This window comes from Lysobacter sp. TAB13, from assembly GCF_052113885.1.
Taxonomy (GTDB): Bacteria; Pseudomonadota; Gammaproteobacteria; order Xanthomonadales; family Xanthomonadaceae; genus Lysobacter; species Lysobacter gummosus.
In genome coordinates, this window is sequence record NZ_JBFRDR010000029.1 from 1 (window position 1) to 54589 (window position 54589).

At 66.2% G+C, this 54589-nt stretch carries 60 protein-coding genes and 1 pseudogene (1 of these 61 cut by a window edge); 44 read left to right on the forward strand and 17 right to left on the reverse strand.

Annotated features, from left to right (window positions below):
• The 30 genes and pseudogenes from AB4Y92_RS22915 to AB4Y92_RS23060 all read left to right on the forward strand — a co-directional run.
• Positions 1-387: pseudogene (locus AB4Y92_RS22915) on the forward strand (hypothetical protein); the annotation flags it as partial.
• Positions 388-1036: 649 nt separating this feature from the next.
• Positions 1037-1348, forward strand: a complete 312-nt coding sequence (gene rpsJ / locus AB4Y92_RS22920) for a 30S ribosomal protein S10 (RefSeq protein WP_022968186.1) — start codon at positions 1037-1039, stop codon at positions 1346-1348.
• Positions 1349-1358: 10 nt separating this feature from the next.
• Positions 1359-2015, forward strand: coding sequence for a 50S ribosomal protein L3 (gene rplC / locus AB4Y92_RS22925; protein ID WP_057943878.1), 657 nt, complete (start codon positions 1359-1361; stop codon positions 2013-2015).
• A gap of 2 nt (positions 2016-2017) precedes the next feature.
• Positions 2018-2623, forward strand: a complete 606-nt coding sequence (rplD, locus tag AB4Y92_RS22930) for a 50S ribosomal protein L4 (protein ID WP_057943877.1) — start codon at positions 2018-2020, stop codon at positions 2621-2623.
• Positions 2620-2916, forward strand: a complete 297-nt coding sequence (gene rplW, locus AB4Y92_RS22935) for a 50S ribosomal protein L23 (RefSeq protein WP_057943876.1) — start codon at positions 2620-2622, stop codon at positions 2914-2916. The genes rplD and rplW overlap by 4 nt, the downstream gene beginning before the upstream one ends.
• Positions 2917-2926: 10 nt before the next feature.
• On the forward strand, positions 2927-3754 hold the full coding sequence (rplB, locus tag AB4Y92_RS22940) for a 50S ribosomal protein L2 (RefSeq protein ID WP_057943875.1): 828 nt from the start codon (positions 2927-2929) through the stop codon (positions 3752-3754).
• Between the two features lie 6 nt (positions 3755-3760).
• Positions 3761-4030 carry a 30S ribosomal protein S19 gene (rpsS, locus tag AB4Y92_RS22945; protein ID WP_057943874.1) on the forward strand — a complete coding sequence of 90 codons (270 nt, stop codon included), beginning with the start codon at positions 3761-3763 and terminating at the stop codon, positions 4028-4030.
• A 10-nt stretch (positions 4031-4040) separates the two neighbouring features.
• Positions 4041-4376, forward strand: a complete 336-nt coding sequence (gene rplV, locus AB4Y92_RS22950) for a 50S ribosomal protein L22 (protein WP_057943873.1) — start codon at positions 4041-4043, stop codon at positions 4374-4376.
• A gap of 14 nt (positions 4377-4390) precedes the next feature.
• Complete coding sequence (rpsC, locus tag AB4Y92_RS22955; protein ID WP_057943872.1) at positions 4391-5134, forward strand: 30S ribosomal protein S3; 744 nt, start codon at positions 4391-4393, stop codon at positions 5132-5134.
• A gap of 6 nt (positions 5135-5140) precedes the next feature.
• Positions 5141-5554, forward strand: a complete 414-nt coding sequence (gene rplP, locus AB4Y92_RS22960) for a 50S ribosomal protein L16 (RefSeq protein ID WP_036111797.1) — start codon at positions 5141-5143, stop codon at positions 5552-5554.
• Entirely contained in the window at positions 5554-5739 is a 186-nt protein-coding gene (gene rpmC / locus AB4Y92_RS22965; RefSeq protein WP_057943871.1) for a 50S ribosomal protein L29, read from the forward strand. Before rplP ends, rpmC begins: the two co-directional genes overlap by 1 nt.
• A 9-nt stretch (positions 5740-5748) precedes the next feature.
• Positions 5749-6018, forward strand: coding sequence for a 30S ribosomal protein S17 (rpsQ, locus tag AB4Y92_RS22970; protein WP_057943870.1), 270 nt, complete (start codon positions 5749-5751; stop codon positions 6016-6018).
• Positions 6019-6032: 14 nt separating this feature from the next.
• Entirely contained in the window at positions 6033-6401 is a 369-nt protein-coding gene (rplN, locus tag AB4Y92_RS22975; RefSeq protein ID WP_031373826.1) for a 50S ribosomal protein L14, read from the forward strand.
• A 16-nt stretch (positions 6402-6417) separates the two neighbouring features.
• Positions 6418-6732, forward strand: a complete 315-nt coding sequence (gene rplX, locus AB4Y92_RS22980) for a 50S ribosomal protein L24 (protein WP_215057522.1) — start codon at positions 6418-6420, stop codon at positions 6730-6732.
• Positions 6733-6743: 11 nt separating this feature from the next.
• Positions 6744-7286, forward strand: a complete 543-nt coding sequence (gene rplE, locus AB4Y92_RS22985; protein WP_057943868.1) for a 50S ribosomal protein L5 — start codon at positions 6744-6746, stop codon at positions 7284-7286.
• Between the two features lie 15 nt (positions 7287-7301).
• The gene (gene rpsN, locus AB4Y92_RS22990; protein WP_057943867.1) at positions 7302-7607 is read left to right on the forward strand and encodes a 30S ribosomal protein S14; all 306 of its coding nucleotides are present in this window, start codon (positions 7302-7304) and stop codon (positions 7605-7607) included.
• 145 nt (positions 7608-7752) lie between these two features.
• The gene (gene rpsH, locus AB4Y92_RS22995; RefSeq protein ID WP_057943866.1) at positions 7753-8151 is read left to right on the forward strand and encodes a 30S ribosomal protein S8; all 399 of its coding nucleotides are present in this window, start codon (positions 7753-7755) and stop codon (positions 8149-8151) included.
• A 14-nt stretch (positions 8152-8165) separates the two neighbouring features.
• On the forward strand, positions 8166-8693 hold the full coding sequence (rplF, locus tag AB4Y92_RS23000; protein ID WP_441821753.1) for a 50S ribosomal protein L6: 528 nt from the start codon (positions 8166-8168) through the stop codon (positions 8691-8693).
• A gap of 66 nt (positions 8694-8759) precedes the next feature.
• Entirely contained in the window at positions 8760-9113 is a 354-nt protein-coding gene (gene rplR, locus AB4Y92_RS23005) for a 50S ribosomal protein L18 (RefSeq protein WP_057918898.1), read from the forward strand.
• 201 nt (positions 9114-9314) lie between these two features.
• A complete protein-coding gene (rpsE, locus tag AB4Y92_RS23010; RefSeq protein ID WP_046657640.1) occupies positions 9315-9854 on the forward strand; it encodes a 30S ribosomal protein S5 in 540 nt (179 codons plus the stop codon).
• Complete coding sequence (gene rpmD / locus AB4Y92_RS23015) at positions 9847-10053, forward strand: 50S ribosomal protein L30 (protein WP_036111762.1); 207 nt, start codon at positions 9847-9849, stop codon at positions 10051-10053. The genes rpsE and rpmD overlap by 8 nt, the downstream gene beginning before the upstream one ends.
• Positions 10054-10063: 10 nt before the next feature.
• Complete coding sequence (gene rplO / locus AB4Y92_RS23020) at positions 10064-10501, forward strand: 50S ribosomal protein L15 (RefSeq protein WP_036111758.1); 438 nt, start codon at positions 10064-10066, stop codon at positions 10499-10501.
• A gap of 7 nt (positions 10502-10508) precedes the next feature.
• The gene (gene secY, locus AB4Y92_RS23025; protein WP_441821754.1) at positions 10509-11882 is read left to right on the forward strand and encodes a preprotein translocase subunit SecY; all 1374 of its coding nucleotides are present in this window, start codon (positions 10509-10511) and stop codon (positions 11880-11882) included.
• Positions 11883-12115: 233 nt separating this feature from the next.
• On the forward strand, positions 12116-12472 hold the full coding sequence (gene rpsM, locus AB4Y92_RS23030) for a 30S ribosomal protein S13 (protein WP_036111754.1): 357 nt from the start codon (positions 12116-12118) through the stop codon (positions 12470-12472).
• A gap of 13 nt (positions 12473-12485) precedes the next feature.
• Complete coding sequence (gene rpsK, locus AB4Y92_RS23035; protein ID WP_036111750.1) at positions 12486-12878, forward strand: 30S ribosomal protein S11; 393 nt, start codon at positions 12486-12488, stop codon at positions 12876-12878.
• Positions 12879-12892: 14 nt separating this feature from the next.
• Positions 12893-13522 (forward strand): 30S ribosomal protein S4, encoded by a 630-nt coding sequence (gene rpsD / locus AB4Y92_RS23040; RefSeq protein WP_036111747.1) that lies wholly within the window; start codon positions 12893-12895, stop codon positions 13520-13522.
• A gap of 159 nt (positions 13523-13681) precedes the next feature.
• Positions 13682-14680 carry a DNA-directed RNA polymerase subunit alpha gene (locus tag AB4Y92_RS23045; RefSeq protein ID WP_057943863.1) on the forward strand — a complete coding sequence of 333 codons (999 nt, stop codon included), beginning with the start codon at positions 13682-13684 and terminating at the stop codon, positions 14678-14680.
• A gap of 223 nt (positions 14681-14903) precedes the next feature.
• Positions 14904-15278, forward strand: coding sequence for a 50S ribosomal protein L17 (gene rplQ / locus AB4Y92_RS23050; RefSeq protein WP_057943862.1), 375 nt, complete (start codon positions 14904-14906; stop codon positions 15276-15278).
• A gap of 315 nt (positions 15279-15593) precedes the next feature.
• The gene (locus AB4Y92_RS23055) at positions 15594-16094 is read left to right on the forward strand and encodes a disulfide bond formation protein B (RefSeq protein WP_057943861.1); all 501 of its coding nucleotides are present in this window, start codon (positions 15594-15596) and stop codon (positions 16092-16094) included.
• Between the two features lie 87 nt (positions 16095-16181).
• Positions 16182-17576 (forward strand): class II 3-deoxy-7-phosphoheptulonate synthase, encoded by a 1395-nt coding sequence (locus AB4Y92_RS23060; RefSeq protein WP_441821755.1) that lies wholly within the window; start codon positions 16182-16184, stop codon positions 17574-17576.
• 110 nt (positions 17577-17686) lie between these two features.
• Here AB4Y92_RS23060 and AB4Y92_RS23065 read toward each other — a convergent pair whose 3' ends face one another.
• On the reverse strand, positions 17687-18376 hold the full coding sequence (locus AB4Y92_RS23065; protein WP_441821756.1) for an ArsR/SmtB family transcription factor: 690 nt from the start codon (positions 18374-18376) through the stop codon (positions 17687-17689).
• Positions 18377-18450: 74 nt separating this feature from the next.
• On the opposite strand from AB4Y92_RS23065, the gene AB4Y92_RS23070 reads away from it, so the two are divergent.
• Positions 18451-19467: an alpha/beta hydrolase gene (locus AB4Y92_RS23070; protein ID WP_441821757.1), complete on the forward strand. Its 1017-nt coding sequence runs from the start codon at positions 18451-18453 to the stop codon at positions 19465-19467.
• 25 nt (positions 19468-19492) lie between these two features.
• Here the strand turns inward: AB4Y92_RS23070 and AB4Y92_RS23075 are convergent, their stop codons facing one another.
• From AB4Y92_RS23075 to typA, 8 genes are all read right to left on the reverse strand, one after another.
• A complete protein-coding gene (locus tag AB4Y92_RS23075) occupies positions 19493-21142 on the reverse strand; it encodes an amidase (protein ID WP_441821758.1) in 1650 nt (549 codons plus the stop codon).
• A gap of 422 nt (positions 21143-21564) precedes the next feature.
• Complete coding sequence (pqqE, locus tag AB4Y92_RS23080; RefSeq protein WP_441821759.1) at positions 21565-22722, reverse strand: pyrroloquinoline quinone biosynthesis protein PqqE; 1158 nt, start codon at positions 22720-22722, stop codon at positions 21565-21567.
• Between the two features lie 34 nt (positions 22723-22756).
• Positions 22757-23053 (reverse strand): pyrroloquinoline quinone biosynthesis peptide chaperone PqqD, encoded by a 297-nt coding sequence (gene pqqD / locus AB4Y92_RS23085; protein ID WP_441821760.1) that lies wholly within the window; start codon positions 23051-23053, stop codon positions 22757-22759.
• Positions 23050-23835, reverse strand: a complete 786-nt coding sequence (pqqC, locus tag AB4Y92_RS23090; protein WP_441821761.1) for a pyrroloquinoline-quinone synthase PqqC — start codon at positions 23833-23835, stop codon at positions 23050-23052. Before pqqC ends, pqqD begins: the two co-directional genes overlap by 4 nt.
• The gene (gene pqqB / locus AB4Y92_RS23095) at positions 23832-24764 is read right to left on the reverse strand and encodes a pyrroloquinoline quinone biosynthesis protein PqqB (protein WP_441821783.1); all 933 of its coding nucleotides are present in this window, start codon (positions 24762-24764) and stop codon (positions 23832-23834) included. The genes pqqC and pqqB overlap by 4 nt, the downstream gene beginning before the upstream one ends.
• A 64-nt stretch (positions 24765-24828) precedes the next feature.
• Complete coding sequence (gene pqqA / locus AB4Y92_RS23100) at positions 24829-24912, reverse strand: pyrroloquinoline quinone precursor peptide PqqA (RefSeq protein ID WP_036111709.1); 84 nt, start codon at positions 24910-24912, stop codon at positions 24829-24831.
• A gap of 411 nt (positions 24913-25323) precedes the next feature.
• Positions 25324-25797, reverse strand: coding sequence for a DUF2127 domain-containing protein (locus tag AB4Y92_RS23105; protein WP_441821762.1), 474 nt, complete (start codon positions 25795-25797; stop codon positions 25324-25326).
• 268 nt (positions 25798-26065) lie between these two features.
• Positions 26066-27895 (reverse strand): translational GTPase TypA, encoded by a 1830-nt coding sequence (gene typA / locus AB4Y92_RS23110; protein WP_441821763.1) that lies wholly within the window; start codon positions 27893-27895, stop codon positions 26066-26068.
• Between the two features lie 466 nt (positions 27896-28361).
• Here typA and AB4Y92_RS23115 point away from each other — a divergent pair, with 466 nt between their 5' ends.
• From AB4Y92_RS23115 to AB4Y92_RS23140, 6 genes are all read left to right on the forward strand, one after another.
• Entirely contained in the window at positions 28362-28868 is a 507-nt protein-coding gene (locus tag AB4Y92_RS23115) for a peptidylprolyl isomerase (protein ID WP_057943852.1), read from the forward strand.
• 426 nt (positions 28869-29294) lie between these two features.
• Entirely contained in the window at positions 29295-30500 is a 1206-nt protein-coding gene (locus tag AB4Y92_RS23120; protein WP_441821764.1) for a pyridoxal phosphate-dependent aminotransferase, read from the forward strand.
• A gap of 40 nt (positions 30501-30540) precedes the next feature.
• Positions 30541-30930, forward strand: coding sequence for a glutaredoxin domain-containing protein (locus AB4Y92_RS23125; protein ID WP_441821765.1), 390 nt, complete (start codon positions 30541-30543; stop codon positions 30928-30930).
• An 87-nt stretch (positions 30931-31017) separates the two neighbouring features.
• The gene (locus AB4Y92_RS23130) at positions 31018-32004 is read left to right on the forward strand and encodes a malate dehydrogenase (RefSeq protein ID WP_441821766.1); all 987 of its coding nucleotides are present in this window, start codon (positions 31018-31020) and stop codon (positions 32002-32004) included.
• Between the two features lie 76 nt (positions 32005-32080).
• Positions 32081-32218 (forward strand): DUF6053 domain-containing protein, encoded by a 138-nt coding sequence (locus AB4Y92_RS23135; RefSeq protein WP_441821784.1) that lies wholly within the window; start codon positions 32081-32083, stop codon positions 32216-32218.
• 38 nt (positions 32219-32256) lie between these two features.
• The gene (locus AB4Y92_RS23140; protein WP_441821767.1) at positions 32257-32931 is read left to right on the forward strand and encodes a LuxR C-terminal-related transcriptional regulator; all 675 of its coding nucleotides are present in this window, start codon (positions 32257-32259) and stop codon (positions 32929-32931) included.
• A gap of 9 nt (positions 32932-32940) precedes the next feature.
• On the opposite strand, the gene AB4Y92_RS23145 is transcribed toward AB4Y92_RS23140, so the two are convergent.
• The 5 genes from AB4Y92_RS23145 to AB4Y92_RS23165 form a co-directional block, all read right to left on the reverse strand.
• A complete protein-coding gene (locus AB4Y92_RS23145; RefSeq protein ID WP_441821768.1) occupies positions 32941-33345 on the reverse strand; it encodes a hypothetical protein in 405 nt (134 codons plus the stop codon).
• A 122-nt stretch (positions 33346-33467) separates the two neighbouring features.
• Positions 33468-36131, reverse strand: a complete 2664-nt coding sequence (locus tag AB4Y92_RS23150) for a hybrid sensor histidine kinase/response regulator (RefSeq protein WP_441821769.1) — start codon at positions 36129-36131, stop codon at positions 33468-33470.
• Between the two features lie 281 nt (positions 36132-36412).
• Entirely contained in the window at positions 36413-37600 is a 1188-nt protein-coding gene (locus tag AB4Y92_RS23155; protein WP_441821770.1) for an OprO/OprP family phosphate-selective porin, read from the reverse strand.
• A 127-nt stretch (positions 37601-37727) separates the two neighbouring features.
• Positions 37728-39059 (reverse strand): dicarboxylate/amino acid:cation symporter, encoded by a 1332-nt coding sequence (locus AB4Y92_RS23160; RefSeq protein WP_441821771.1) that lies wholly within the window; start codon positions 39057-39059, stop codon positions 37728-37730.
• A gap of 43 nt (positions 39060-39102) precedes the next feature.
• The gene (locus tag AB4Y92_RS23165) at positions 39103-40431 is read right to left on the reverse strand and encodes an MFS transporter (protein ID WP_441821772.1); all 1329 of its coding nucleotides are present in this window, start codon (positions 40429-40431) and stop codon (positions 39103-39105) included.
• Between the two features lie 410 nt (positions 40432-40841).
• Between AB4Y92_RS23165 and AB4Y92_RS23170 the strand changes: the two genes are divergently transcribed.
• Positions 40842-43214: a TonB-dependent receptor gene (locus AB4Y92_RS23170; protein ID WP_441821773.1), complete on the forward strand. Its 2373-nt coding sequence runs from the start codon at positions 40842-40844 to the stop codon at positions 43212-43214.
• A 217-nt stretch (positions 43215-43431) separates the two neighbouring features.
• Here the strand turns inward: AB4Y92_RS23170 and AB4Y92_RS23175 are convergent, their stop codons facing one another.
• Positions 43432-44130: a Crp/Fnr family transcriptional regulator gene (locus AB4Y92_RS23175; protein ID WP_441821774.1), complete on the reverse strand. Its 699-nt coding sequence runs from the start codon at positions 44128-44130 to the stop codon at positions 43432-43434.
• Positions 44131-44233: 103 nt separating this feature from the next.
• On the opposite strand from AB4Y92_RS23175, the gene AB4Y92_RS23180 reads away from it, so the two are divergent.
• Both AB4Y92_RS23180 and AB4Y92_RS23185 read left to right on the forward strand, forming a co-directional pair.
• Entirely contained in the window at positions 44234-44995 is a 762-nt protein-coding gene (locus AB4Y92_RS23180) for a class II aldolase/adducin family protein (protein ID WP_441821775.1), read from the forward strand.
• Positions 44996-45222: 227 nt separating this feature from the next.
• On the forward strand, positions 45223-46125 hold the full coding sequence (locus AB4Y92_RS23185; RefSeq protein WP_441821776.1) for a bile acid:sodium symporter family protein: 903 nt from the start codon (positions 45223-45225) through the stop codon (positions 46123-46125).
• 120 nt (positions 46126-46245) lie between these two features.
• On the opposite strand, the gene AB4Y92_RS23190 is transcribed toward AB4Y92_RS23185, so the two are convergent.
• Positions 46246-47127, reverse strand: a complete 882-nt coding sequence (locus AB4Y92_RS23190) for a PhzF family phenazine biosynthesis protein (protein WP_057943841.1) — start codon at positions 47125-47127, stop codon at positions 46246-46248.
• Between the two features lie 350 nt (positions 47128-47477).
• On the opposite strand from AB4Y92_RS23190, the gene AB4Y92_RS23195 reads away from it, so the two are divergent.
• The 4 genes from AB4Y92_RS23195 (at position 47478) to AB4Y92_RS23210 (ending at position 53882) form a co-directional block, all read left to right on the forward strand.
• Positions 47478-50087 carry a bifunctional aspartate kinase/diaminopimelate decarboxylase gene (locus AB4Y92_RS23195; RefSeq protein WP_441821777.1) on the forward strand — a complete coding sequence of 870 codons (2610 nt, stop codon included), beginning with the start codon at positions 47478-47480 and terminating at the stop codon, positions 50085-50087.
• Positions 50088-50142: 55 nt separating this feature from the next.
• Positions 50143-51504 (forward strand): UDP-N-acetyl-alpha-D-muramoyl-L-alanyl-L-glutamate epimerase, encoded by a 1362-nt coding sequence (gene murL / locus AB4Y92_RS23200; protein ID WP_441821778.1) that lies wholly within the window; start codon positions 50143-50145, stop codon positions 51502-51504.
• A complete protein-coding gene (gene murD, locus AB4Y92_RS23205; protein WP_441821779.1) occupies positions 51485-52876 on the forward strand; it encodes a UDP-N-acetylmuramoyl-L-alanine--D-glutamate ligase in 1392 nt (463 codons plus the stop codon). The genes murL and murD overlap by 20 nt, the downstream gene beginning before the upstream one ends.
• A gap of 211 nt (positions 52877-53087) precedes the next feature.
• Positions 53088-53882, forward strand: coding sequence for a dienelactone hydrolase family protein (locus AB4Y92_RS23210; RefSeq protein WP_441821780.1), 795 nt, complete (start codon positions 53088-53090; stop codon positions 53880-53882).
• A 468-nt stretch (positions 53883-54350) separates the two neighbouring features.
• On the opposite strand, the gene AB4Y92_RS23215 is transcribed toward AB4Y92_RS23210, so the two are convergent.
• Positions 54351-54589 carry the final stretch of a polyprenyl synthetase family protein gene (locus tag AB4Y92_RS23215; protein WP_441821781.1) on the reverse strand. Its footprint extends 760 nt past the window's final position, so only the last 239 of its 999 coding nucleotides appear in the window; its start codon lies beyond the right edge, outside the window; it ends in the stop codon at positions 54351-54353.

Sequence of the window (54589 nt, forward strand, 5' to 3'; positions counted from 1 at the left end):
GACCAGGGCCAGGCGGGCGACAACGCCGGTCTGCTGCTGCGCGGCACCAAGCGTGACGACGTGGAGCGCGGCCAGGTGCTGTGCAAGCCGGGTTCGATCAAGCCGCACACCGACTTCGAAGCCGAAGTGTATGTGCTGTCGAAGGACGAGGGCGGCCGTCACACCCCGTTCTTCAAGGGCTACCGTCCGCAGTTCTACTTCCGCACCACCGACATCACCGGCGCTTGCGAGCTGCCGGAAGGCGTCGAGATGGTGATGCCGGGCGATAACGTGAAGATGGTGGTGTCGCTGATCAACCCGGTGGCGATGGACGAAGGCCTGCGTTTCGCGATTCGCGAAGGCGGCCGTACCGTCGGCGCGGGCGTGGTGGCGAAGATCATCAAGTGACGAACTGACCCGTGCGCGCCCAGGCGCGCACGGCTTTGTCAGTTCGTCATCCCCGCGAAAGCGGGGATCCAGAGACGAGGAAGAGCCCCCGAAGTCCGGTGCCCCTCCTCATCGAAGGCCAAGATGCTCAAAGCGGCAATCCCCCGGATCGCCGCCAGCAACAAAGAAACCCGCGACGGGCCCAGCCCGTCGCCGGTTTTCTCAACCGCAGTCCCCCGACCGCGATTGAGAAAACCGGTAGTCCAAGCCCGGCCCGGAGAGGGCAGGGGCCGTATTCATCGTCCGGAAGGCGGGTGCTTGCACTCTCCGATCGGATGCATGTAGAATGCGCGACCACCGTGCCACCCCTGTTTATTCCGGGGCGGCGCAACCAGCGAAATGAGGAGCAGGATGCGCCTCGTATTCGCCAGACAGGGACATGTCGCACGGCAGCGCTCCATACGTTCTGGGCCCTCGGGCATCCAAAGAACGCTAAATGGAGCCATTCGTGCGTTTTATTCCGTCTGGGCGGGCCGGGAAACCGGGCCGCCTTAGCTTTTCCAGGCAAGGAAGCTCCGGGGCGAGGGTGTTGCTCTGGAGTGTTTGCGTTTTCGTGGGGTCGGCGCACCCAGAAGCCGTCCCGTCGCTCTTTTAACCAAGGAATTCCGTCATGGCGGACCAAAAGATCCGGATCCGGCTCAAAGCGTACGATCATCGTCTGATCGACCGCTCGGCCAGCGAGATCGTCGAGACGGCCAAGCGGACCGGCGCGCAAGTGCGCGGCCCGATCCCGCTGCCGACCAAGATCGAGCGCTACACCGTTCTCGTCTCCCCGCACGTCGATAAAGACGCGCGCGACCAGTACGAGACCCGCACGCACAAGCGCGTGCTCGACATCGTAGACCCCAACGACAAGACCGTGGACGCGCTGATGAAGCTCGAACTCGCGGCTGGCGTTGATGTCCAGATCAAGCTGACCTGAGGCACCCACTATGACCGCGAAGAAATATTCGTTGGGCATCGTCGGTCGCAAGGCCGGCATGAGCCGCTTCTTCACTGAAGACGGCAAGTCGGTTCCGGTGACCCTCATCGAGGCGACCCCGAACCGTATTACCCAGATCAAGACCACGGAAACCGACGGCTACAGCGCCGTGCAGGTGACCGTCGGCGTGCGCCGCGCGGCGCTCGTCAACAAGCCCGAAGCCGGTCACCTCGCCAAGGCGAAGGTCGAAGCAGGCCGCGGCTTGTGGGAACTGCGCGTGGAAGACGACAAGATCAACGCTTTCGAAGTGGGCGGCGAAATCAAGGCCGACATCTTCGAAGTGGGCCAGATCGTCGACGTCCAGGGCATCACCAAGGGCAAGGGCTTCCAGGGCACGATCAAGCGCTGGAACTTCAGCATGGGCGATGCGACGCACGGTAACTCGCTGTCGCACCGCTCGCCGGGTTCGATCGGCCAGCGCCAGACGCCGGGTCGCGTTTTCCCGGGCAAGAAGATGTCCGGTCACATGGGCGCCGTCCAGCAGAGCACGCAGGGCCTGGAAGTGGTCAAGGTCGACGCTGAGCGCGGCCTGATCGCGATCAAGGGCGCCGTGCCGGGCGCTCCGGGCGGTGACGTGATCGTCCGCCCGTCGAGCAAGGGAGCATAACGATGGAACTTGCCATCAACGGTAGCGACAAGAAGCTGTCGGTTTCCGACGCCATCTTCGATCGCGAATTCAGCGAAGACCTGGTTCACCAGGTTGTTGTGGCCTACCGCAACGCGGGCCGCGCCGGCACCAAGGCGCAGAAGACGCGTTCGGAAGTCAACGGCACCACCAAGAAGTCGAAGAAGCAGAAGGGCGGCGGTGCGCGTCATGGCGCGCTGACGGCTCCGATCTTCGTCGGCGGCGGCGTGACCTTCGCGGCCAAGCCGCGCAGCTTCGCCCAGAAGGTGAACCGCAAGATGTACCGCGCGGCGATCGCTGCGATCCTGTCGGAATTGAACCGCCAGGGCCGCATCACCGTCGTCGAAAAGCTGGATATCGACTCGCCGAAGACCTCGGGCATGATCGCCATGCTCAAGTCGCTGGAAATGGGCCGTCGTCCGCTGCTCGTCACCGAGGAAGCGTCCGAGAATCTGTACCTCTCGGCCCGCAACCTGCCTTATGTGGAAGTCCGCGACGTGCAGGGACTCGATCCGGTGGCCCTCGTCGGCGCCGATTCGATCGTGTTCACCGCCGATGCGGTCAAGAAGATCGAGGAGTGGCTGGCATGAACGACGCCAAGCTCTACAGCATCATCCGCGCACCGCGCGTGTCCGAAAAGACCGCGCGACTGCAGGAAGTCTCCAACCAATACGTCTTCGAAGTGGCGACGGACGCTACCAAGGCCGACATCAAAGTCGCCGTGGAAAAGCTGTTCGACGTGAAGGTCGAGGCTGTCAATGTGGTCAACGTGAAGGGCAAGCAGAAAGCCTTCAAGAACCGCATGGGCCGTCGCGCCGACTGGCGCAAGGCGTACGTGAAGCTGGCCGATGGCCAGTCGATCGACGTGATGGCCAAGGCCTGAGGAAAGATCCATGGCATTGATGACTTTCAAGCCCACTTCCGCCGGTCGCCGCAATGCGGTCCGCGTCGTGACGCCGGGCCTGCATAAGGGCGCGCCGCACGCGGCGTTGGTCGAAAAGCAGAGCAAGAGCGGCGGCCGTAACCACCACGGTCGCATCACCACCCGTCACATCGGCGGTGGCCACAAGCAACATTACCGCATCATCGACTTCAAGCGCGACAAGGAAGGCATTCCGGCGCGCGTGGAGCGGATCGAATACGATCCCAACCGCACCGCGCACATCGCGCTGCTGTGCTACGTCGATGGCGAGCGCCGTTATATCATCGCCCCCAAGGGCCTGAAGGACGGCGATCAGGTGATCGCGGGCCGTGACGCCCCGATCCGCGTCGGCAACACGCTGCCGCTCACCAACATCCCGGTCGGCTCCACGGTGCATTGCATCGAAATGAAGCCGGGCAAGGGTGCTCAGCTCGCCCGCGCCGCCGGCGCCGGCGTGCAGCTGGTCGCTCGCGAGCAGGGCTACGCCACGCTGCGTCTTCGCTCCGGCGAAATGCGCAAGGTGCCGGTCGAGTGCCGCGCCACCATCGGCGAAGTCGGCAACGACGAGCACAGCCTCGAGAAGCTCGGCAAGGCCGGCGCCAAGCGTTGGCGCGGTATCAAGCCGACCGTTCGCGGCGCGGCCATGAACCCCGTCGATCACCCGCACGGTGGTGGTGAGGCGAAGGCTGGCCAGGGCAACCCGCATCCGGTCACCCCGTGGGGTGTTCCGACCAAGGGTTACAAGACGCGCAAGAACAAGCGCACCACGCAATTCATCGTGCGCGATCGCAGGGGTTAATCGGACATGGCACGTTCACTCAAGAAGGGCCCGTTCGTCGATCATCATCTGATGAAGAAGGTCGAAACCGCGGGCAACAACAAGAAGCCGATCAAGACCTGGTCGCGTCGTTCGATGGTGCTGCCGGAAATGGTTGGCTTCACGATCGCCGTCCACAACGGCAAGAATCACATCCCGGTGCTGGTCAACGAAAACATGGTTGGCCACAAACTTGGCGAGTTCGCTTTGACCCGTACGTTCAAGGGTCACGGCGGCGACAAGAAGTCGGGCAAGTAAGGAGATGACTATGGAAGCGAAAGCCATCCTGCGCACCGCGCGCATCTCCCCGCAGAAGGCCCGCCTGGTCGCTGACCAGGTGCGCGGTCTGTCCGCTGAGCGCGCCGTCAACCTGCTGAAGTTCTCGGACAAGAAGGCAGCTGCACTGATCCGCAAGGTCGTGGAGTCCGCCATCGCCAACGCCGAGAACAACCAGGGCGCTGACATCGACGAGCTCAAGGTCAAGACCATCATGGTGGACGAGGGTCCCGCACTGAAGCGCTTTATGGCTCGTGCGAAAGGCCGCGGCACCCGCATCCTCAAGCGCACCAGCCACATCACTGTGGTTGTGGGCGCGGGCAAGTAAGGCGGAGTCAGACAATGGGTCATAAAGTTCATCCGACCGGAATCCGCCTGGGCATCGCCAAGGACTGGAATTCCAAGTGGTTCGCCAACAAGAAGCAGTACGCCGAGTACCTGGCGGCTGACCTGAAGGTTCGCGAAATGCTTCGCAAGAAGCTGGCTCAGGCCGGCATCTCGAAGATCTTCATCGAACGTCCGGCGAACAACGCCCGCGTGACGATCCACACCGCCCGTCCGGGCGTGGTGATCGGCAAGCGCGGCGAGGACATCGAGAAGCTGCGTAAGGAAGTCAGCGCGCTGATGGGCGTTCCGGCGCACATCAACGTGACCGAGGTCCGCAAGCCGGAACTCGACGCGCAGCTCGTCGCCGAGTCGATCGCTCAGCAGCTGGAACGCCGCATCATGTTCCGCCGCGCCATGAAGCGCGCGGTCGGCAACGCGATGCGCCTGGGTGCCCTGGGCATCAAGGTCAACGTCGCCGGCCGTCTCAACGGCGCCGAAATCGCGCGTTCGGAGTGGTACCGCGAAGGTCGCGTGCCGCTGCACACGCTGCGTGCCGACATCGACTATGGCTTCGCTGAAGCCAAGACGACCTACGGCATCATCGGCATCAAGACCTGGATCTATAAGGGCGAAGTATTCGACTTCTCCCAAGTGGGCCAGGAGAAGCAGGACGATTCGCCGCGCAGCGATCGTGGTGACCGCGGCGACCGCGGTGATCGTAACGACCGTCCGGGCCGTCCTGCCCGCGAACAGAGGTAATCCGTCATGTTGCAACCCAAGCGAACCAAGTACCGCAAGGTACACAAGGGCCGCAATGATGGCCTGAGCTGGAGCGGCAACGCCGTCAGCTTCGGCGAATACGGCCTCAAGGCAACCGCGCACGGTCAGCTGACCGCGCGCCAGATCGAGGCGGCCCGCCGTTCGATCAGCCGTTACGTCAAGCGTGGCGGCAAGATGTGGATCCGCGTGTTCCCGGACAAGCCGATCACCAAGAAGCCGATCGAAGTCCGAATGGGCTCCGGTAAGGGCAACGTCGAGTACTGGGTCGCTCAGATCCAGCCCGGTCGCATGATTTACGAGATCGAAGGTGTGGCTGAAGACGTGGCGCGCGAAGCGTTCCGTCTGGCCGCGGCCAAGCTCTCGGTGACCACCACTTTCGTTACCCGGACGGTGCGCTAATGGAACTCAAGCAACTTCGTCAGAAGTCGGCCGATGAGCTCAAGGCTCATCTGGTCGAGCTGCATAAGGAGAGCTTCGCTCTGCGCATGCAGAAGGCCACCGGCCAGCTGGCCAAGACCCACGAACCCCGCCGCGTGAAGCGCGAGATTGCTCGCGTGAACATGCTGCTGGGCGAGAAGAAGTAAGGACCCGCCATGACCGACAACAATACAGACAAGGCGCTGCGCACGGTTGAAGGCCGGGTCGTCAGCAACAAGATGGACAAGACCGTCACCGTGCTGGTTGAGCGTCAGGTCAAGCACGCGCTGTACGGCAAGTACATCCGTCGCTCGACCAAGCTCCACGCCCATGACGCCGATAACGCCTGCAAAGAAGGCGACATCGTGCGGGTGAAGGAAATTGCTCCGATGTCCAAGACCAAGAACTGGAGCGTGGTTGAAATCGTCAGCCGCGCGGCCGTCTAAGAGGAGGCTGAACCATGATCCAGATGCAAAGCTACCTCGGCGTTGCCGACAACTCCGGTGCTAAGGAAGTGATGTGCATCAAGGTGCTCGGCGGCTCCAAGCGCCGTTACGCGCACATTGGCGACATCATCAAGGTCACCGTGAAAGACGCGATCCCGCGCGGCAAGGTCAAGAAGGGCGACGTCTACGACGCCGTCGTGGTCCGCACCCGCAAGGGTGTGCGCCGTCCGGACGGCTCGCTGATCCGCTTCGATGGCAACGCTGCGGTGTTGCTCAACAATAAGCATGAGCCGATCGGCACCCGTATCTTCGGACCCGTGACTCGCGAGCTTCGCTCGGAGAAGTTCATGAAGATCGTCTCGCTCGCGCCTGAAGTGCTCTGAGCAGAGGAACTAGACCATGAACCGTATCAAGAAGGGCGATCAAGTGATCGTCACCGCCGGCAAGGACAAGGGCAAGAAGGGCGATGTGGTGCGCGTGCTCGGCGACAAGGTCGTCGTGTCGAACATCAACATCATCAAGCGCCACACCAAGCCGAATCCGCAGGCCAACCAGCCGGGCGGCGTGATCGAGCGCGAAGCGCCGATTCACATTTCCAACGTCATGCTGTTCAACCCTGCCACCGGCAAGGGCGAACGCATCGGTTTCAAGATGCTGGAGGATGGACGCAAACTGCGTGTGTTCCGCTCCAGTGGTGAGGCGGTTGACGCCTGAGGAATGCTGAAATGACCACCCGGCTCGAAGAGTTTTACAAGAAAGAAGTGGTTCCGTCGCTGACCGAAAAGTTCGGCTACAAGAACCCGATGGAAGTGCCGCGCCTCGTCAAGATCACGCTGAACATGGGCGTGGGCGAAGCGGCCACCAACAAGAAGATCCTGGAAAATGCCGTCGCCGACATGACCAAGATCGCCGGCCAGAAGCCGATCGTGACCAAGTCCCGCGTGTCGGTGGCTTCGTTCAAGATCCGCGACGGCTGGCCGATCGGCGCCAAGGTCACCCTGCGCCGCGCCAAGATGTACGAGTTCCTGGACCGCCTGGTCAACATCTCGTTGCCGCGCGTGCGCGACTTCCGTGGTGTCTCCGGCCGTTCGTTCGACGGCCGTGGCAACTACAACATGGGCGTCAAGGAACAGATCATCTTCCCGGAAATCGATTTCGACCAAGTTGACGCCCTGCGCGGCATGGACATCGCGATCACCACGACCGCGAAGACCGACGCCGAGGCGAAAGCCCTGCTCGAAGCCTTCCGCTTCCCGTTCCGCAACTGAGTCTAGGATTGAACTATGGCTAAGACTTCCATGATCAACCGCGACATCAAGCGGACCAAGCTGGTGAAGAAGTACGCCGGCAAGCGCGATGCGTTGAAGAAGATCATCTCCAGCGACAGCGCTTCGTACGAAGACAAGGCCGAGGCGGTCATCAAGTTGCAGAAGCTGCCGCGCGATTCGTCGCCGAGCCGCCAGCGCAACCGTTGCGCCCTGACCGGTCGTTCGCGCGGCGTCTACAAGAAGTTCGGCCTGGGCCGCAACAAGCTGCGCGAAGCCACCATGCGCGGCGACGTGCCGGGCCTGCGCAAGGCAAGCTGGTAAATCTCTGGTACCATTACCGGCTTTCCCGGTTCCACCGCCGCGGCCCTCGGGTCGCGGCGGCGTTGTTGAAGCAACGTAACTAGCTGTATCTATTACTGAAATTCGCAATCCCGCGGATATCGGTGCTACTCATAGGTGATATTCAATGAGCATGACTGATCCCATCGCCGACATGCTGGTCCGCATCAAGAATGCGGCCGCTGTGCGCAAGCAGACGGTGAAAATGCCGTCGTCCAAGGTCAAGGTGGCTATCGCCGCCGTGCTGAAGGACGAGGGTTACATCCTGGATTCGCGCGTGACCGAAGTCGGTCCGGGCAAATCCGAACTCGAAATCTCGCTGAAGTACTACGAAGGCAAGCCGGTGATCGAGCGCCTCCAGCGCTACTCCCGTTCGGGCCTGCGCCAGTACCGCGGCAAAGACGGGTTGCCCAAGGTCCTCGGCGGCCTGGGTATCGCCATCATCTCCACCTCCAAGGGCATCATGACTGACGCGCAGGCGCGCCAGCAGGGCGTCGGTGGTGAAGTCCTGTGCTTCGTGGCCTAAGGGAGTAATCAGACATGTCCCGAGTTGCCAAGAAGCCGATCGCTCTCCCGAAGGGCGTCGAAATCAACATCCAGGCCGATACGGTCGTCGCCAAGGGCCCGAAGGGCTCGCTGTCGATCGGTAAGCCGGCCGCCATCAATCTGAAGGTCGAGAACGGCGAAGCCCTGTTCACGACCGAAGACGCGGCGCTGATCCCGCTGACCGGTACCCTGCGCGCCATCCTCGCCAACATGGTGAAGGGCGTGTCGGAAGGTTTCGAGCGCAAGCTCGAGCTGGTCGGCGTCGGTTACCGCGCCTCGATGCAGGGCGCCGATCTGAGCCTGGCTCTGGGTTTCTCCCATCCGGTTCTGTTCAAGGCCCCGGAAGGCATCACCATCGCGACCCCCACCCAGACCGAAATCGTGGTCCAGGGCGCGGACAAGCAGCGCGTCGGTGAAGTCGCCGCCAAGATTCGCGGTTTCCGTCCGCCGGAGCCCTACAAGGGCAAGGGCGTGAAGTACGCCGGCGAAGTCATCATCCGTAAGGAAGCCAAGAAGGCCTAACGGGTAGGGCGCCGGTCCCAGGGCCGGCGTCAAAACACCAAGCTTTCAGCTTTCGGAGATCAGAACATGAACAAGAACATCGCTCGTCTGCGTCGCGCCAAGTCGACCCGCTCGCACATCCGCAATCTCGGCGTCGCCCGTCTGACCGTGCTCCGCACCGGTCAGCACCTGTACGCCCAGGTCTTCACCGCCGACGGTTCCAAGGTCCTGGCCACGGCTTCGACCGTGCAGGCCGACGTCAAGGAAGGCCTGAAGAACGGCAAGAACGCCGAAGCCGCCGTCAAGGTCGGCAAGCTGATCGCCGAGCGCGCCAAGGCCGCGGGCATCGAGAAGGTCGCTTTCGACCGCTCGGGCTACCGCTACCACGGCCGCATCAAGGCGCTGGCCGATGCCGCGCGTGAAGGCGGTCTGCAGTTCTAATACGGCGTGCCGTATTCAGACTGGCAGCAGGCTTGAAAGCGTGGAGATTCGTCTCCACGCCTTTCGCACCGAACAGCTTCACCCGCCGACACGGGTTTGTGTCGGGCGCTTTGGCGGATTCCTGCCACTGCGCGGCACCCGAACCACTTCACAATCATAAGCGGCCACGCCGCAAATCCCTTTAATCAAAGAGACATCGAAATGGCAGACGATAGAGCCCCGCGGGGCCGCGACCGTGATCGCAACCGCGAAGAGATCGACGACGGCATGATCGAAAAGCTGATCGCGGTCAACCGCGTCAGCAAGACCGTCAAGGGCGGTCGCCAGTTCACCTTCACCGCGTTGACGGTGGTCGGTGACGGCAACGGCAAGGTCGGCTTCGGTTACGGCAAGGCGCGCGAAGTGCCGGTCGCGATCCAGAAGTCGATGGAATACGCCCGCAAGGCGATGAACAACGTGGACCTCAACGGCGGCACCTTGTGGCATGCCGTGAAGTCCGGCCATGGCGCTGCGCATGTGTACATGCAGCCTGCCTCGGAAGGTACCGGCGTGATCGCCGGCGGCGCGATGCGCGCCGTGCTCGAAGCGGTCGGCGTCAAGAACGTGCTGGCCAAGGCCACCGGTTCGCGCAACCCGATCAACCTGGTTCGCGCCACGCTGAAGGGTCTCACCGGCATGCACTCGCCGGCCAAGATCGCGGCCAAGCGCGGCAAGAAGGTGGAGGATCTCAACCATGGCTAAGGCTGCTAACAAGCCCGTCGAAGGCGGCACCGTCACGGTGCGCCTGGTCAAGGGTCTGCGTGGCTGTCAGTCGCGTCACCGTCTGTCGGTGAAGGCGCTCGGCCTGAACAAGCTCAACGACGTGCGGACGCTGAAAGACAGCCCGCAGGTTCGTGGCCTGATCAATACGGTCCACTACCTGGTTCAGGTCGAGGGCTAAGGAGAACATCATGCGTCTCAATACACTCAAGCCGGCTGACGGCGCCCGCGAAGACCGCAAGCGCGTCGGTCGCGGTATCGGTTCCGGCCTCGGCAAGACCGCCGGCCGCGGCCACAAGGGTTCTTTCGCCCGTTCGGGCAAGGGCAAGATCAAGGCCGGCTTCGAAGGCGGTCAGATGCCCATGCAGCGTCGTCTGCCGAAGATCGGCTTCCGCTCCAAGCTGAAGAACGATACGGCCGAAGTCCTGCTGTATCAGCTGGACAAGCTGGAAGCCGGCGAGATCGATTTCGCCGCGCTCAAGGCCGCGAAGCTCGTTCCGAGCAACGCCAAGCAGGCCAAGATCGTGAAGAAGGGCGAGCTGACCAAGAAGTTCGTGCTCAAGGGCGTGCTGGCCACGGCCGGCGCGAAGGCCGCGGTCGAAGCGGCCGGCGGCAAGGTCGAGGAGTAAGGGCTCAATGGCGCGCAGCGGCAACGCAATGGCTGGAATCGGCGGCGGACTCGGTAAGTTCACCGAGTTGCGTCAGCGTTTGCTGTTCGTCATCGGCGCGTTGGTCGTCTATCGCATCGGCAGCTACATCCCGGTGCCGGGTATTAACCCGGAGGCGATGGTCAAGTTCATGGAGACCAAGCAGGGCACCATCGTGGACATGTTCAACATGTTCTCCGGTGGCGCTCTGCACCGTTTCAGCCTGTTCGCGTTGAACGTGATGCCGTACATCTCGGCATCCATCATCGTGCAGCTGCTGGTGCAGATCGTGCCGAGCCTGAAAGCCATCCAGAAGGAAGGCGAATCGGGCCGTCGCAAGATCAACCAGTGGTCGCGCATGGGTGCGATTCCGCTCGCGGTGTTCCAGGCATGGGGCATCGCGGCGGGCCTGCAATCGAGCGTGGCGCCTGACGGTCTGCCGGTGGTGTACGCACCGGGCATGGGCTTCATCCTGACCGCCGTGATCGCACTGACCGCCGGCACCATGTTCCTGATGTGGCTGGGCGAGCAGATCACCGAGCGCGGTATCGGCAACGGCGTGTCGCTGATCATCTTCGCGGGTATCGTGGCGGGCCTGCCGGCCGCGGTGCTGCAGATGTTCGAGCAGATCCGCAACGGCGACATGAGCGCGATCGCGGCCATCGCCGTCATCGCCCTGGTGTTCGGCTTCACCTACCTGGTGGTCTTCGTCGAACGCGGCCAGCGCCGGATCACGGTCAACTACGCCCGTCGTCAGGGCGGTCGCAACGCCTACATGAATCAGGCGTCGTTCCTGCCCCTGAAGCTCAATATGTCGGGCGTGATCCCGGCGATCTTCGCTTCGAGCATCGTGATGTTCCCCGCCACCGCGGCGACCTGGTTCGCCCAGAGCAACAGCGGCAGCGGCGTGTCCGGCTTCCTCCAGCGCATGAGCCAGTGGCTCAGCCCGGGTGAACCGGTGCACATGATCCTGTATGCTGGTCTGATCATCGGCTTCGCGTTCTTCTACACGGCGCTGGTGTTCAATTCGCAGGAAACCGCCGACAACCTCAAGAAGTCGGGCGCGCTGATCCCGGGCATCCGCCCCGGCAAGGCCACCGCGGACTACGTTGATGGCGTGCTGACGCGGCTTACCGCGGCCGGCGCGATTTACCTGGTGATCGTCTGTCTCCTGCCGGAGATCATGCGTACCCAGCTCGGCACCTCGTTCTACTTCGGCGGCACCTCGCTGCTGATCGTGGTGGTCGTGATTATGGATTTCATCGCTCAAATCCAGGCTCATCTGATGTCGCATCAGTACGAGAGCCTGTTGAAGAAAGCGAATTTGAAGGGCGGCTCGCGCGGCGGTCTCGCGCGCGGGTGAGTCAGGACCGGTTCGCGCGCAAGAGTAGCGCGCGGGGCTGAGCAGGGCAGGTCATCGCATTGTTCAGCCAGTTCAGACTCGTCGCCGGAGCATGGGCACACTCCCCATGCCGTGGTTCCGTGGCACCTCTGGTGCCGCGGGGCTTCCTATTAACCCGAGACCTAGATATAATTTCCAGTTCACTCCGCCGGGATTAATCCGTCTCGGCCGCCAAATCAGTTGGAGATCGCCTTATGGCGCGTATTGCGGGCGTTAATTTGCCTGCCCAGAAGCATGTCTGGGTTGGCCTGCAAAGCATTTTCGGCATCGGCCGTACCCGTTCGAAGCAAATCTGCCAGACGGCAGGCGTGACTTCGACGACGAAGATCCGTGACCTGTCCGAACCCGAAGTCGAGCGCCTGCGCGCCGAAGTCGGCAAGTTCGTGGTCGAGGGCGATCTGCGTCGTGAGGTCGGCATCGCCATCAAGCGTCTGATGGACTTGGGCTGCTACCGCGGCCTGCGTCACCGCCGCGGCCTGCCGCTGCGTGGTCAGCGTACCCGGACCAATGCACGTACCCGTAAGGGTCCGCGCAAGGCCATCAAGAAGTAAGGGGACCTAGACCATGGCCAAGCCGGCAGCAGTCAAGACCAAGAAGAAGATCAAGCGCATCGTCACCGACGGTATCGCCCACGTCCACGCTTCTTTCAACAACACCATCATCACGATCACCGACCGCCAGGGCAACGCGCTCTCGTGGGCGACTTCGGGCGGCGCGGGTTTCCGCGGCTCGCGTAAGTCGACCCCGTTCGCCGCCCAGGTGGCAGCCGAAAAGGCTGGCCGTGCTGCGCTCGACTACGGCGTCAAGTCGTTGGAAGTGCGCATCAAGGGCCCGGGTCCGGGTCGCGAGTCCGCCGTTCGTTCCTTGAACAACGTCGGGTACAAGATCATCAACATCATCGACGTGACGCCCATCCCGCACAACGGGTGCCGTCCGCCGAAAAAGCGTCGCGTCTGAGGAGCTGAAGAAAAATGGCTCGTTATATTGGCCCCACCTGTAAGCTCGCTCGTCGCGAAGGCGCTGACCTCGGTCTGAAGTCTTCCGCGCGTGCGCTCGACTCGAAGTGCAAGCTCGAGCAAAAACCCGGCCAGCATGGCCCCACCGCCCGCAAGGGCAAGCTGTCCGACTACGCCACCCAGCTTCGCGAGAAGCAGAAGGTCAAGCGTATCTACGGTCTGCTGGAACGTCAGTTCCGCAACTACTACAAGAAGGCCTCGACCAAGAAGGGCAACACCGGCGAGAACCTGCTGCAGTTGCTGGAAACCCGTCTGGACAACGTCGTCTACCGCATGGGCTTCGCCGTGACTCGTCCGGCTGCCCGTCAGCTGGTCTCGCACCGCGGCGTCACGGTCAACGGCAAGTCGGTCAACCTGCCTTCCTATCAGGTCAAGGCCGGTGATGCGATCGCTCTGTCCGAGCGCGCCCAGAAGCAGCTTCGCGTGCAGGAATCCCTGACCGTGTCGTCGCAGATGGACCTGTCGCCGTCGTGGGTCGAAGTGGACAGCAAGAAGTTCAGCGGCGTGTTCAAGGCGGTTCCGGATCGTGCGGACCTGCCGGCCGACATCAACGAAGCGCTGATCGTCGAGTTGTACAGCAAGTAATAGTGCAGGGCATCCGCCGGCGTCCCTCGGGATTCCGGCGGAGAACCCGCAACCCAGGTCGGTGCGCCAGTCGCATCGGCCGCTCCCTCGATCCGAGGGGGCTCCAAGAGCTAAAGCCTCTCGCCGCCCCCCGGCCGAGGTCATTGGAGACACCGAAACATGACGGTTACCGCCAACCAGGTACTGCGCCCGCGCGGTCCGCAGATCGAACGCCTCGCCGGCAATCGCGCGAAAGTCGTGATTGAACCGTTGGAGCGCGGTTACGGCCACACGCTGGGCAACGCGCTGCGTCGCGTGCTGCTGTCGTCGATCCCGGGTTTCGCCATCACCGAGGTCGAAATCGACGGCGTACTGCATGAGTACACCACGGTCGAAGGTCTGGAAGAAGACGTGCTGGAAGTTCTGTTGAACCTCAAGGACGTCGCCATCCGCATGCACACCGGCGACGCTTCGACGCTGTCGCTGGCCAAGCAGGGTCCCGGCATCGTCACCGCCGGCGACATCAAGACCGACCACAACGTTGAAATCCTCAACAACGACCACGTGATCTGCCACCTGACCAAGGATACGGCGATCAACATGCGTCTGAAGATCGAACGCGGTTTCGGCTACCAGCCGGCGGCTTCGCGCCGTCGTCCGGACGAAGAAACCCGCGCGATCGGCCGCCTGATGCTGGATGCCAGCTTCTCGCCGGTCCGTCGCGTCGCTTACGCCGTGGAAGCCGCGCGCGTCGAGCAGCGTACCGACCTGGACAAGCTGGTTCTGGATATCGAAACCAACGGCACGATCGACGCCGAGGAAGCCGTGCGCACCGCCGCCGACATCCTCACCGATCAGCTGTCGGTGTTCGGCGACTTCACCCACCGCGACCGCGGTGCGGCCAAGCCGGCGACCAGCGGTATCGATCCGATCCTGCTGCGTCCGATCGACGACCTCGAACTCACCGTTCGTTCGGCCAACTGCCTCAAGGCCGAGAGCATCTACTACGTCGGCGATCTGATCCAGAAGACCGAAGTCGAGCTGCTCAAGACCCCGAACCTCGGCAAGAAGTCGCTCACCGAGATCAAGGAAGTGCTGGCTCAGCGCGGCCTGTCCCTCGGCATGAAGCTGGAAAACTGGCCGCCGGCGGGTATTGCCTCGCATGGCATGATGGGCTGAGCCAAGCGCTCGGTTCATACGCGGCCGCGCCTTCGGGCGCGGTCTGCGTCTAGACGATTCGTAAGCAACACCGCTTCACGCAACACCTATCCCGACGGACATTCAAGTCCGCGGTACGCCGGTCAAGGAACGATCGGCTCGGACCACCCGCAGTCCAATGCACCAACGCCTGGATGGCGACAGCGAAGTCCAATCGTTTCAACATTCATCAGGAATCACAGTCATGCGCCATCAGAAAGCCGGCCGTAAGTTCAGCCGCACCAGTGCTCACCGCGACGCCATGTTCACCAATATGGCCGCTTCGCTGATCAAGCACGGTCTCATTCGCACCACCCTGCCGAAGGCCAAGGAGCTGCGCCGCGTCGCCGAGCCGCTCATCACGCTGGCGAAGAAGGACGGCGTCGCCAATCGCCGCCTGGCCTTCTCGCGCCTGCGCGACAAGGAAGCCGTCGGCACCTTGTTCGTCGAACTCGGCCCGCGTTACGCCTCGCGTCCGGGCGGCTACCTGCGCATCCTCAAGTGCGGTTTCCGCGCTGGCGACAATGCGCCGATGGCCTATGTCGAGCTGGTCGATCGTCCGCAAGCCGCGGCCGAGTAATCAAGCCGCGCCGGGCGACCGGCGCTGCGACGTACAAGATCCATAAACGACAAGGTCCGCGGCCGCTCATCCGGCCAGGGACCCGTCAGCGAAACCCCGGCCCCGGCCGGGGTTTTTGCTTTTAGGCGACGGTTACGCCGGCAACGGTTGCAGCGGAAAATGATCGCGGGAGGCAGGTCCAGGTAACGGTTGGTTTGCGCGCGCAACTTTCGCCGCCGGGTGCAGTCGATGTTGACTGCGACGAAACGCCACGTTGCGCCGCGACATGCCTATCCGACATTGGCACGACCCGACCCAGACCCGTATGGTGTGAATATGAGCCCCTTCAAAGCCTCCTTCCGTATCCAGTACCTGCTCGGCTTTCTGGCCTGCGCGGCGCTGCTGGCGTATGCGTTCTACCTGCAGCTTTATCAGCACCTCGAGCCATGCCCGCTGTGCATCTTCCAGCGCGTGGCGTTCGCCGCCCTGGGCGTGGTGTTTCTGATCGGCGGTCTGCACGGGCCGAAGAAGCCCGGCGGCCGTCGCAGCTACGGCGTCCTGGCGCTGTTAGCGTCGTTGGCGGGGATCGCGGTGGCCGGCAATCACGTGCGCCTGCAGCACCTGCCGCCGGATCAGGTCCCGGCCTGCGGCCCGGGGCTGAACTACATGGTCGAGGCCATGCCGCTGGCCAGCGTGATCCGCAAGGTCATGACGGGCTCGGGCGAATGCGCCGCGGTCGATTGGACCTTCCTGGGCCTGGCCATGCCGGCCTGGAGCCTGATCTGCTTCATCGTGCTGGCGCTGTGGGCGGCCTATGCCGCGTTCCGCGCACGTTGAACCGGGTAAGCCCTTCGTTTCAGCCGTCCCAACCCTCCCATCCACCCCAACCATCCACACACCGCGACACCAACTGGAATCAAGGAAATGAGCGCTTCCGATCGCAACAGCAACCTTCGTGCCGTCAATCTGCCCGCCGACTGGAGCCCGACCTCCTGGCGTGAGCGCACCGCACTGCAGTTGCCCAGCTATCCGGACGCGACCGAGTTGGAGTCGGCGTTGCAGGAACTGCGTCAGCTGCCGCCGCTGGTGACCTCGTGGGAGATCCTCTCGCTCAAGCAGCAGCTGGCCGAGGCGCAGGAAGGCAAGCGATTTTTACTGCAGGGCGGCGATTGCGCCGAGAGCTTCGACCAGTGTTCCTCCGACGTCATCTCCAACCGCCTGAAGGTGTTGTTGCAGATGAGCCTGGTGCTGGTCCACGGCATGCGCAAGCCGGTGGTGCGCGTGGGCCGCTTCGCCGGGCAGTACGCCAAGCCGCGTTCGGCCGACAGCGAGACCATCGACGGTGTGACTCTGCCGAGCTACCGCGGCGACATGGTCAACGCGCCGGCCTTCAACGAGGCCGCGCGCAAGCCCGATCCGCGCCGCATGATCAAGGGCCACGCGCGTTCGGCGATGACGATGAATTTCGTCCGCGCCCTGATCGACGGCGGCTTCGCCGACTTGCATCACCCCGAGTACTGGAATCTGAGCTGGGTCGGCCACTCGCCGCTGGCCGACGAATACCGGCGCATGGTCAATGCGATCGGCGACGCGGTGCGTTTCATGGAAACGCTGTCGGGTTCGGAAGTGCACAACCTCAACCGGGTGGATTTCTACACCTCGCACGAAGCGCTGCTGCTGCCGTACGAAGAATCGCTGACCCGGCAGGTGCCGCGTCATTGGGGTTTCTTCAACCTCAGCACCCACTACCCGTGGATCGGCATGCGCACCGCCGCGGTCGACGGCGCGCACGCGGAGTATTTCCGCGGCATCCGCAATCCGATCGCGCTCAAGGTCGGTCCGTCGGTGACGCCGGATCAGCTGCTGCGCACGATCGATCTGCTCAACCCCGAGGATGAGCCGGGCCGTCTGACCTTCATCCATCGCATGGGCGCGACCGCGATCGCCGAGAAACTGCCGCCGCTGCTCGATGCGATGCGCCGCGACGGCCGCCGCGTGCTGTGGGTGTGCGATCCGATGCACGGCAACACCGAAAGCACCAGCAACGGTTACAAGACCCGTCGCTTCCGCAACATCCGCTCGGAGATCGAAGACTCCTTCGAACTGCATGCGGCGGCGGGCACGCGCCTGGGCGGCGTGCACCTGGAGCTGACCGGCGAAGACGTGACCGAATGTCTGGGCGGCGCGCGCGAGCTTACCGAGAGCGATCTGGAACGCGCCTACCAGTCCACAGTCGATCCGCGCCTGAACTACGAGCAGGCGCTGGAAGTGGCGATGCTGATCGTGCGCAAGCAGGTGCAGATCGCCGCGCCGGCCTGATCGGTCGGTTCGACCCGTTGCGATGCGAAGCCCGCCGATCGGCGGGCTTCGTGTTTGTGGAGCGATCCTAGCGGGCGGCCGCTTCCACGCGCGCCGCAGATTCGCCGCGCTCAGTCCGGGCGCGACCATTCGCGCAATTTGCGCGCGCCGGCGTCGGTGACATCCAGGCCGCGCGAGTTGCGCCGCCGACGCAGCAGGCCCTGGGCAAGGCAGGCGTCGAGCAGGTTGGCGCCGAGCTGTCCGCCGATGTGTGGGCGACGTTCGCTCCAGTCCAGGCACGGGCGCAGGGCCGGCCGGCGCCGGCTTGGGTCCGGCAGCGCGACGCCCAGGCGCGCGATGCGTTCGCCGCCGTTCGCCGTCAGCGTCCAGCCTTGCGGCTGTGCCGCGATCCAGCCGTTGCGTTGCCACGCATCGGCCAAGGCGACGGCGAGTTCGCCGGCCAGATGGTCGTAACAGGTGCGCGCGTGGCGCAGCGCCGCGTCCCTGGGGCCGAGCAAGGATCGCGGCCGCGACCGCGAAGCGAGGCCGTCGGTCAGGCCGAGCAAGGCTTCGACCGCCTCGGCGACTTCGCCGGAGGCGAGCCGGTGATAGCGGTGCCGCCCCTGTTTTTCCGTGGCGATCAGCGCCGCCGCGGCGAGCCGGGCGAGATGGGTGCTGGCGGTCTGCGGGGCGACACCGGCGGCGGCCGCCAGCTCGCCCGCGCTGCGGCTGCGGCCGTCGAGCAAGGCGACCAGCATCAGCGCGCGCGCGGGGTCGCCGATCGCGGCGGCGATATCGGCCAGGGCGTGTTCGGTTCGCACGATTCGATGTTGGTCGAAGCGTTGTGGCGGCGCAAGTGCGCACAATCGTGGCACTTCCCCTGGCGGCGACGGCGATGAAACGACGCGACTTGATGAGCTTGCCGATCTACGCGATGGCGATGTCGGCGCTGCCCAGCCCGGCCGCGGCGATGGCGGCGAGCGCCGCCGCGAGCGCGCCCGGCCAACGATATGCGGCGGACTGCGTACTGGGCGGGCAGAACTTGCGCCTGTCGCTGGTGCGTCAGGCGGGCGCCGGCCCGGTGGTGCTGTACGTGCATGGCGCGACGTTTCCCTGCGACTTGTCGGTCGGCTGGCGGATGCAGGGCGTGTCGTGGCTGGATCATCTGCAATCCCGGGGCTTCGACGCCTGGGGCTTGGACTTCGCCGGTTATGGGCGATCCGAGCGGCCGGCGGTGTTCGCCGCCGATCCGCATTCGGCGCCGCCGTGGGGCGACTACCGCATGGGCGCGGCGCAGATCGCGGCCGCGATCGCGGCGATACGGCGCGAACGTCCGCGTGCGCCGATCCATCTGTTCGCCCATTCCTGGGGCACGTTGCCGGCGAGGCAGGCGGCGATCGAACACCCCGACGCGGTCAGCAAGTTGGTCTTGTTCGGCCCGGTGGCGACCCGCGAAGGGCCGCGCGAGAACGCGCCCGCGCCGGCCTGGGCGCTGATCGGCGCGGCCGAACAACGGCCGCGGCAACGTTCCGGGTTGCCCGCGGATGCGCCCACGCCGGTGAGCGCGGAAGAGATCGAACGATGGTGTGCGGCGTACCTGGCCACCGACCCCGACTCGGCTGCGCGCAGCCCGCCGGCGGTGCGGATTCCGAATGCGCCGATCGCCGACATCGATCGGTTATGGGCCGGTGAATCGCTGGTCGACCACGCCCGGCTGCGGCAACCGACCTTGATCGTGCGCGGCGAGTGGGACCACGTCACCACCGATGCCGACGCCGCACGCCTGTACGCCGAGCTGAGCGCCGCCGCCGAGCGCCGCGACGTCAAGATTTCCGGCGGCAATCACTGGCTGCATCTGCAACCGCGGCGGACCGCGCTGTGGTCCACGGTGAGCGCGTTTCTGCGCGATTGAGCGGCGCCGTGCGCGCGCGGCGCGCTTACGGACTCAGCGTCTGCCGATAGCGCGGCGGTGTGCGCGCCTGGGTCAGTTGCTCGAAGGCGTAACCCAGCGACAGCAGCTGCGCGTCGCTCCAGCGCTTGCCCATGAACACCAGCCCGACCGGCAGGCCCGAGGCTTCGCCCATCGGCACGGTCAGGCTGGGATAACCGGCGACCGCGGCCGCGCCCCAACTGGCGCCGCCGAAGGCATCGCCGTTGACCGGATCGACCATGAACGCCGGCGAGGTCGCCGGCGCGATCAGCGCGTCGAGCTTGTAGCGCTTGAGCGCCGCGTCGATGCCCTGCGGCCCGGCGAGCTGGCGCGCCTGCGCGGCGGCCTTGCGATACGCCGGGTCCTTGAGGCTGCCCTTGCTCGCGGCCTCTTCGAACGTCTCCTGGCCGAAGTACGGCATCTCGCGCGCGGCGTGAGTGCGGTTGAACGCGATCAATTCGTCCAGGGTCTTGATCGGCGCGTTGCCGCTTTGCAGATAGCGCTCCAGGCCGTCCTTGAACTCATAGAGCATCACCTGGTATTCGGCCGCTTCCCATTTGCCGTCGCCGGGGATGCGCACCTCAAGGATGGTCGCGCCGGCATCGCGCATGGCCTTGAGCGAGCGCTGCAGCGCCGCCTCCGCCTCGGGCGGCAACTTCTTCGTCGCGGTCTCGCGCAGCAGGCCCAGGCGCGCGCCGTGCAGCGAGTCGGGATCGAGCGCGCCGACGTAATCGGCCACGCGTTTGCCGGCCGCCGCCTGCACCGCGCTGTCGCCGCCGGCCTGAGCCGCGGCGAGCACGCTGAGCAACTGCGCCGCGTCGCTGACGCTGCGAGCCATCGGCCCGGCGGTGTCCTGGCTGCTGGAGATCGGAATGATGCCGGCGCGGCTCACCAGCCCGACCGTGGGCTTGAAGCCGACCAGGCCGTTCATCGCCGACGGACACAGCACACTGCCGTCGGTTTCGGTGCCCACGCCGACCGCGGCCAGGCTCGCGGCGATCGCAGCGCCCGTGCCGCTGCTGGAACCGCAGGCGCTGCGGTCGAGCACGTAGGGATTGCGGGTCAGCCCGCCGCGCGCGCTCCAGCCGGAGATCGAGCGGCTGGAGCGGAAGTTGGCCCACTCGCTGAGGTTGGTCTTGCCCAGGATCACCGCGCCGGCCTCGCGCAACGCCGCGACCAGCGGCGCGTCGTGCTGCGGCCGGTGTTCGGCCAGCGCCAGCGAACCGGCCGAATTGACCATCGGCGTGGCGTCGATGTTGTCCTTGATCAACACCGGGATGCCATGCAGCGGACCGCGCAGTTGGCCGCTCTTGCGCTCCTCGTCGCGCAGCCGCGCTTCGGCGATGGCGTTGGGGTTGATCTCGATCACCGCGTTGAGGCGCGGGCCGTTGTCGTCGAGCGCGGCGATGCGGTCCAGGTAGGCCTGTGTGAGGCGCGCGCTGCTGAATTCGCCGCCGGCCATGCGCGCGGACAGGGTTGCGGTGTCGGCCTCGGCGATGCGCAGCGGATCGTTCGGCAGGAAGCCCTTGGACGCCTGCTCGCCGGTCGCGTCCGGACCGGCCGGATGTTGGCGCTGGGGACTGGTGCCCGCGCAGCCGGCCAAGGCTATCGCGAGCGCCAGCGCACTGAGTCGGGCCGAGAGAGACGTAGCGGGCATGGCCGGTTCCTGATCGTTGCGCGCGAGAAGACAATCGCTTGAGTATGCCCGCAGTCGGCGCCGGCCGATGCCTGTCCGGATGGCCTAGAACCCTGGACGGAATATTGCGGTGCATCGGCGGTCGCGGCCGATGCGGCGGGCGCCGTCGTCATGATGGCCATCGCGTTTGCAACTGCGGCGCGTCGGTGCGGCGACTGTGATGCATTCCTGTGGCTGCGATGTGTTTCGCAGTCATAGGTACGGCATATTTTTTCTGGCATGTTTCGCGTGGCGACGGAGCCGGCAATGGATGCGCAAATTCCGACGCTTCGACGCCGCCGATGGTTGCCGGATCAGGAATCTCGATGACGCGTTGCATTCGCGCTGGAGCGGCGACTGCTTCGAACGCTTGCGCGCGCTGATGTCTTAAGGCCGCGCGGCGCTCAGTCCGCGCCCGCTCCACGCAGGCGGCGGTAGACGAACTCCGGCGCCGGCGCCGCCGATTCGCTCTCGGCCAGGGCGCGGACCCGGGCGTGATCGGGCGATTTCTCGCACACCGGGTCCAGGGTGTCGGCGCGGCCGCTCAACGCCAGCGCCTGGCAGCGGCAGCCGCCCCAGTCGCGTTCGCGATGTTCGCAACCGCGGCAAGGTTCGGGCATCCAGCCGGTGCCGCGATAACGGCGGAAGGCTTCCGAGTCGCGCCAGATTTCGCCCAGGCTGCGTTCGCGCACCGATTCGAAATGCAGATCGGCGATGGTCTCGGCGGCGTGGCAGGGCAGCACCTTGCCTTCGGGGGTGATGTTGACGAAGCGCTGCGCCCAGCCGCCCATGCAGGCCTTGGGCCGGCGCGCGTAGTAATCGGGCGTGACGTAGTCGATGGTGAGCCGGCCGCGCAAGCGCAGGCGCGCGTCTTCGACCACGGCGGTGACCGCGTCGAGTTGCGCGCGCGTGGGCATCAACGCGGCGCGATTCTTCAGGCCCCAGCCGTAGTACTGCGTATGCGCGACTTCCAGCCGCCCGGCGCCCAGTTCCAGCGCGAGTTCGATCATGTCCGCGACGCGTTCGGCGTTGTGCCGATGCACGACGGCGTTGAGCGTGAGCGGCAGTTCCAGTTCGCCGCACCAGCGCGCCAGCGCGAGTTTGCGTTGGTGACTGCCGGCGTAACCGGCGATGCGGTCGGCGCCTTCGCTGTTGCTGTCCTGGATGCTCAGTTGCAGATGATCCAGGCCGGCCTGCTGCAGTTCCTGCAAGCGCTCGCGGCTGACGCCGACGCCGGAGGTGATGAGGTTGCAGTACAGGCCGTGCGCGCGCGCATGCCGCAGCAGTTCGGGCAGATCCTTGCGCAAGGTCGGCTCGCCGCCGGAGAAATGCGCCTGCAGGATACCGAGCTCGGCCGCTTGTTCGAGCACGCGCAGCCATTGTTCGGTGCTCAGCTCCTCGCGCATGCCGAGCAACTGCAGCGGGTTGGAGCAGTACGGGCACGACAGCGGGCAACGGTGGGTGAGTTCCAGCAACACCGCCAGCGGCGGCGCCGGCTCGGGATCGGCGCGCAGCGGCCGCGATGATGCGGCGGTGGCGACCGTGGCGGCGTCGACGCTCATGACGGGCGATACCGGGTGCGCATCGGCTTCGCCCTCACGACATCTGCGGCGCGAACGCCAGCATGCGTTTGTCGAGCAGGCCGGCGAACAGTTCGAGCACGTCGCTGTAGATTTCCCCCGCGTCGGCGCCGTACTCGGCCGCCAGCGCGGCGACGATGGCTTCGACGTCGGAACGCCCGTCGATGTGAGTGAGCACGGCGTGGGCGATATCGTCGAGTTCGACCACGCGCTCGGGCGCCAGCAGCACCCACTGGTCGCGCGCGCGGTCGTGCTGCAGGCGCACGCCGACCGGGAAGCGCAGCACGCTGCCGGCGTCGATGGTCGCGGTCATGACGGCATCCGCCGCGGATCGAATGCGCCCGGCGGAATCAGCCGCGGCTCCACATAGGCCAGATGCAGCGCGTCGAGCATCGACCACAGCACCTCGCACTTGAAGCGCAGCGCGTCGCAAACCGCGTCCTGCTGCTCGCGCGTGCGCGCATGGCGCTTGACGTAGTCCAGGGCGAAGTTCGCGTCCTGCGGCGCCTGATGCAGGCGCGAGTCGAAATAGGCCAGCGCCTTGGGCGAGACGAAATCGTAATTGGCCAGCATGCCGGCCACGCGCTGGCCGATGATGGTCGGCGCGAACAACTCGGTGAGCGAGGAGGCGATGGCTTCCAGCAGGCTGCGTTCGCGCACGAAGTGGATGTAGGCCTGCACCGCGAACCGCGTCGCCGGCAGCAGGGCGCGGCCGGATTCGACCAGTTCGCGATCCAGCCCCAGCGCATCGGTCAGATGCAGCCAGCGCGCGATGCCGCCGTCGCCTTCGCGTTCGCCGTCGTGATCGACGATGCGCTGGCGCCACACGCGGCGCAGTTGCGGATCTTCGATGCGGGCGAGCAGGGCGGCGTCCTTGAGCGGGATGCAGCGCTGGTATTCGAAACGGTTCAACGCCCAGGCCTGGACCTGGCCGCGATCGAGCTGCCCGCCGTGCAGCAGGCCGTGGAAGGGATGTTTGTCGTGGTAACGCTCGGCGCCGATCGCGCGCAGGCGCGCTTCCAGTTGCTCCGGCGACAGCAGTTCACGATCGTGCGGCACGATGGCGCGCGGCAGGTCGGCGGCGCTGGCGTTCATAGGCTCACTTCCATGCCGTCCTCGGCGACATCCCAGCCGTGCGCGCGGGCTTGCGCGCGCTCGGGCGAGGTTTCGTCCAGGACCGGGTTAGTGGTGTTGAGATGGATGAAGATCTTGCGCCGCACGTCCAGCCCGGCGAACGCGGCCAGGGTGCCGGCGTCGTTCTCGCCGTTGCCGCCGGCGATGCTCATGTGGCCCATGCGCGCGCCGGTCTTGCTGCCGACGCCGGCGCGCTGCATTTCATCGTCGCGCCACAAGGTGCCGTCGAAGAACAGCAGCGCCGCGCCGTGCAGGCGCTGGCGCAAGGCCGGGGTCAGTTCGGCGCAGCCGGGGATGTAGTAGAAGCGTTCGCGGCCGTCGGAAATTTCCAGGCCGATCGTCTCTTCATCGCCGCCGCGCAGATCGCCGCTGGCGCGCGACTCCATGAATAAGGGGACTTTGCCCGGGACGCTGAAGGCGGTGACGCGCAGGCCCAGCGGCACGTGGAGGCCGGCGATATCCAGCGGCGCCTCCAAGGTCAGCGCGCGGCGGGTGACGTAGTCGGGATGGAGCGAATCGAAGATCGGATTCTGGCTGAGCACGTCGAGCACGCGCGCGCTGGCCCACAGGTCGAAGCGCTGGCGTTCGCGCATCGACAGGAGCCCGGCGATGTGATCGATTTCGCCGCTGGTCAGCAGCACCGCTTCGATCGGCGAATGGCGCAGATCGCGCTGCGGCCACAACGCGGGCGCGGCGAGGATCTGCTGGCGGAAGTCGGGCGAGGCGTTGATCAGCAGCCAACGTTCGCCGTCGGCGCTGACCGCGATGCTGGCCTGGCTGCGGCGCTGATGGCCGGGCTCCTGGCGCCAGGCGCGCCGGCTGCCGGGGGTGTTGCAGTTCCACTGCGGATAGCCGCCCCCGGCCGCCGCACCGAGCACGAGGATGCGCATCATCGATGAACCATCGATGCGATGCGCGGCCGCATGTGCGTTGCGACGGCGGAAGCGGACATGCTCAGAACAGATCGCCGGAGGAGTACGAGTTGATTTCGCAACCGACCGAGATTTCGCGGATCTGAGGCTTGGACCAAGTCTTCATAAGCGTTCCTCATGTTGGACAGGGGGCTGTGAGCGTGGCAACCGCGTGCTTGGGAGGGCGCGCGTGCGCATCGGTGAGGTATTGAACATGCCGCTGGATGCGCTGCGGCGGCAGGTCTCGCAACTCGCGTTGCGATGCCGAAACCATACACCGGAGCGGTGCGCGATGCCTGTGACTTCAGCCCGAACGGGTTGGAATGCAGGCACGGTGGAAATTAATCCGCAGCTAACATTCGGACGTGCGCTCGGGCGCGGCGGCGAGGGGCTTGGAGGTGTGTTGGGCAGGGAGGCTTTTGTTGTGGGAGGGAGCTTCAGCCCCGATGCTTTTCGATCAGATCGCTTGCAAGTCCACGGCGACTTGATCGAAAAGCATTGGGGCTGAAGCTCCCTCCTACAACAAAGGCGGCGGCCTTCAGCGGCGGCGCTTGAGAATGTCGCGCGCGAGAACCCAAACCACGATCACGTTGATTATGAGAACCGCCGTGGCGAGCCAGCCGGGGTGGCGGGTCAGCGCGTAGATATCGAACGGCAAGTACAGCGCCGCGCCCAGGCAGCCCAGCCACGAAGCCCAGGCCTTGGCCTTCCACAGGCCCCAGGCTTCGATCAGGTGCAGCACGCCGTAGCCGAGCACGATGGCCGCTGCCAGGTGCACCGAATTCGGGCTGATGCTGTGCGCCAGCCAGGCCAGCGAGCCGTGCTCGGGGTCCAGGTGGAAGCGCTTGATGAGTTCTTCGATCCAGCGCTGCAGCGGCGCCGGCCCGAGCAGTTCCAGGCCGCTGGCGGCCGACAGCGCGAGCGCACCCTTGGCCGCTTCGACCGCGGCGATCACGTGCAGACCCGGATGGGCCTTGGGGTTGGCGTCGTAGTGGCGTTCGGGCGCGGTCATCGCGCGTGCGCCGGCCAGCGTCGGGCCGTGCCCGGCAGGGCGGCGCGGGAGCCGGGGATTGCGATCAGGCCGTGCACATGCATGCCGCTTCGATCCTTATGACGCGCCGAGGTTCGCAACGCGGCGAGGCGGGCGGCCCGGCGGACGCGGCACGCGCCGATGCGCGATGCCGCCGTGCCCCAAGTCCCGCATGACGCTTCGTTGCAGCGAAGCGTACTGACTTGGGGCGAGGGCGCCGCGGTTCAAGCCGACGGCGCCCCTGCTGCGATCAGGCCGCGCGCGAGGCGCGCTTGCGATCGCTTTCGGTGAGGAACTTCTTGCGCAGGCGGATTTCTTTCGGCGTGACTTCGACCAGTTCGTCGTCTTCGATGAAGTCCAGCGCCTGCTCCAGCGTGTACTTGATCGCCGGGCTCAGCTGGATCGCATCGTCCTTGCCCGAGGCGCGCATGTTGGTCAGCGGCTTGGTCTTGATGGCGTTGACGGTGAGGTCGTTGTCCTTCGAGTGGATGCCGACCAGCTGGCCCTCATACACGTTGTCGCCTTCGGCGGCGAACAGCCTGCCGCGATCCTGCAGCGGCCCAAGCGAATAGGCCGGAGTGGTGCCCGGCGCATTGGCGATCATCACGCCGTTGATGCGCTTGGCGATCGCGCCCTGTTCCTTCGGACCGTAATGGTCGAACACATGGAACAGCAGGCCCGAACCCTGGGTCAGGGTGCGGAACTCGTTCTGGAAGCCGATCAGGCCGCGAGCCGGGATCATGTAATCCAGGCGCACGCGTCCCTTGCCGTCGGACACCATGTCCTTCAGCTGGGCCTTGCGCGTGCCGAGCTTCTCCATGACGCCGCCCTGGTGCTGCTCTTCGATGTCGACCACCAACTGCTCGACCGGCTCCATCAGCTTGCCGTCGATTTCCTTGATGATGACTTCCGGACGCGACACGGCCAGCTCGAACCCTTCGCGGCGCATGTTCTCGATCAGCACCGACAGGTGCAGTTCGCCGCGGCCGGAGACCAGGAACTTGTCCGGATCGGAGCCTTCTTCGACCTTCAGCGCCACGTTATGCAGGGTTTCGCGCACCAGGCGCTCGCGCAGCTGACGGCTGGTGAGGAACTTGCCGCCGCTCAGATCCTTGTTGCCGGCGAACGGCGAGTTGTTCACCTGGAAGGTCATGCTGATGGTCGGCTCGTCCACGGTCAGGGCGGGCAGAGCTTCCGGGGTGTCCAGCGCGCACACGGTGTCGGAGATCGACAGATCGGCGACGCCGGAGATGGCGACGATGTCGCCGGCATCGGCTTCCTCGGTTTCCAGGCGCTCAAGGCCCATGAAGCCGAGCACCTGCAACACCTTGCCCTGGCGCTTCTTGCCGTGACGGTCGACCACGCTGACCGGCATGTTGCGGCGGACCTTGCCGCGCTGGATGCGGCCGATGCCGATCAGGCCGACGAAGTTGCTGTAGTCCAGCTGGCTGATGCGCATCTGGAACGGGCCGTCGAGATCGACCTGCGGCGGCGGCACGTGCTTCATGATCGCTTCGTACAGCGGGGTCATGTCGCCGGAGCGCGCGGCGTCGTCCAGGCTGGCGTAGCCGTGCAGCGCCGAGGCGTAGACGATCGGGAAGTCGAGCTGCTCGTTGGTGGCGCCGAGCTTGTCGAACAGGTCGAACACCTGGTCGATGACCCAGTCCGGACGGGCGCCCGGGCGGTCGATCTTGTTGACCACCACGATCGGCTTGAAGCCCATCGCGAACGCCTTCTGGGTGACGAAGCGGGTCTGCGGCATCGGGCCGTCCATCGCATCGACCAGGATCAGCACCGAATCGACCATCGACAGCACGCGCTCGACCTCACCGCCGAAGTCGGCGTGGCCTGGGGTGTCGACGATGTTGATGCGGTTGCCCTGCCAGGTGATGGCGGTGTTCTTGGCCAGGATCGTGATGCCACGTTCCTTTTCCTGGTCGTTGCTGTCCATCGCGCGCTCGGCCAGCACCGTGCGTTCGGACAGCGTGCCGGACTGCTTCAACAGACAGTCGACGAGGGTGGTCTTGCCATGGTCGACGTGAGCGACGATGGCGATATTGCGCAGGCGTTCGATGGACATGCGATTGGACGCCGGAAGGCGCTATAGCTGAGGAAGATAGCCGGCCATTATACCGGTCAAAGGTGGCAAGTGCCTGCCGGGGCGGGCTTTATTCATGTCGGGGCGGTTTTATGAACGGGCAGGGCCGATAAAAGGCGGGAATGACCCTGCAGTAACGGCGAAAGCCGCGTCCCTGAAGCCCGACCAACCCTGCTTTCCGGCCCGTCCCACGACGTTCGCCTGCCGTCTGGCGGCCGCGCCCCGGGCTTTGCACTGCCGCATTCAGCTCCGGGCCGCGGCCGAGGTCCGGGGCCCCGCGACACGATCCGGACCATGCCCGCGCCGCCGCGGCCGCGCCGCTTCGGCAAGGGTTCCGGCCCCGGCGAGGTTTTTTTCGCTTCGGTACCATTGAGGATTGCCTTGGCCGCCGCCATCTCGGCCGGCGAACCGTTTTCCCATCCCCATCGCTACACCTGGAGTGCGCTGCATGAGCCTGATCGCCACCTTCGACACCGAGCGCGGCCCGATCCGCGTCGAACTCGCCGCCGACAAGGCGCCGCTGACCGTCGCCAACTTCGTCAATCTGGCCCAGCGCGGCTTCTATGACGGCCTGAACTTCCACCGTGTGATCCCGAACTTCATGATCCAGGGCGGCTGCCCGCAGGGCACCGGCACCGGCGGCCCGGGCTACCGCTTCGAGGACGAGACCCGCAACGGCCTGGGCCACCAGCGCGGCGTGCTGTCGATGGCCAATGCCGGCCCGGGCACCAACGGCAGCCAGTTCTTCATCACCCATATCGTCTGCGACTGGCTGGACGGCAAGCACACCGTGTTCGGCAAAGTGCTGGAAGGCCTGGAGATCGTCGATACGGTCAAGCAGGGCGACAAGATCAACTCGGTGAAGATCGAAGGCGACGTCGCCGCGGTGCTGGCCGCCAAGGCCGACCGCGTGGCCGACTGGAACAAGGTGCTCGACGAGAACAAGCGCGCCTGAGTCCGGGTTCGGGCCATCTCGCGCGGCCGCAGGGCTGCGCGATGCGAAAAAGACGGCCGGAAGGCCGTCTTTTTCGTTTGGGCCCTGGAATTAAGGGCTTTTGTGGGAGGGAGCTTTAGCCCCGATGCTTTTCGATCAGCCCAGGTGAGGGCCCGGCGCGATCTGGCCGAAAAGCATCGGGGCTAAAGCTCCCTCCCACAAAAGCATCCCTTCCCACAGAACCTCGCGGCAGCGCCGCGAACGGCCAGATTGCAAACCAGGGCCGGGCCATCGCTGTGCTACCATTTTGCGGCTAGAACCAGCGGTTCCAGTGCGTCGGCGACAGCGCCCGTAATGAGCGCCGCCGTCGCAACCGCCGCTGCGTCCAGCGTCCTCGCTACTCATCTCCGCACGCTCCGTCGTACACCACCCCACGAGGTTTACACGATGCCCCAGCTCGCCCGGCGCATCGGTCGCGCCAAGCCCAGCGCGATCATGCAGGTTGCCGAAAAGGCCAAGCGGCTCAAGGCCGAAGGCCGCGACATCATCAGCTTCTCGATCGGCGTTCCCAACTTCCTGCCCGGTGACCATGTCTACGCCGCCGTGCGCGAAGCGCTGGCCAAGGACAGCGGCCAGTACGGCAGCAACCGCGGCGCCGACGCGCTGCTGGACGCGTTCATCGAGCACATGAGCAAAATCGGCCTGACCGGTTACGGCCGCGTCAACTGCGCCACCGGCATCGGCGCAAAACACGTGATCTACAACATCGCCGAGGCGCTGTTGGACGAAGGCGACACGATCGTCTTCCCGACCCCGTACTGGACCAGCTATCTCGACATCGCCGAGATCGTCAACGCCAAGATCGACCTGCTGCCGTGCCCGGCCTCGCAGGACTACAAGCTCACCCCGGCCCAGCTGGAAGTCGCGCTGGCGAAGAAGCCGAAGGTGTTCTTGTTCAACAACCCGTCCAACCCGACCGGCATGGTCTACGGCAAGGACGAAATCGATGCATTGGCCGCGGTCATCGCCAAGTACCCGGACACCTGGGTCATCACCGACGACATCTACAACCGCATGGTGTTCGACGGCCTGGGCTATCACAACTTCGTGCACTCGCATCCCGAACTGCGCGACCGCGTGATCTTCATCGACTCGCTGTCCAAGACCTACGGCATGCCGGGTTGGCGCGTGGGCTTCATGGCCGGTCCGGAAGTGATCGCGCAGGCCGTGACCACGATGAACTCCAACCACATCACCAACGTCCCGGAAATCGTCACCGCCGCCGCCGTGGCCGCGCTGTCGGGTCCGCAGGACGTGCCGACCGCGCGCTGCGCCGAATTCCAGGCCAAGCGCGACCAGGTCATGGACGTGATGAATTCGATTCCCGGCGTGGTCTGCCCGCGTCCGCAGGGCGCGTTCTACGTGTTCCCGGACATCAGCGTCGCCTTCGGCAAGACCCACGGTCCCAGCGGCCTGAAGATCGGCAACGACATGGATTTCTGCAACGCTTTGCTGGAAACCAAGGGCGTGGCCTGCGTGCCGGGTTCGGCGTTCGGCGAGCCGCGCGCGCTGCGTATCAGCTACACCTGTCCGACGCCGCAGCTGGCGCCGGGTCTGCAGCGCTTCCAGGAGTTCTTCGCCGAGCTCGCCTGAGCCCGACGACGGAACCGGCCCGCGACTGAGGAATCCAGCGATGCGCGTAAGCACCGTGCTGTGCATATTGGCCGCGCTGTTCGTGGGCGCGGCCGGCGCGAAGTTCGCCAAGTCCGGCGGCTGGTCGCAATGGATCTCCGATCGTCCCGCGCAACTCGCGCCGGACGATCCGCGCCACAGCACCGGCGACAAGCGCATCGTCATGCTTGCCGCGGAGTGGTGCGGTTACTGCGAAAAGCTGCGCAAGGATTTCGAACAGGCCGACGTGCGCTACACCCTCATCGACGTCGATACCGCCGCGGGCCAGAAGGCGATGAACGCGGTCGGCGCGCGCGGCGTGCCGGTCACCATCGTCGGCCAGGACATCGTTTACGGCTACAACATGGACGAGATCAAAGATCGTCTGAAACCGTTGGGCTACCGCCTGTGAGCGCGCGGCGGCCGCCGCGCGCTCGACTCCATCCATAACGCGGGCCGCGTGCCCGCCACCCTGTTCACTAGCGAAGGAAACACCCCGATGAAGACCCCCGTCCGCGTTGCCGTCACCGGTGCTGCCGGCCAGATCGGCTACTCGCTGCTGTTCCGCATCGCTTCCGGCGAAATGCTCGGCAAAGATCAGCCCGTCATCCTGCAACTGCTGGAACTGCCGCTGGAGAAGGCCCAGGCCGCGCTCAAGGGCGTGATCATGGAGCTGGAAGACTGCGCGTTCCCGCTGCTGGCCGGTGTCGTCGGCACCGACGACGCCGAAGTCGCGTTCAAGGACGCCGACATCGCCCTGTTGGTCGGCGCGCGTCCGCGCGGTCCGGGCATGGAGCGCAAGGATCTGCTGCTGGAAAACGCGAAGATCTTCACCGCCCAGGGCGCGGCGCTGAACAAGGTCGCCTCGCGCAACGTCAAGGTGCTGGTGGTCGGCAACCCGGCCAACACCAACGCCTACATCGCGATGAAGTCGGCGCCGGACCTGCCGGCGAAGAACTTCACCGCCATGCTGCGCCTGGACCACAACCGCGCGCTGAGCCAGCTCGCCGCCAAGGCCGGCGTCGCGGTGGGCGATATCGAGAACCTGATCGTATGGGGCAACCACAGCCCGACCATGTATCCGGACTACCGCTTCGCCAAGGCCGGCGGCGCCTCGCTGAAGGACAAGATCAACGACGCCGCCTGGAACGCCGACACCTTCATTCCGGTCGTGGGCAAGCGCGGCGCGGCGATCATCGAAGCGCGCGGCCTGTCCTCGGCCGCCTCGGCCGCCAACGCCGCCATTGACCACGTCCGCGACTGGGTCCTGGGCAGCAACGGCAAGTGGGTGACCATGGGCGTGCCGTCCGACGGCAGCTACGGCATCCCGGAGACGGTGATGTACGGCGTGCCGGTGATCACCGCCAATGGCGAGTACACCCGCGTGGAAGGGCTCGAAATCGACGCCTTCAGCCGCGAGCGCATGGACAAGACCCTGGCCGAGCTGGAAGAAGAGCGCGCCGGCGTCGCTCATCTGCTGGGTTGATCGAACCCGCCGGGCGCGGTTCGGTCCGGATGGATGCATGAACGGGGCGGCTTCGGCTGCCCCGTTCTTTTTTCGGATGCCGGTTGGTTTGTGGGAGGGGCTTTCAGCCCCGATGCTTTTGTTTCAGATCGCGGCGATCTGTGCGCAGGGCGTCGGGGCTGAAGCCCCTCCCACAAGAGCAGGCGCCGCCCCCGGCCCGTGGCGGAGCGTGTAGGATCGGTCCCGCTCTCAGCCCGAGGGGTATCCAGTCCGATGAGCGCAACCCTGCGCCTGTTGATCGCCGACGACCACCCGATGTTCCGGGCGGCGCTGCGCTATGCGCTGGGCGAGATCGCGCCCGGCGCGCAGATCGTCGAGGTCGCCAGCCAGAGCGCATTGGAAGCGGCCATCGCCAGCGGCGGCGAATTCGATCTGGCCATGCTCGACCTGATGATGCCCGGAGCGATGGGCTTCTCTTCGCTGGTCTACGCGCGCGGCGAACGCCCCGAGCTGCCGGTGGTGATCATTTCCTCCAACGAACATCCGCGCACGATCCGCCGCGCGCAGCAGTTCGGCGCCTCCGGCTTCGTGCCCAAGTCGGCGCCTTCCTCGGTGCTGGGCGAAGCGGTCAACGCCGTGCTCGCGGGCGAAGTCTGGTTCCCCTCGCAAAAGGCCGATCGCGACGAAGGCGACGCGCAACTCGCCGATCGCCTGGCCCAGCTGACGCCGCAACAGATGCGCGTGCTGCTGCGCCTGGCCGACGGCCTGCTCAACAAGCAGATCGCCTACGAACTGTCGCTGGCCGAGAACACGGTGAAGATCCACGTCACCGCGATCCTGCGCAAACTCGGCTGCCATTCGCGCACCCAGGCGGCGGTGCTGGTGAAGGGGCTGGCGCTGGACGAAGACGGCGCCAGCCTGCACGACGACGCGCTGCGCCTGTCCTGAGCCGCGCGCTCAGTCCTGCGCGATCGAGGTATCCACGATCAGCGCCGGATCGAGCAGGCGGATGCGCCGGTCGACGAAATAACCGCCGCCCTCGGTGTAATGCAGAAAGCAGCGGCCGCACTGGCGGCATCGCCAGACATCGCAGTGATTGCTCGGATAGCGGTCGATCGCGATCGGCGCGTCGGGCGACCAGTAGTGAGTGCCGCGCGGATGGTATTCCTCGACGCTGAGCTCGTAGTCCGGCGCCGCGATCAAGGTGGCGATCCGCTCCAGCCGCGACTGCGGCAGCTCCATCGGCATGCTGGTCCAGGCGATCGGCGCCGGCGCGACGCACGCGCAGGCGCCGGTAATCGCGGCCGATTCGCGCGCCAGCGCGCGCAAGGCGGCGAGGTCGAGCAAGGGCAGGTCGGGCATGGCGCGCACGCAAGGGAGGGCGGAGCCCAGTGTGCTACCGAATCGGGCCCGGAGCGGCGATCGTGGGTACGGGATGCCGATACCGACCGTCCCGGCAAACCGCGGGCTTATCGACGGCGCGCTTACAGCCCCATGCCGAGCAACCGCGTCGCCAGCGCGCGCAGCGCCGCCGGCCGCAGCGGCTTGGGCAGGAAACTCCAGTCGCGTTCGGCCGCGCGCAAGCGCAGCGACGGGTCGGCATCGGCCGACATCAGCACTACCGGCGGCATGCGTTTCCACTTGGCTTCCAACTGCGTGCCCAGTTCGAAACCGGTGCTTTCGCCGAGCCGGTAGTCCAGCAGCAGCAAGTCCGGCATCGTCGCCGAGGAAGCCTTGGTCAACGCCTCGGCCGCGGTGCCGGCGGTTTCCACCGCGCAGCCCCAATCGCCGAGCAGGCGTTGCGCGGCCTGGCGCGAGTGCAGGTCGTCGTCGATCACCCACACCCGGCGCCCGTGCAGCGGCGAATCCTGATCCTGCGCGGCATGGCCGTCGGCCGCGGCGAGCGGCGGCGCGGGTTCCGGCGCGGGCGGGGCGGCCTGCGCGTAAGGCACTTCGAGCGAAAACACGCTGCCGTGGCCGGGCCAGGAGCGCACGTGCACGCGATGGCCGAGCAACAGCGCCACCCGGCGTACGATCGCCAGACCGAGCCCGGCGCCGCGCTGCGGCGCTTCGACGCCGGTGTCCAGGCGCTGGAATTCCTCGAAGATCAGTTCGCGCTTGTTCGCCGCGATGCCCGGGCCGGTGTCCCACACCTCGATGCGCACGCTGCCCGGCAAACGCCGCGCGCCGATCACGATGCGGCCCTCGCGCGGGGTGAACTGCATCGCGTTGGAGACGAAGTTCTGCACGATCCGGCGCAGCAGCACTTCGTCGCTGTCGATCACCGCGCTGGAGGCGATGCAGTGCAGGCGCAGGCCGCGCGACTCGGCCAGGATGCGGAACTGGCTGTCGATGCTGGCGAGAAGCCGCGACAGCGGCAGCGCGGCGCGGCGCACTTCCAGCGCTCCCGATTCCAGGCGCGAGATGTCCAGCAGGCTCGACAGGATGTCGTCTTGCGCGGCCAGCGCGGCTTCGATGTGATCGCTGAGCTCGCGGCCTTCGGCATCGCTCACGCGCCGCCGCAGCGACGACAGGTACATGCGCGCGGCGTTCAAGGGCTGCAGCAGATCGTGCACGGCGGCGGCGACGAAACGGGTCTTGGAACGGTTGGCGCGCTCGGCTTCGCCCTTGGCGCTTTGCAGATCGCGGGTGCGTTGCTCGATGCCGCGTTCCAGGCTGTCGGCCAGCGTGCGCAGATCGCGCGCGGCCTGCTTGTAGGCGGTGATGTCGGCGTAACTGGTGACGAAGCCGCCGTCGGGCATCGGATTGCCGCGGATCTCGATCACCGTGCCGTCGGGGCGTTCGCGCTCGTGCAGATAAGGCTGGCCGCGCTGCAGATGATCCAGGCGGCGGCGGATCGCGTCCTCCGGATCGGTGCCGAGCAAGCCGCGGCGGGCGTTGTAGCGGATCAGGTCTTCGATCGGCCGGCCCACCTGCAACAACTCCGGCGGATAGCGGAACAGCTCGGCGTAGCGTTGATTCCACGCCACCAGCCGCAGTTGCGCATCGACCACGCTGACGCCCTGCGGCAAATGTTCCAGGCTCTGGCCTTTGCCCAGGCTGGCCTGCCGCGCTGCGTGGACCACGCCGTCCTGGGCGTTGCGCAGCGCTTCGGCGTGGTGCTCGACCATTCGCTCCAGCTCCTGCCGGCTGCGCAGGCGCAGGCTGGCGATGCGGTTGCGCTGCATCAACAGCAGCGCGACCGAGACCAGCAGCAGCCACGCACCAGCGGCCACCGCGCGTGCGATCCAGGCGGTGCGGATGCTCGGGGTGGTGTCGCGCAGCAGGTGCAAGGTCCAGTCTTCGCGTTGCAGGTGCAGCGATTGCCACAGCATCGGCTCGCGCATGCCCGGCTCGCGCAGGCGCACCACGCGCGCGCCGTCGCCGACTTCGCGTTCCAGCCGGAACGAAGCCGGCCGCAGTTTCTGCCCTTGATACTGGCGGGTGCGCTGCAGCTCGCCGCTTTCCGCCGGCGTCGGCGTGCGCAGCATCCGATAGCGCCATTGCGGCTGCGCGGTCAGGAACACCACGCCGTTGGCGTCGCTGAGCAGGACCAGATCGCCGCGTTCGCTCCAGTCCGAGCGGATGTCTTCCAGTTCGACCTTGACCGCGACCGCGCCGACCGCGCCGCCGCGTTCGTCGTGAATGGCGCGGGCGATGAAGTGGCCGGGCACGTGGGTGGTCACGCCGATGGCGTAGAACTCGCCCGAGCCTTCGGCCATGGCTTTCTGGAAATACGGGCGGAACGCGTAGGAGTGGCCGACGTTGCTATTGGGCAGGTCCCAGTTGCTAGCGGCCAGGCCGATGCCGTTGCCGTCGATCAAGGTCAGCGTGCTGGTGCGGTTGGCGAAATTAAGCTGGACCAGGCGCTCGTTGGCGCGCTGGCGCTGGACGCGGTCGGCGGGATTGGCCAGGGTCGCGCGCAACTGCGGGTCCAGCGACAACACCGCCGGCATGATCCGGTAGCGGTCGATGTGTTGCTCGATCACCTGCGCGCGCTGCGCCAGCAGCACGCTGGCTTCGCCGGCCTGGCGCTGCAAGGCCTGCGAATAGGCGATGCGGCCGACGATCAGCATCGTCAGCAGCGCGCCGGCCAGCGGCAGCACGATCCATAAGGCGGTCTGGAGCTGGTGGCGGCGGGGGATCACGGCGTCGCCGGGAATCGGGAATGAGGAATCGGGAATCGTAAAAGCGAGATCGACGCGGGCAGGGGAGTGCGCCGGGATGGGGTTAAGCGCGATGAGTGCTGGCGGTGCATCGTGATATCCGCTGCGCGGGCTTGGCTTTCATCGTACAGCTGGGAATCGGGAATCGGGAATCGTAAAGGCCGGTGCGCGGCTATCTTGGAATCGAGTAAGAGACGCAAGCCAGAGGTTTGTCGCTCTGGCTTTTACCTATTCCCCATTCCCCATTCCCGATTCCCGGCCCCTCAGAACTGCACCTGCGCCCGAACTTCCATCACGTCCGGATCGGCCGAAAGCAGCCCCTTGTCGGCCTTCACCCGCACGTAGTTGGCCTGGAACTTGAAGTGCGTGGTCAGGTACCAGTTCACGCCCAGGGTCCAGTCGCGCTGCTTGCCGCCGGCGACGCCGCCGTCGTTCAGATCCAGTTCGCCGAAGCGCGCCAGCAACTCCACCGCGCCATAGCCGTGCGCGGGCTTGATGTTGCCGACGTTGTTGCCGGTGTAGGGCCGGGTTTCGCCGGTGAGCACCCAGCTGCCGGTGACGTAGTAGCCGTTGGCGGTGAAATCGCGCGCGCCGTTGTCGCGTTCGGCGGTCGCGCGCAGATACTCGGCCTGCACCGACCACGGGCCGTCGATCCACAACGCTTCCAGGCCGTTGCGCACGATCTTGTCGGTATTGCGCAGGCTGCCCGAATCGACCAATCGCACCGGCGTGAGGCCGTTCATCGGCCGCGCGCGGAAACGCGCGGCGGGGCCGAAATAGGCGCCGCGTCCATCGGTGAAGCCGTGCGGGTTCTCGACCGAACCGGTCAGGCCCAGGTGCACGACGTGATCCTTGTCCTTGACCGGCGTCCACACCGCGCGCCCGGCGGCGGTAGTGCCCGGGTTGTCGCCCTGCAGATCGTGGCCGAAGAAATACGCTGCGCTGACCGCGTAGCGCGGACGCTCCATCGACCACTCCACGCCGGTGCGGCGGCCTTCGTAGACCGCCTGCGAGGCGGCCGACTGCTCCAGCATGCTCACGGTGCGCGAAGCGGCGACGCTCTCCATGCTCACCGGCGTCTTGAAGTAACCCACGCGCAGCTTGCCGTAATCGGCGCCGAACCAGGCCTTGGTGTCCAGGCGCAGGGCGACATCGAGCCAGAGCTTGGATTCGAAATCGAACACCGCGGTGAAATCGTAGACGTCTTTCTTTTTCAGATTCATGCCGAACTCGCGGCGACGGTAATGACCGTCGTCGGACAGGTCGGTCGCGGCGGTGCCGTAGCCGTCGCCGGAAAAATCCACTACGTCGTAGGCGAAGTTGCCGGTCGCGGAAATCTCCGTGCCGTCGCCGAAGGTGTACTTGGTCGGCCAATCGTCGAAGTTGCCGGCCTGCGCGGCGTAGGGCAACGCGGTCAGGGACAGGGCGAGGGCGAGGCGATCGATGCGCATGGTCGGTCGTGCTCCAAGGTCGTTATTACCGCCGTCCTGGCAGCAGGAAACCGTGCCGGGCGCGTGGTGCGGCCGGCTGGAAGGATGGGGTTGCGCGGCCCGCGCGCGCGGCGCGGGCCGATGGAACTCAGGCGGTCTTGTTGCCCAGCGGACCGTGGTGGTCGCTCGGCAGGTCGGCGTCGAGGTCGAGCGCGCTCGGCGGATTGAGCAGCTCATGATTGAGCTTGTCGCGGTCGAGTTCGTTCTCCCAACGCGCCACCACCACCGTCGCCACGCCGTTGCCGATCAGGTTGGTCAACGCGCGCGCTTCGCTCATGAAGCGGTCGATGCCCAGGATCAGCGCCAGGCCCGCGACCGGCACCGCCGGCACCACGGTCAGGGTCGCGGCCAGGGTGATGAAACCCGCGCCGGTGACGCCCGAAGCGCCCTTGGAGGTCAGCATCGCCACCGCCAGCAGGGTGATTTCCTGGGTCAGGGTGAGTTCGACGTTGAGCGCTTGCGCGACGAAGATCGCCGCCATCGTCAGATAGATGTTGGTGCCGTCGAGGTTGAACGAATAACCGCTGGGAACGACCAGGCCGACCACCGGCTTGGAGCAGCCCAGGCGTTCGAGCTTGCGCATCAGCGGCACCAGCGCCGATTCCGACGAAGACGTGCCCAGCACCAGCAGCAGTTCGTCGCGGATATAGCGGATGAAGCGCAGGATGCTGAAACCGGTAAGGCGCGCGATGGTGCCGAGCACGATCAGCACGAACAGGGCGCAGGTGAGATAGAAGCTGCCCATCAGCTTGAGCAGCGGGCCGAGCGATTCGATGCCGAACTTGCCGATGGTGAAGGCCATCGCCGCGCCGGCGCCGATCGGGGCCAGCTTCATGATCATGCTCATGATGCCGAAGAACGCTTTCGACAGCGTCTCGAACAGGTCCATGATCTTTTCGCCCGACTTGCCCATGTGCAGCAGAGCGAAGCCGAACAGCACCGCCAGCAGCAGCACCTGCAACAGGCTGCCTTCGCCGGTGAAGGCGTCGGTGAAGGTCTTGGGAATGATGTGCAGCAGGAAATCGACCGTGCTTTGTTCTTCGGCCTTGTGCGCGTAACCGATGGCTTCGGCGACCTTCTTCGGGTCCAGGTCGGCCACGTTGGCGTTGAAGCCCGCACCCGGCTTCAGCGTGTTGACCACCACCAGGCCGATCACCAAGGCGAAGGTTGAAACCACTTCGAAGTACAAGATCGCCTTGGCGCCCACGCGCCCGACCTTCTTGACGTCGGCGACGCCGGCGATGCCCAGCACCACGGTCAGGAAGATGATCGGGCCGATCAGCATCTTGATCAGCGAGATGAAACCGTCGCCCAGCGGCTTGAGCTTGACGCCGAAATCGGGGAAGAAATGCCCGACCGCACCGCCGAGGATGATGGCGGCCACCACCCATAGATAGAAACGCGAGGCTGGCGATTTCATGGTTTCGTTCCTGTAGCGCGAGGAAGGGAAGAGGGAAGGGCGATCAGTCGTGATCGATCTGCGAATATTTGCGGGTGTCGGGCATGAACGCGTAGACCAGCAGCGAGCAGGCGATGCAGGCGCTGACGTACCAGAAGAAGCCGGTTTCCATGCCGATCTGCTTGAACCACAGCGCGATCGGCTCGGCGGTGCCGCCGAACAGGGCGACGGTGAGCGCGTAGGGCAGGCCGACGCCGAGCGCGCGGACCTCCACCGGGAACAGTTCGGCCTTCACCACCGCGTTGATGGCGGTGTAGCCGCTGACCGCGCTGAGCAGGATCATGATCAGCCAGAACGCCTGCATCGGCGATTGCGCGTCGCGGATCCAGTGCATCACCGGCACGGTCAGCACGGTGCCGAGCACGCCGAAGGCGATCAGCAGCGGGCGCCGGCCGATCCGGTCCGACAGCGCGCCGACCAGCGGCTGCATCAGCATGTACACGAACAGGCTGGCGGCGTTGATCAGCGACGCGGTTTCCTTGTCGAAGCCGGTGCTGATGGTGAGGAACTTCAGCATGTAGTTGGTGTAGGTGTAGAACGCCAGCGTGCCGCCCATGGTCAGGCCGACCACGGTCAGCACCGCGCGCGGATGCTGGGCCAGCGTGCGCAGCGAGCCTTCCTTGCGCTTGGGCGTGTCGCTGGCCTGCAGCTTGGTGAACGATTCGGTTTCCTGCATGTTGCGGCGCAGGTACAGGGCGATGATCGCGGCCATCGCGCCGATCGCGAACGGAATCCGCCAGCCCCAGTCGCGCAACTGTTCTTCGTTCAACACGAACTGCTGCAGCACGATCAGCACCATCAGCGCGAGCAGCTGGCCCATGATCAGGGTGACGTAGAGAAAGCTGGACCAGAAGCCGCGGTTCTCGCGCGAGGACATCTCGCTCAGGTAGGTCGCCGAGCTGCCGTATTCGCCGCCCACGCTCAGGCCCTGCATCAGCCGCGCCGCCACCAGCAGGATCGGCGCGAACACGCCGATGGTTTCGTAGCCGGGGGTGAAGGTGATGATGAGCGAGCCGGCGCACATCATCAGCACCGACAGCATCAGCGCGGCCTTGCGGCCGCGGCGGTCGGCGTAGCGGCCGAACACCCAGCCGCCGAGCGGGCGCATCAGAAAGCCCACGGCGAAGATCGCCGCGGCGTTGAGCGCCTGCGAAATCTTGTCGCCCTTGGGGAAGAACACGTGGGCGAAGTACAGCGAGAACGCGCTGTAGACGTACCAGTCGTAGTACTCGACCAGATTGCCGATCGACCCGGAGAAGATCGACTTGAGCCGTTGTCCCGGGCTCATGGCCGGAGCGCTGGAAGGAATATCGGCGGTGGTGATCGCGCTCACGGCGGCTCCTGCAACGGCGGTATGGCGGGGTGGTGCGTTGTCGTCGCGGTGCGATCGTTCGCGGCGCGGCAACGGCGGGCGCGGCACGTCCCTGCACCCGGCGCCGATGGTGGGCTGGGGGGCGGGGTGGGCCAATAGCACCTTAGGGTTAGAGCTCTAGACCGCAGTGTGCGCAGGGTTGGAAATACGCCGCTGAGCGCTGTTCAGCGGCGTATTTCGCGCGCTGCGGGCGGGGTAGTGCTTTAGTCGCAGGACGCCGGCGTGGCGCGAACGATGCCGCGCCGTGCCGGCGAATCGTCGCGTCTTCGTCCGGAAAATCACCGTGCCGGCGCGCGCCGCGCCGCCATCTGCACGTCATCTGCGCCATTCATGCTTGTCCGGATATGTCCGTCCTGCCCCCGGAGAGAGTCATGAAGTACCCCCACACCACGGCCGCGCTCGCGCTGGCGATTTCGACCGCGCTGGCGACCGTGCCGGTTTACGCCGCCGCCACCGCCGCCGATGCGCCCGCCAGCGCCGCGGCCGATGCCACCGCCGACGCCTCCGCCGGCATGAGCGGCGAAACCACCACGCTCGATGCGGTGTCGGTGATCGGCATGGGCGAAACCCGTCAGGTGCAGCGCGTCAAGCTCGCCGACATCGAGAAGACCACGCCCGGCACCAGCGCGCAGAAGATCCTCAACAAGCTGCCCGGCATCTCGGTGCAGTCCAACGACGCCTACGGCGCCAACGAGGAATCGCAGACCATCAGCCTGCGCGGCTTCAACCAGCGCCTGCTCGGCTACACCCTCGACGGCATCCCGCTGGGCGACAACAGCTACGGCAACTACAACGGCCTGGGCATCAGCCGCGCGCTGATCGGCGAAAACCTGGCCAGCGCCGAACTCGCCGCCGGCATCGGCTCGCTCGGCACCGCCTCGACCAGCAACCTCGGCGGCACCTTGCAGTACTACTCCTCCGATCCGCAGGCCGAGTTCGGCCTGCGCGTGGCGCAGACCTTCGGCAGCGACAACACCCGCCGCACCTATGCGCGCCTGGACACCGGCGAGCACGGCGGCTTCTCGATGTATCTGTCCGGCTCGCTGCTCAGCGCCGACATGTGGTCGCGTCCCGGCGACAACCAGGACCAGAATCAGGTCAACCTGAAGGCGGTCTATAACTTCGGCGACGGCAACCGCATCAGCGCCTATGTCGCCAGCGCCGAGACCAGTCAGGCCAACTACGCCTATTTGTCGAAGGCGCTGCTGGCGCGCGGCGCGGATTGGGACTGGAACCTGTACAAGCCCGACTGGCAGCGCGCCATCGCCGCGGCGTACTGCGCGCCCAAGCCGTGGCCGGCCAACCAGCATCGCGCCGGCGATCCGCGTTGTTCGTTCACCAGCCCGGCGGCGACCATCGACGACGCCTACTACGCCAGCCGCGCCATCCGCACCGACCATCTGGCCGCACTGGCCGGCGAGTTCAATCTCGGCGAAGGCCTGCTGCTGAAGTCGCAGGCCTACTACCACGACGACCGCGGCCAGGGCCATTGGTGGTCGCCGGGCAATTACTCGTATCCGAACACGGCGAAGGCCATTCCGATCTCGATCCGCAGCACCAACTACGGCATCAACCGCTACGGCGTGATGAGCTCGCTGGCCTGGGAGATCGGCAACCACCGCATCGAAGGCGGCTTCTGGTACGAGAGCAACCACCACGACGTGCAGCGCAATTTCTATTTCATCGAAGGCCCGGTCAACGACGACCGCTTCCTCAACGATCCCGACCGCCGGCTGTTCTTCCAGAAGTACCGCATCAACACCCGCCAGGCCTATCTGCAGGACACCATCAGCCTGCTCGACGGCCGCATGACCGTGGACGTGGGCGCCAAGAGCACCCAGGTGGACATGCGCGCGCGTCAGGTCGATCCGCGTGCGATGGAAGTGCCCAACGCGACCGGGCGCCTGGAAACCAAGGACAGCTTCCTGCCGCAGATCGGCGTGGGCTACAAGCTCGGCGAAGGCCAGGAATTGTTCGCGGCCTACACGGAAAACGTCGCCGCCTTCGTCGGCGGCGGCGCCGGCGGCCCGCTGGCGATCGGTCAGGCCGCGTTCGATGCGCAGAAGGCCGACCTCAAGCCGGAAGAATCGCAGACCCTGGAAGCCGGTTACCGCCGCGTCGGCGAGACCTATCAGGCTTCGTTGAGCGTGTACAAGGTCAAGTTCGACAACCGCCTGCTGTCGTTGAACCCGTGCTCCAGCATCGAAGCCGGCACCCGTCCGGAGTGCATAACGAAGTTCTTCAACGTCGGTTCGGTGGACAGCTACGGCAGCGAGCTGGTCTTCATCTGGAAGCCGAGCGAACACTTCGAGTGGTACAACGCGCTGTCGTGGAACAAGTCGACCTATCAGGACAACTACATCGACAGCGGCAAGGTCGTGCAGACCCGCGACAAGCGCGTGGTGGATGTGCCGGACAAGATGCTGTCCAGCGAGGTGACCTATCGCAACGGCCCGTGGCTGGCGACGCTGAGCGGCAAGTACACCGGCAAGCGTTATTACACCTATACCAACGACAACGGCTTCGGCGGTTCGACCACGTTCGATGCGGCGGTGCGCTACACCTTCGACGCGATGGGGCCGTTCCGGCAGTGGTCGATCGCGCTCAACGGCACCAACCTGGGCGACAAGCGCACGGCGAGCAATCTGACCGCGTTCAGCGCTTCCGATCCGCAGGGCAAGACTTATGCCTTCCATGCCAATGCGCCGCGGCAGGTGTTTTTGACCTTCGATGCGCGGTTCTGATGGACGATGGGGAGCGCGGCGGCCCGGGGCGGGTCGTCGCGTTCTCGTGTTTGCTCGTTATTCCTGCGTTCGCGGGAATGATGGTGGTGGTTTTCGTTGCAACCTGATCGAAGTGCATCGGGGCTGAAGCCCCTCCCACAAAAGACCTCGGCGCATCATCGAAGTCTGTAGTGGGAGGGGCTTCAGCCCCGACGCTTTTGTCCCAGAGCTGGCCGACCTAGCGCCCCTCCGGCAACCCCGACAACCGCGCCACCATCCGCTCCAGCGCATCCGCATCGCGCAGCACCACATGCCGATAGCGCAGCGCGATCCAGCCCTGCTGCTCCCACGAGCGCAGCTCCTTGCTCACGCTCTGGCGGGTCGCGCCGAGCATGCTGGCCAGATCGTCCTGCGGCAGCGCCAGATCGATCAGCCGGCCTTCGGCTTCGTCCACGCCGTACACGTGCGCCAGCTCCAGCACGCGCTTGCCCAGGCGCGCGGCCAGCGGCAGGGTCAGGGCGTCTTCGACGAACTGCAGCACCGTGCGCAGCTTGCGGCACAGCAGGCGGGTGAAGCCGCGATACAACTCCGGGTGTTCGTCCAGCAAGGCCAGAAACCGCACGCGCGGCAGCAGCAGGATTTCGGTGTCGCCGACCGCGCGCGCATCCTGCGGACGCGGTTCGCCGTCGAACATCGACACCTCGCCGAACCAGCTGCCGGGTTCGAACAGCACGAACAGCATCTCGCGCCCGTTCGGCGTCGGCACGCTCATGCGGATGCGGCCGCGGACCACGCCGTACAGGCCGTCGGCGGCGTCGCCGCGCGCGTACAGCAGCTCGCCGTCGCGCAGGCGCCGGTGCACCGACATCGCCTGCAGATGCGCGACCACCGCCGGCGACAGGTCGCGCAACCAGGGATCGGCGGTGAGGTCGTGCATGCGGGCTCCGGTGGCTGCGGGATGCGGCAAGTGTCGGCCAGGCGACGGTCGCCGACGCCGGCTCCGGGTATTTTGCGCTCAGCCCACCCGAAGGTAAGCCACGATGAGCGCACGCCCGATGTCCGGCTCCGACTGCTCCGCCGAGGAATGGGCGCTGCGGGTCGATCTGGCCGCCGCCTACCGGCTGATCGCCCTGCACGGCTGGGACGATCTGATCTTCACCCATCTCACCGCCCGCGTCCCCGGCCCGGAGCACCATTTCCTGATCAACCCCTACGGCATGGGCTTCGCCGAGATCACCGCGTCCTCGCTGGTCAAGGTCGGCCTGGACGGGCAGCCGGTCGGGGCCTCGGAGTATCCGGTCAATCCGGCCGGGTTCGTGATCCACAGCGCGGTGCACGCCGCGCGCGAAGACGCCTTGTGCGTGATGCACACCCATTCGCTCAACGGCGTGGCGGTGTCGGCGCAGAAGGACGGCGTGCTGGCGATTTCGCAGCAGTCCTTGTTCGTGCTGGCGGCGCTGGGCTATCACGATTACGAGGGAGTGGCTCTCAACGACGCGGAAAAGCCGCGGCTGGTCGCCGACCTCGGCCGCAACACCTTCCTGATGCTGCGCAATCACGGCCTGCTGACCGTGGGCGCGAGCGTGGCCGATGCGTTCCTGGCGATGTACATCTTCGAGGCCGCATGCGCGATCCAGGTGCGCGCGCTGGCCGGCGCGCGCGAGCTGCTGCCGATTCCGGCGCCGATCCTCGCCGGTATCCAGGCGCAGGCGGCGCAGGTGACGCGCGGGCTGGGCGGGGCGCTGGCGTGGCCTTCGCTGTTGCGGCGTCTGGCGCGGGAGAATCCGGGCTACGACCAATGATTCGGCGCTGCGGGCTGAGCGAAGTGCGTCGGAGCTGAAGCCCCTCCCACAAAAGACTTCGACGCGCGGCGAGGTCTTCAACCAGCAGGCCTCAACCCCGATCGGCGCAGACGTTTCGATGTTGCGTTTCGCGATGCGTTCGACTTGACGGCGGCGCGCGTGCGCGGCTCATCATCGCTGTGTCGCCGCGTTGATCCGGGCCGCGCGCGCCATCCAGGAGAAATGCCGTGCAGGACAGCCTGTTGCTCAAGATCGGTCTGCCGATCGCGATCGCCATCATCATGTGCGGCATCGGCCTGACGCTCAGCGGCGAAGACTTCCGCCGCGTCGGCCGCCATCCCAAACCGGTCGTGGTCGGCCTGATCGGCCACTATCTGCTGCTGCCGGCGCTGGGCTTCGCGGTGGCCTGGATGTTTCCCGATTCGCTCGAATTCGCGGTCGGCTTCGTGCTGGTCGCGGCCTGTCCCAGCGGCAGCAGCTCGAACGCACTGACTTATCTGGCCCGCGGCAACGTCGCCCTGGCGGTGACCCTGACCGTGATCAGCGCGCTGGTGACGTTCGTCAGCGTGCCCTTGCTGGTCAATCTGGCGCTGCAGTGGTTCGGCGGCGAGGCCCGGCAGATCCGCCTGCCGGTCGCGCAGACGGTGATGCATCTGGCCGCGCTGGTGCTGGTGCCGGTGTTGCTCGGCATGGGCGTGCGCCGGGTCGCCTCGGGTTTTGCGCTGCGGGTGGAGCCGTGGGTGAGCCGGTTCGCGTTGGGGCTGCTGCTGTTGCTGATCGTGGCGATCATCGTGACCCAGCGCGATCTGTTGTGGCGCAGTTTTCCCGAACTGGGGCCGGCGGCGCTGGGAATGTGCGCGGCGGCGATCGGCGGCGGCTTTTTGCTGGCGCGGATCAGCGGTCTGGCGCTGCGCGATGCGATCACCGTCGGCATGGAGGTCGGTGTGCAGAACAGCACGCTGGCGATCGTGATCGCGCTGACCTTGCTGCAATCGCCGCAGATCGCGGTGCCGGCGGCGATGTACGGGCTGATGATGTATCTGCCGGCGTTCGCAGTGGTGGTGCTGGGACGGCGGGCAGTGGCGCGCGATGAGGCGCGCGGCCCCGTCGCTGAGCCCCTCTCCCGTTGACGGGAGAGGGGGTTGGGGTGAGGGCGCGCGAACTGGCGGCCTGCTTCGCAAGCGGAATTGCGCTCGCCCTCATCCGGCCCTTCGGGCCACCTTCTCCCGCCAGCGGGAGAAGGGAAAAACTCAGCGCCAGTCGATCGTCCCGCGCACCACGTTGCTCACCCGTCCGCCCGACCAGACTTCGCCGTCGGCGTCCACGCGCAGTTCCAGGCGCGCGTCGAAACCGACTTCGCGGCCCTGGCTGACCGTGTAATGGCCGTCGCGGCCGGGCAGGGCGCCGTTGTGATTGAGCCACGCCGCCAAGGTGGCGTTGGCTGCGCCGGAGGCGGCGTCCTCGAACTGCGCCGGCGCACCGACGAAGGCGCGCACGACCAGATCGTAGTCGCGGCCGGCGTCGGCGCGCGCGAACGCGCACAGGCCCATGCTCTCGGTGCTTTCGGCCAGGGCGCCGATCGCGGCCCAGTCCGGACTCGCCGCGCGCAGGGCGGCTTCGTCGCGCAGCTCGGCCAGCCACCAGCGGCGGCCGCCGTCCATCAGCGCCGGCGGCAGCGCGCCCAAGGGCAGGCCGCGCAGGGTCGCGGCCAGACGCGGGTCGCCCGCGCTGGCGGTCTCGACCACGCGCGCGCGCGGCGTGCGCACGGCGATCGTGCGCGCCTCGCCTTCTCCATCGACCGCCAGCGGCAACAGGCCGGCCACGCCTTCCTGAACCAGACGGCCGTCCACCGGCGCGGCCAGGCCGGCTTCCAGCACCACGCAGGCGGTGCCGACGCTGGGATGGCCGGCGAAGGGGACTTCGCGGCGCGGGCTGAACATGCGGATGCGGTAGCTGGCGCCGGGCTGGGACGGCGGGAACACGAAGGTGGTTTCCGGCAGTCGGGTCCAGCGGGCGATGGCCTGCATGGCGTTGTCGTCGAGGCCTTGCGCATCCAGGACCACGGCGAGCGGATTGCCGGCGCCGGGGCGGTCGGCGAAGACATCCAGTTGCAGATAGCGGCGTTGCGTCATTTCGGGAAGGGATCCGATGGGCCCATGCGGTGGCGGCACAAGGGCGGTGCCAGGGAACAACGATAGAAAACAAAGCGTCGGAAGCTACAGCCAGGGTACGTTCGGGAGCCGGCCAGTTCGACTAGAATCGTCGCTTCGTGCCCCGGCTCCCGGATGAGCGCGCGGCTGTCGAAGGTGCGGCGTCCGAGCGAAGTTCCGCCGGGCGCTGCTCACAAGGCCGCGATTCTAGGCGCGCACGACCCGCAAGTGTGGAATCCCGCGACGTGCGTATCGACGCCGCCGCGGGCGGATCGACCTGCCCCGGCCGCGTGCCGGGCCCTAATCGAAGTGAAACGACAACCGAGGAAGACGTGGAGACGCAACAGACTGGCTGGGTGGTGCTCAAGTTCGGTGGTACTTCGGTATCTCGCCGGAACCGTTGGGACACGATCGGACGCCTGGCTGGGAAACGTCTGAAACAAGACGGCCGGCGCGTGCTGGTCGTGGTCTCCGCGTTGTCGGGCGTCACCAATGAATTGCAGGCGATCGCCAACGCCCCGGCCGGGGTCGATGACGGCATCGCCGCGCGCTTCGCCGGTCTGGTCGAGCGTCACCGCTCGTTCTGCGCCGAACTGAGCCTGGACCCGGATGCGGTGCTCGGCGAGCGTCTGGCGAAACTGGTTGCGTTGGAAACCGATCCGCGCGCGGCGAGCCGCGCGCTGGATTGGCAGGCCGAGGTGTTGGGCCAGGGCGAATTGCTGTCTTCCACCCTGGGCGCGGCTTACCTGCGCTCGCAGGGTCACGATTTCGGTTGGTGCGACGCGCGCGACTGGCTCGACGCGGTCTCGCTGCCCAACGCCAGCGACTGGGCCCAGCGCCTGTCGGTGAACTGTCGCCATCAGGCCGAGCCCGGCTTCGCCGAGCGCTTCGACGCGCAGCCGACCGCGATGCTGATCACCCAGGGCTTCATCGCCCGCCACGGCGACGGCGGCACGGCGATTCTCGGCCGCGGCGGCTCCGATACTTCGGCGGCGTACTTCGGCGCGTTGCTGAAGGCGCAACGCGTGGAAATCTGGACCGACGTGCCGGGCATGTTCAGCGCCAATCCGCGCGAAGTGCCCGACGCGCGCCTGCTGGCCCGCCTGGATTACGCCGAAGCGCAGGAAATCGCTACCACCGGCGCCAAGGTGCTGCATCCGCGTTCGATCGCGCCGTGCCGCGACGCCGGCGTGGCGATGGCGATCCTCGACACCGAGCGCCCGGACCTGCCCGGCACGCGCATCGACGCCAGCGCGGCCACCGTGCCCGGCGTCAAGGCGATCAGCCGCCGCAACGGCATCGTGCTGGTGGCGATGGAAAGCATCGGCATGTGGCAGCAGGTCGGCTTCCTCGCCGACGTGTTCGAGCGCTTCAAGCGCCATGGTTTGTCGATCGACTTGATCGGTTCGTCGGAAACCAACGTCACCGTGTCGCTGGACCCAAGCGAGAACCTGGTCAACAGCAACGTGCTCGAAGCGCTGTCGGCGGATCTGGCCGAAGTGTGCCGGGTCAAGGTGATCGCGCCCTGCGCGGCGATCACCCTGGTCGGCCGCGGCATGCGTTCGCTGCTGCACCGGTTGTCCGACATCTGGGCCGCGTTCGGCCGCGAGCGCGTGCATCTGATCTCGCAGTCGTCGAACGATCTCAACCTCACCTTCGTCATCGACGAAGCCGACGCCGACGGCCTGCTGCCGCATCTGCATCACGAGCTGATCCGCGGCGGCGCCATGCCGGTGCGCGATGAGAGCGTGTTCGGTCCCAGCTGGCGCAGCATCCAGGACGAAGGCAACGGCAAGCCGCCGCGCCCGGCGCCGTGGTGGCGCGGCAAGCGCGCGCGCCTGCTGGCGATGGCCGCGGCCGGCACGCCGCGTTATGTCTACGATCTGGGCACGGTGCGCGAACGCGCGCGCTCGCTGATCGGCACCCAGGCGGTGGATCGCTGCTTCTACGCGATGAAGGCCAACTCGCATCCGGCCGTGCTCAAGACCATCGTCGGCGAAGGCTTCGGCCTGGAATGCGTGTCGCTGGCGGAAATCGAGCGGGTGTTCTCCGCCATTCCGCACATGGCGCCCGAGCGGGTGCTGTTCACGCCGAGCTTCGCGCCGCGGCACGAGTACGAAGCCGCGCTCAAGCGCGGCGTGATCGTCACGCTCGACAACGTCGAAGCGCTCAAGCGCTGGCCGGAAGTATTCCGCGGCCGCACCTTGTGGCTGCGGCTGGACCTGGGCCACGGCGAAGGCCATCACGAGAAAGTCCGCACCGGCGGCGTCGCGGCCAAGTTCGGCCTGCCGCTGGCGCGTTTCGATGCCTTCATCGAAGAAGCGCGCAAGCTCAACATCCGCATCAGCGGCCTGCACGCGCACCTGGGCAGCGGCATCGACGATCCGCAGCATTGGCGCGGCGTCTACGCCAGCCTCGCCGGCCTGGCCGACAGCGTCGGCACGATCGAGACCATCGACATCGGCGGCGGCTTGCCGGTGGCGTACACGCCTGAAGCGCCGAGCTTCGATCTGGCGCAGTGGCGCGCCGGGCTGGAAGAGATCAAGGCCGCGTATCCGCGTTACGGCCTGATCATCGAGCCGGGCCGCTATCTGGCCGCCGAAAGCGGCGTGCTGCTGATCAGCGTGACCCAGGTGATCGAGAAGGACGGCGTGCGCCGGATCGGCTGCGACGCCGGCATGAACGCGCTGATGCGTCCGGCCATGTACGAGGCCTATCACGGCATCCACAACCTCAGCCGCCTCGACGACACCCAGCTCGCCGCGTTCGACGTGGTCGGCCCGGTGTGCGAGAGCAGCGACGTGCTCGGCCGCGCCCGTCCGATGCCGGTCGCCACCGAGGAAGGCGATGTCATCCTGGTCGCCGACGCCGGCGCCTACGGCATGGCGATGGCCAATACCTACAACCTGCGCGCGCTGCCGGTGGAGGAGGTGATCGAATGAAACCGACCCTGTCCATGTCCCGCGCGCGCATCGCTTCGATTTCGGGAAAACGCTTGTGAGTGCTCAATTCCAGCGCGACGCGGTGCGCGCCTTCCGTTTCGTCCGCTGCGGCCTCGACGCCGCCACCGGCGTCGCCGAACTGGTCTATGCCTTCGACGACGGCCCGGAGCTGACCGAGACCATCACCATTCCCGGCGCGCCGTTCGCGCTGGCCGGCGCGCGCGCGCATGCGGTCGAGCAGGCGCTGCGCGTGCTGCATCTGATCGCCGGCGTGAGCTATTACAAGGCGGCGGTGCCGGAAGATATCCGCATCGATTCGTATGCGATCGACGCCGATACCGCGGCGCTGCTGGAGCTGATCTACGTCAACGGGCTGGGCGAGTTCGCTTATCGCAATGGCCTGAATCTGCACGGGAAGATTCGTTTTCCCGTGGGCGAGAACCGTGGCGATAGCCGCGCGCCCGCACTGGGCCTGCGCCAGCACGCGCTGGTCGCCATCGGCGGCGGCAAGGATTCGCTGGTCAGCATCGAAGCCCTGCGCGCGATGGAGATCGAGCAGACCGTCACCTGGATCGGCGGCTCGCAACTCATCGCCGCCTGCGCCCAGCGCACCGGCCTGCCCACGCTGAATCTCGGCCGCGCGCTGGCGCCGCAGTTGTTCGAACTCAATCGCCAGGGCGCCTACAACGGCCACATCCCGGTCACGGTGGTGAACTCGGCGATCATGGTTCTGGCCGCGCTGCTGCACGGCGTGGATCAGGTGGTGTTTTCCAACGAGCGCTCGGCCAGCTACGGCAGCCTGATCGAGGGCACGGGCGAGGTGAACCACCAGTGGTCCAAGGGCTGGGCCTGCGAACAGGCCTTCGGCGATTACGTCCAGCGCCATGTCGCCGCCGATCTGCATTACTACTCGCTGCTGCGTCCGCTCAGCGAATTGGCGGTGGCGCGGCAGTTCGCCCGCAGCGATCGCTACGACGCGCATTTCAGCAGTTGCAATCGCAATTTCCATATTCTCGGCGAGCGGCCGGTGAGTCGTTGGTGCGGGGTGTGTCCCAAGTGCCACTTCGTGTTTCTGGCGCTGGCGCCGTTCATGACCAAGCCGCGCTTGGTCGGCATCTTCGGCCGCAACCTGCTCGACGATCCGGCCCAGACCGACGGCTTCGACGCGCTGCTGGAATACCGCAACCACAAGCCGTTCGAATGCGTCGGCGAAGGTCGCGAATCGCGCGCCGCGCTGGCGGCGCTCGCCGAGCGTCCGGAGTGGCGCGAGGACGCGCTGGTCGAACGCTTCGCGCGCGAGATCCGTCCGCAACTCGGCGACGACGATCTGCGCATCGAACCGCTGCTGACGCTGGACGAAGAACAGCGCCTGCCGCCGCCGTTGTGGGAACGCTTGCGTGCGTATTTCGCAGCTTGAAGGCCAGCGCGTCGCGCTGTGGGGCTGGGGCCGCGAGGGACGCGCGGCCTATCGCGCGATCCGCTCGCGCCTGCCCGAACTCGCGCTGACCCTGTTCTGCTCGCCGGAAGAAGCCGTTGAAGGCCGTGGGCTGCACGATCCGCGTCTGGCGATCGAAACCGCGGCCAGCGCCGAACGCCTGAGCGCGTTCGACTGGGTAATCAAATCGCCCGGCATCAGCCCGTATCGCGCCGAGGCCCTGGCCGCGGCCGAGCAGGGCACGCGTTTCATCGGCGGCACCGCGCTGTGGTTCGGCGAGGACATCGGCGGCCGCACGATCTGCGTGACCGGCACCAAGGGTAAGAGCACCACGACCTCGCTGCTGGCGCATCTGCTGCGCGCCGGCGGCCATCGCACCGCGCTGGTCGGCAATATCGGCGTGCCCTTGCTGGAAGTGCTGGAGCCGTCGCCGCCGCCGGAATTCTGGGCGATCGAGCTGTCGAGCTACCAGACCGGCGATGTCGGCATGAGCGGCGCGCGGCCGGACGTGGCGATCGCCCTGAATATCTATCCCGAACACCTGGACTGGCACGGCTCGCAAGCGCGCTACGTCGAAGACAAGCTGCGCCTGCTGACCCAGGGCAAGCCGCGTATCGCGGTGTTGAACGCGAACGATGCGGTGCTGTCCGCGCTGCAATTGCCCGACAGCCAGATTCATTGGTTCGGCGACGAAGCCGGCTGGCATCTGCGCGGCGACGTGCTGTGGCGCGGCGATCGCGACATCATGGACACCGCTTCGTTGCCGCTGCCGGGCCGCCACAACCGCGGCAATCTGTGCGCGGTGCTGACTGCGATCGAAGCGCTCGGCATCGACGCCGCGCCGCTGGCGCCGCATGCGGCCAGCTTCAAGCCGCTGCCCAATCGCCTGCAACCGATCGGCGCGCGCGACGGCATCGCCTACGTCAACGATTCGATCAGCACCACGCCGCATGCGACCTTGGCCGCGCTGGAATGCTACGCCGGCCGGCGCATCGCGCTGCTGGTCGGCGGCCACGACCGCGGCGTGGAATGGCGCGGCTTCGCCGAGGCGATGCGGCAGCAGGCGCCGCTGGCGATTGTGACGATGGGCGAGAACGGTCCGCGCATCCACGAACTGCTGGCGCCGGTCGCGGCGCAAGCCGGATTCCATCTGAGCGCGGCGAACGATCTTGCCGAGGCGATGGCGCAGGCGCGCGCGGCGCTGGGCGGCGAGGGCGGCGTGGTGTTGATGTCGCCGGGCGCGCCGAGCTTCGGCCCGTATCGCGATTACGTCGCGCGCGGCCGGCATTTCGCCGAGCTGGCCGGGTTCGATCCGGATTCGATCAGTGCGATCGCCGGTTTGGGGATCAGCTGAGGAACGAGTTCTCAGGAGTGAGGAGTGAGTAGAAGCAAGGCGCCGCGGCCCGGCTTTTGCTTCTACTCACTGCTCACTCCTCTGAACTCATTTCCCGCCCCGGACGAATTCGTATCCAGGCCTTGCGGCTTCGCTGTCCGGCCGGCGCCTTCACATGCGAGCGCCACACGGACGCGCTAGGCTTGGGCCTTTCCCCAATCCGGAGCCCGCCATGCGCCGTTTGTCTGCCGCCTTGTCGCTAGTGCTGTGCGCTTCGCCGTCGTTCGCGGCGATGCAGACCAAACCGGTGGAATGGAAGATCGGCGACGACAGCTTCAGCGGCGTGCTGGTCTACGACAACGTCAACGCGATCAAGCGCCCCGGTCTGGTGATGGTGCCCAACTGGATGGGCATCACCGACAACGCGATCCAGCACGCGAAGGACATCGCCGGCGACGATTACGTCGTGCTGGTCGCCGATGTCTACGGCAAGAACGTGCGACCGAAGAACAAGGACGAAGCCAAGGCCGCGGTAGGCAAGGCCTACGGCGACGCGACGACGCTGCGCAAGCGCATCAACGAAGCGGTGGCGGTATTGAAGGCGCAGGACAAGACCGCGCCGCTGGACGCGAACCGGATCGGCGCGCTGGGCTTCTGCTTCGGCGGCTCGACCGTGCTGGAACTGGCGCGCACCGGCGCGAACCTGGCCGGCATCGTGAGCTTCCACGGCGGCCTGAAGGCGCACCTGCCGGGCAACGGCGTCAAGGTCAACACGCCGGTGCTGGTGCTCAACGGCGCGGCCGACAAGTCGGTGCCGAACGAAGACATCGTCGCCTTCGAAAAAGAAATGGACGAAGCCGGCGCCGATTGGCAACTCGTGAACTACAGCGGCGCGCGTCATTGCTTCGCCGAGATCGAGAACGCCAACAACGCGCCGGAAGACAACTGCCGTTACGACGAACGCGCGTCCAAGCGCTCGTTCGCGGCGATGCGGGCGTTCTTCGCGGAGCGATTTGGCGCGCGTTGAGGCGGGAGGTTCAAAGGCTTCAGTACGTCTCCCTCCAGGCCATCGTTCCCGCGAAGGCAGGCTCCGCTTTACTTCGGCGGAGCCGAACATCCAGAGATTTCAGCGCGGTCTTCCAAGAACGTCATTCCCGCGAAGGCGGGAATCCAGAGACTTCAGCGGCATCTCTCCAGATCGTCATTCCCGCGAACGCGGGAATCCAGCGACTTCAAAGGTTCTCGCACGAAAGGCACTGGATGTTCGGCTCCGCCGAAGTAAAGCAGAGCCCGCGTTCGCGGGAATGACGGCTTGGGGTGCGGCTTGAGGCCTGGCCTGTTCCGTTGAACGCAGCCGCACGTAACCACCGCGCCAGTCCCAACGCCTGCCGTCCCCCCAAACGAATAACGGCAGCCCAAGGCTGCCGTTATCCATCCACCGATCGATGCACCCGGAACAACGCCCCCCAACCGGACGCGCCCGAAACTCAAACGATCAGTGATCCCGACTGACCGCATACCGCGCCAATCCGCGCAGCGCCGCCGTGTAGTCGTTGTCGTCCAGCCCTTCCAGCGCCGCCTCGGCGGCCTGCGCATAGTCCTCGGCGCGCCGGCGGCTGTAGTCCAGGCCGCCGGTGGCGCGTATCGCCGCCAGCACTTCGGGCATGGCCTGCGTGTCGCCGTGCTCGACCGCCGCGCGCAGGCGCGCGCGCACGGCATCGTCGCTGTGGGCGA

Excerpts from the sequence above, each read along its gene's own strand:
- rplN (WP_031373826.1), top strand. The coding sequence starts at position 6,033 with ATGATCCAGATGCAAAGCTACCTCGGCGTTGCCGACAACTCCGGTGCT.
- rplF (WP_441821753.1), top strand. The coding sequence starts at position 8,166 with ATGTCCCGAGTTGCCAAGAAGCCGATCGCTCTCCCGAAGGGCGTCGAA.
- rpsM (WP_036111754.1), top strand. The coding sequence starts at position 12,116 with ATGGCGCGTATTGCGGGCGTTAATTTGCCTGCCCAGAAGCATGTCTGG.
- rplO (WP_036111758.1), top strand. The coding sequence starts at position 10,064 with ATGCGTCTCAATACACTCAAGCCGGCTGACGGCGCCCGCGAAGACCGC.
- pqqD (WP_441821760.1), bottom strand. The coding sequence starts at position 23,053 with ATGACCGCGACCATCGACGCCGGCAGCGTGCTGCGCTTCCCGGTCGGC.
- rplV (WP_057943873.1), top strand. The coding sequence starts at position 4,041 with ATGGAAGCGAAAGCCATCCTGCGCACCGCGCGCATCTCCCCGCAGAAG.
- rpsN (WP_057943867.1), top strand. The coding sequence starts at position 7,302 with ATGGCTAAGACTTCCATGATCAACCGCGACATCAAGCGGACCAAGCTG.
- typA (WP_441821763.1), bottom strand. The coding sequence starts at position 27,895 with ATGTCCATCGAACGCCTGCGCAATATCGCCATCGTCGCTCACGTCGAC.
- AB4Y92_RS23140 (WP_441821767.1), top strand. The coding sequence starts at position 32,257 with ATGAGCGCAACCCTGCGCCTGTTGATCGCCGACGACCACCCGATGTTC.
- rplB (WP_057943875.1), top strand. The coding sequence starts at position 2,927 with ATGGCATTGATGACTTTCAAGCCCACTTCCGCCGGTCGCCGCAATGCG.
- secY (WP_441821754.1), top strand. The coding sequence starts at position 10,509 with ATGGCGCGCAGCGGCAACGCAATGGCTGGAATCGGCGGCGGACTCGGT.
- AB4Y92_RS23160 (WP_441821771.1), bottom strand. The coding sequence starts at position 39,059 with ATGAAATCGCCAGCCTCGCGTTTCTATCTATGGGTGGTGGCCGCCATC.
- rplD (WP_057943877.1), top strand. The coding sequence starts at position 2,018 with ATGGAACTTGCCATCAACGGTAGCGACAAGAAGCTGTCGGTTTCCGAC.
- AB4Y92_RS23070 (WP_441821757.1), top strand. The coding sequence starts at position 18,451 with ATGAAACGACGCGACTTGATGAGCTTGCCGATCTACGCGATGGCGATG.
- rplQ (WP_057943862.1), top strand. The coding sequence starts at position 14,904 with ATGCGCCATCAGAAAGCCGGCCGTAAGTTCAGCCGCACCAGTGCTCAC.
- rplW (WP_057943876.1), top strand. The coding sequence starts at position 2,620 with ATGAACGACGCCAAGCTCTACAGCATCATCCGCGCACCGCGCGTGTCC.
- rplE (WP_057943868.1), top strand. The coding sequence starts at position 6,744 with ATGACCACCCGGCTCGAAGAGTTTTACAAGAAAGAAGTGGTTCCGTCG.
- rpsD (WP_036111747.1), top strand. The coding sequence starts at position 12,893 with ATGGCTCGTTATATTGGCCCCACCTGTAAGCTCGCTCGTCGCGAAGGC.
- pqqA (WP_036111709.1), bottom strand. The coding sequence starts at position 24,912 with ATGAAGACTTGGTCCAAGCCTCAGATCCGCGAAATCTCGGTCGGTTGC.
- AB4Y92_RS23130 (WP_441821766.1), top strand. The coding sequence starts at position 31,018 with ATGAAGACCCCCGTCCGCGTTGCCGTCACCGGTGCTGCCGGCCAGATC.
- AB4Y92_RS23155 (WP_441821770.1), bottom strand. The coding sequence starts at position 37,600 with ATGCGCATCGATCGCCTCGCCCTCGCCCTGTCCCTGACCGCGTTGCCC.
- AB4Y92_RS23115 (WP_057943852.1), top strand. The coding sequence starts at position 28,362 with ATGAGCCTGATCGCCACCTTCGACACCGAGCGCGGCCCGATCCGCGTC.
- rplC (WP_057943878.1), top strand. The coding sequence starts at position 1,359 with ATGACCGCGAAGAAATATTCGTTGGGCATCGTCGGTCGCAAGGCCGGC.
- rpsK (WP_036111750.1), top strand. The coding sequence starts at position 12,486 with ATGGCCAAGCCGGCAGCAGTCAAGACCAAGAAGAAGATCAAGCGCATC.
- rplR (WP_057918898.1), top strand. The coding sequence starts at position 8,760 with ATGAACAAGAACATCGCTCGTCTGCGTCGCGCCAAGTCGACCCGCTCG.
- AB4Y92_RS23135 (WP_441821784.1), top strand. The coding sequence starts at position 32,081 with ATGCCGGTTGGTTTGTGGGAGGGGCTTTCAGCCCCGATGCTTTTGTTT.
- AB4Y92_RS23055 (WP_057943861.1), top strand. The coding sequence starts at position 15,594 with ATGAGCCCCTTCAAAGCCTCCTTCCGTATCCAGTACCTGCTCGGCTTT.
- AB4Y92_RS23105 (WP_441821762.1), bottom strand. The coding sequence starts at position 25,797 with ATGACCGCGCCCGAACGCCACTACGACGCCAACCCCAAGGCCCATCCG.
- AB4Y92_RS23175 (WP_441821774.1), bottom strand. The coding sequence starts at position 44,130 with ATGCACGACCTCACCGCCGATCCCTGGTTGCGCGACCTGTCGCCGGCG.
- pqqB (WP_441821783.1), bottom strand. The coding sequence starts at position 24,764 with ATGCGCATCCTCGTGCTCGGTGCGGCGGCCGGGGGCGGCTATCCGCAG.
- rpsE (WP_046657640.1), top strand. The coding sequence starts at position 9,315 with ATGGCAGACGATAGAGCCCCGCGGGGCCGCGACCGTGATCGCAACCGC.
- rplP (WP_036111797.1), top strand. The coding sequence starts at position 5,141 with ATGTTGCAACCCAAGCGAACCAAGTACCGCAAGGTACACAAGGGCCGC.
- rpsS (WP_057943874.1), top strand. The coding sequence starts at position 3,761 with ATGGCACGTTCACTCAAGAAGGGCCCGTTCGTCGATCATCATCTGATG.
- AB4Y92_RS23145 (WP_441821768.1), bottom strand. The coding sequence starts at position 33,345 with ATGCCCGACCTGCCCTTGCTCGACCTCGCCGCCTTGCGCGCGCTGGCG.
- rpsC (WP_057943872.1), top strand. The coding sequence starts at position 4,391 with ATGGGTCATAAAGTTCATCCGACCGGAATCCGCCTGGGCATCGCCAAG.
- rpmD (WP_036111762.1), top strand. The coding sequence starts at position 9,847 with ATGGCTAAGGCTGCTAACAAGCCCGTCGAAGGCGGCACCGTCACGGTG.
- AB4Y92_RS23190 (WP_057943841.1), bottom strand. The coding sequence starts at position 47,127 with ATGACGCAACGCCGCTATCTGCAACTGGATGTCTTCGCCGACCGCCCC.
- AB4Y92_RS23120 (WP_441821764.1), top strand. The coding sequence starts at position 29,295 with ATGCCCCAGCTCGCCCGGCGCATCGGTCGCGCCAAGCCCAGCGCGATC.
- rpsJ (WP_022968186.1), top strand. The coding sequence starts at position 1,037 with ATGGCGGACCAAAAGATCCGGATCCGGCTCAAAGCGTACGATCATCGT.
- rpsH (WP_057943866.1), top strand. The coding sequence starts at position 7,753 with ATGAGCATGACTGATCCCATCGCCGACATGCTGGTCCGCATCAAGAAT.
- AB4Y92_RS23075 (WP_441821758.1), bottom strand. The coding sequence starts at position 21,142 with ATGCCCGCTACGTCTCTCTCGGCCCGACTCAGTGCGCTGGCGCTCGCG.
- rpsQ (WP_057943870.1), top strand. The coding sequence starts at position 5,749 with ATGACCGACAACAATACAGACAAGGCGCTGCGCACGGTTGAAGGCCGG.
- pqqC (WP_441821761.1), bottom strand. The coding sequence starts at position 23,835 with ATGAACGCCAGCGCCGCCGACCTGCCGCGCGCCATCGTGCCGCACGAT.
- rplX (WP_215057522.1), top strand. The coding sequence starts at position 6,418 with ATGAACCGTATCAAGAAGGGCGATCAAGTGATCGTCACCGCCGGCAAG.
- AB4Y92_RS23180 (WP_441821775.1), top strand. The coding sequence starts at position 44,234 with ATGAGCGCACGCCCGATGTCCGGCTCCGACTGCTCCGCCGAGGAATGG.
- AB4Y92_RS23170 (WP_441821773.1), top strand. The coding sequence starts at position 40,842 with ATGAAGTACCCCCACACCACGGCCGCGCTCGCGCTGGCGATTTCGACC.
- rpmC (WP_057943871.1), top strand. The coding sequence starts at position 5,554 with ATGGAACTCAAGCAACTTCGTCAGAAGTCGGCCGATGAGCTCAAGGCT.
- AB4Y92_RS23045 (WP_057943863.1), top strand. The coding sequence starts at position 13,682 with ATGACGGTTACCGCCAACCAGGTACTGCGCCCGCGCGGTCCGCAGATC.
- pqqE (WP_441821759.1), bottom strand. The coding sequence starts at position 22,722 with ATGAGCGTCGACGCCGCCACGGTCGCCACCGCCGCATCATCGCGGCCG.
- AB4Y92_RS23060 (WP_441821755.1), top strand. The coding sequence starts at position 16,182 with ATGAGCGCTTCCGATCGCAACAGCAACCTTCGTGCCGTCAATCTGCCC.
- AB4Y92_RS23210 (WP_441821780.1), top strand. The coding sequence starts at position 53,088 with ATGCGCCGTTTGTCTGCCGCCTTGTCGCTAGTGCTGTGCGCTTCGCCG.
- AB4Y92_RS23125 (WP_441821765.1), top strand. The coding sequence starts at position 30,541 with ATGCGCGTAAGCACCGTGCTGTGCATATTGGCCGCGCTGTTCGTGGGC.